Consider the following 56,494-nt stretch of genomic DNA (forward strand, 5'->3'; position numbering starts at 1 on the left):
TGCGTTTCTTCATGTATTACAACCGCACCAGGCTCCACAGCTACAACAACTACCTGTCGCCAATAGCTATGGAGCTAAAAGCGGCATAAACACCGTAACCGGTGTCCGGATTTACTTGACCAGTTCAGCCTCGCTCCTACAGGATTTTTGTCGACCCGACATTCGGCGGCAACCGCATACCTTGTAGGAGCGAGGCTTGCCCGCGAAGGCGTCCGCCGAGACACCACCGAAACACCAGAGACACAACATCAATGAACACCATCAATACCCTGGGCCCCAACACCCCGCGCATCGCCCTGATCGGCGAATGCATGATCGAATTGCAACAGCGCGCCGACGGCACGCTGCAACAAAGCTTCGGCGGCGATACGCTGAACACCGCGGTCTACCTGGCCCGTGAGTTGGGCAATGGCGGCACGGTGGATTACGTCACCGCCCTGGGCGATGACAGTTTCAGCGACGCGATGTGCCAGAGCTGGGCCAGTGAAAACATCGGGCTGGACATGGTCCAGCGCTTGCCCGGTCGCTTGCCCGGCTTGTATTGCATCCAGACCGATGCGGCCGGCGAGCGGCGTTTTCTCTACTGGCGCAACGAAGCGGCGGTGCGCGATTGCTTCACAACACCAGCGGCCGCGCCGATTCTGGCGGCGTTGCCGGATTACGACGTGTTGTATTTCAGCGGCATCACGTTGGCGGTGCTCGGCGTGCAGGGGCGGGAAAAACTTCTGGAAACCGTGATCGAAGCGCGGCAGCGGGATGCGCGGATTGTGTTCGACAACAACTATCGACCGCGCTTGTGGGCGTCGATCGAGGAAGCACGGGCGGCTTATCGCAGCGTTCTGCCTTATATCGATCTGGCGTTGCTGACGGTCGAGGATGAGCAGGCGCTGTTCCACTTTTCCGACTGCGCGGCGGTGTTTGCCGTTTACGAGCAAATGGGCACACCGGAAGTGGTGCTCAAGCGCGGTGCCGAGGCGTGTCTGATTCGCTGTGACGGTGAGTCGTTCGAAGTGCCAGCGCACGTGGTCGAACGGGTGGTGGATACCACGGCGGCGGGGGATTCGTTCAGCGCGGCGTATTTGGCTTGTCGGCTCAAGGGTGGCAGCCCGGTTGAGGCTGCCGCGGCCGGGCATCGGTTGGCGAGTCGGGTGATTCAACTGCCGGGGGCTCTGATCCCCAGATAAGCAGTGAATGGCCGCTTGCTGCGCAAACGGATCGCGGGCAAGCCGCTCCTACAAATGGGTGGTACACCACAACAGTGTGATCGCCACGGAATCTGTAGGAGCGGGCTTGCCCGCGAAGACGGCGGTACAGTCAACATTGATGGCGCCTGACATGCCGCTTTCGCAGGCAAGCCTGCTCCTACAACCGGTATCAGGGCAAGTCCCCACGCCACAGGGCCCAGATGCCACATCATCAATTCAGCTGAACCCTTACTCCTTGACACTCATGAACTCTTCCGCCCAACGAATATATTCCTCAGGCTGCGTATAGGTGTGAGTCAGTTCAGTGGCGTTCAGGTCCGATGCCTGAGTAAAGATCTGCCGCTGTTCGCGCAGGCTGTCGTACGTGGCCTTGATCGCAGCGAAGTAGGCGCCATGGCCATCGATGGTGATGCGCACGCCCAGTTCGGCCAGACGTTTGTCGTCTCGCAGCAGCGGGTTGCCGTAAGTGACCAGCATCAGCGGCACCCTCAGGTGTTCGGCGATTTGTTCCAATTGATCGAAGTCCTGCACGCCCACCATGCAAATCCCGTCCGCACCGGCCTGCTGGTAATGCCGGGTGCGGCTGATGATTTCCTGGATCGGCAAGATCCCTGCGTTGGTGCGGGCGATGATTGCCATTTCCGAGTCGACCCGGGCTTCGAGCGCAGCACGAATTTTGCCGACGCCTTCGGCAACCGTGATCAGGTCGGTGGACTTGCGGCCGAATTGCGCCGGCAACAGGGTGTCTTCAATAGTCAGGGCGGCCACGCCGGCGCGTTCGAGTTCGACGATGGTGCGCATGACGTTGAGCGCATTGCCATAGCCGTGGTCGGCGTCGGCGATCACCGGCAATTGGGCCACGCGGCCGATGCGGGTGGCCTGCTCGGCGAACTCGCTCAGGGTAATCAACGCAAAGTCCGGGGCGCCCAGCACCTGCAACGACGCGACCGAACCACCGAGAATCCCCACTTCAAAACCCAGATCGGCGGCGATACGTGCCGACATGGGGTCGAAGACCGAGGCGGTGTGATAGCAGGCATTGGAAGCGAACAGTTGGCGGAAATTACGGCGTAAATCTTGATGAGACAGCCTGGACATATGAGTTCCACCAACACAAAGGAATGGAAGGGCTTGAGCAAACGTGTCAACGCCGAAGGAACAAAAGGCTATCACGGGGGCGGGTGAGCAATTATGACGAATTTGCATGGGGCATGCTGTGGTCGATATGCCGGTGCCGCTGGGCGACGCCTTTTAAGCTGGATTGACATGAATCCTGGCTTCGACGCGATCCCCTGTAGCAGCTGCCGAAGGCTGCTACACAATCACGCCGCCACTGCCTGCTGCTGTTGATTGCGCAGCGGCACGGCGCGGACCGAATTGCCGGGTTGCAGTTGCAGGCGTTTGGCAACGAGCCGGTCGACGATCAGGCTGTTGCCGACCAGCCGCGCCTGGGCAGTGGTGATGCGGCAGTTTTCCAGGCGACGGTTGTGGATCAGCCACACCGGGGCCTGATCATCGGGCGTGCCGATGGCCAGCTCCAATCGTTGGCTGTCACGCACCGTGCGGATTCTCGACACCGGGGCTTCGATCACCGGGCCGGCGTCGAAGATGTCGATGTAACCCTTATGAGCAAACCCCTCGGCGGTGAGGATCTTCAGCGCAGGTTCGGTGTTCGGGTGCGGTTTGCCGATCACCGCTTGGGCCTGTTCGGTGAGCAGGCAGGTGTAGAGCGGTTGGCGTGGCATCAGCTCGGCGATGAACGATTTGCTGCCTAGCCCCGACAAATGATCGGCATGACTGAAATCTTTCTTGAAAAAGTGCCGGCCCAGGCTGTCCCAGAACGGTGAGCAGCCTTGTTCGTCGGCACTGCCACGCAGTTCGGCAATGAGCTTGTCGCCGAACAAGTGAGGGAATTCGGCAACGAACAGCAGGCGCGCCAGCGACAGCAATCGACCATTATTGCCGTGGCGTTGATCGTGTCGCAGAAACAGCGAACAGATTTCCGATTGGCCAGTCATTTCGTTGTTCAGGAACAATGTGGGGATCTGGCGCTGAATACCCAGGTCCGGCGACGAGCTGACGGTGAGTCCGACCCGGTAGTTGTACCAGGGTTCCCGCAGGCCGACGGCGCCCGCCAGGGCACTGACGCCGATCACTTGTTGATCATCGTCTTCGAGCACGAACAGGTAATCGGCGTCTGCGCGTTCGACCTGTTCGGCAAAGGTGCGCTGAGCCCAGCGCACTCGCAGGGCCAGGCGCTCCTCGTTGACCGGCAGGGTCGTGAAACCGGGGCCGGCCCGTTGCACCAGATCCAGCAGGGCGGGCATGTCGGTGACTTGAACCGGGCGGACAATCATGATGCAACTCCTTCTTCGCGCCTGTTCGGGCACTGTCGTTGGGCACGGGGCCGGTGGTGGCTCACAGGGCGATCAATCGGATCGCACTGGCGTCGGTCACATTCAGGGCCGCGCACATCTCGGCGCTCAAGGCCACCGGTTGTCCGGCGTGGTAGTCCAGCTCGGCAACAATGGCGCGGTAACCCTTCAACGAATCGTTGCTCACCAGATAACTGCCGCGGGCATCGATGGCTGAGCCAGGGTGCACCGCAGCGGTCTGGCTTTGGACGATGGAGCGAATGTTCGAGGTGCGTGCGTACAACGTAGGGCCACCGTCGAACAGGTCGATGTAGCTGTTGGTCTCGAAGCCTTCGCGTTCAAGAATGTCGAAAGCCTCCTGACCATCAGGATGAATCCGGCCGATACATGCCTGTGCAGCCAGCGGCAGCATTGGCACGTAGATGGGGTATTGCGGCATCAGTTCGGCGAGAAATGTCCGGCTCTGCAGGCCGCAAAGCCGTTCGGCCTCGACGTAGGGCAGGTCGAAGAAATGTTTGCCCAGTGCATCCCAGAACGGTGACTGGCCCTGTTCGTCGCTGTAGCCAACGATTTCGGTGATCACCGCTTCGGCAAAGCGCGCCTGGTGGCCGGCAATGAACAGCAGTCGCGCCCGGGACAGCAATTCGGAAAACCGCGTGCGTTCCAGCGTCGTATCGATGTGGAAGCCGCGCAGCAAAGTATGACCAGTGAGGTCGTGGCACAACGACAACGCCGGCACCCCGTGCTCGATGTTCAGCTCCCGTGAAGCGCTGGTGAAATGGCGGTTGCGCAAACTGTAGAACGGCTCGTTGAACCCTGCGGTGGCGAGGATTTCCGAGCAACCGACCAGACGGCGAGTCGTGAGATTTTCCAGCACGAAGAAATAATTCTCCGGGCCAGGACCCTGGACGTCTTTTTCGAATGAAGCGCTGGAGTCGAGAATTTTCTTGCGCAGTTGTTCGGTGTCGTCCGGCAAGGACGTGACCCCCACCAGACTGTCGCGCGCCAGTTGTTGCAACTGGTGCAGGTCGGTTAACTCCACCGGGCGTAAGACCAGCATGGATGTACTCCTGTATCAAAGGGTTCGGCGATTTGCACCGAACCTGACTATCACTGTCGGTTACCACGCATTAAATCGGCGGTCGCCTGAATTCGTGTCAGACGCTGCTCTTTTTCTTGTCAGCCATTGCTTGGGTCGGGTAGGACCGTGCTGGCACCCAGCTTGTTGAGAAAAAATAGATAGACCAGACCCAGGGTAATCCAGATCAGGCCGAGCTTCTGCGCATCGACACCCATGTTGTACATGATGGCCGCGACGATGATGAAGCCGATCACCGGGCAGATCAGGTGACGGATCACCTGGCCGGACTTCTGCCGACGCCAGTAGTAATTGATCACGGTCAGGTGCAGCAACATGAAGCCGCTCAGGGCGCCGAAGTTCACCAGGGAGGTGAGGGTGTCCACCGAGTTGATGAACAGGTAGCAGATCACCAACGACAGCACCGCCACCAGATAAATGCTCATGTACGGCGTGTTGTGTTTCGGGTGCACCTTGGCCAGCACTTTCGGCAGTTTGCCGTCCCGTGCCATGCCGAACAACAGGCGCGAAACCGCCGCTTGCGAGGTGATCGCGACGGCTACGCCCCAGGCCAGGGCGGTGGCCACGGCGGTCAGGGTAGCCAACCAGCTGCCAGCGGCGATTTCGGCGATTTCATAGAACGCGGTGTCGGCGGACTTGAAGCCCAGGCCGGCGGCCAGGTCGGTGGCAATCCAGGTCTGCACGACAAAGATCACACCCATCACCACCAATGTGATCAGCGCAGCCTTGCCGACGCTGCGGCCCGGGTCGCCCTTGATCTCTTCGGCGAGGGTAGAAATCGCATCGAAACCAAGGAACGACAGCACGGCAATCGACACTGCTTGCATCAGCAGGGCGAAGTTGAATGTCTCGGGGTTGTACAGCGGCGCCAGAGTCAGCTGACCGTTACCGCCGCCGCTGTGCAGGGCATTCCAGGCATAGAACAGGAAGATCCCCAGCACCACCAGTTGCGCCAGTAGAAAGACGATGTTCATCCGCGCGGTGAAGGTTATGCCCCGCAGGTTGACGAAGGTGGCGCTGACCAGAAAGGCCAGGATGAAGCCGACTTTCGGGATGTCCGGGTACAAATGATTCAGCGCCATCGCCGCGTAGACATAGAGCAGCGGCGGAATCAGCAAATAATCGAGCAGCATCAGCCAACCGGCGATAAACCCGACATGCGGGTTGAGGCCGCGTTGTGCGTAGGAATACACCGAACCCGCAATCGGAAAGGCCCGGGCCATACTGCCGTAACTCAGCGCTGTGAACAGCATCGCCACCATGCCGATGATGTAGGCCAGCGGTACCATCCCCGGGGCTTCGGCGTTGACATAACCATAAACGCCGAACGGTGCGATGGGGATCATGAAGATCATCCCGTACACCACCAGGTCCGTCAGTGACAGGCTACGTTTCAACTCTTGCTTATAGCCGAATTCTTCTATTTCCATGAAGCCCATCTCCTTGATATGAAAGCAGCTGTGCTGCGAGTTTGAAGCTATTGCGCTACAGCAGCGGCGCCAGATAGTCGGCCCAGCGACCGATGTCCTCGGGTGTACGCAACAGATCATTGCGCACCTCGATCAACACCGACTCAAGCCCTCGTGCATCGCCGTGGACCGGCACAGTCACGTCACCCAGCGGATTGATTTTGTATGGCTGATTGCCGGCGACTTTCAAGGGATGCCGACTCAGCCCGTCGATCACTCGCTGGGCGTATTCCCTGGCCTGCCCAAACAACACGCCGACTTCCAGTGTTCGTGGCTGGCCATAATAGATCGGTGTGAAACTGTGAATCCCCACCACGCGAACCGGTCGACCTTGCGCCACACGGGCGTCGATCAAGGTTTGCAAGCGTGCATGAAAGGGCTTGAACAAGCAGTGCCGGCGATATTCGCGAGTGACCTCGTCCAGCTCCCGATTGCCCGGCACCTGATAAATCTCGCTCTGCAACGCAATGCTGTCCGGCGCATGGCGCGGGCGGTTGAGGTCGATCAACAGCCGTGAATAATTAGCGGCCAACAGGGTGGCGCCCAATGCTTCGGATAAGCCCTCGGCCAACGCCAGGGCGCCGATGTCCCAGGCGATGTGTTCGCGGGCGGCCTCATGGCTCAAGCCCAAGTCATTTAATCCGGCCGGGATAAACCGACTGGCGTGTTCACACACCAGAATCAGCGGGTGCCCGGAGGCTTCCCGGCTCAGGGTATACGCCGGCTGGGTATAGAGCCCCCGTTCAGCGGACTCAGTACAAGCGCGCATAGTGCTCACACAGGTCGGCGGGCGAGAGCTGTTCCGTCAACTTCAGTTCTTCGGTTTTAAGGGCGAACCAGGTGTCCAGCAAGGCGCGCGGCAGGGCTTCGAGCAACGCCTCGCTGGTGCGCAGGCACTCCAGAGCCTGGGACAGAGAGACGGGCAGGGCGACGATGCCGCGGGCCTGGCGTTGCTCTTCATCCAGCGAATCGGGGATTTCATCGGTGATCGCGTTCAAGGCCAGGCGCTGCTCGATGCCCAGCCGACCGGCAATCAACAACGCGGCCATGGCCAGGTGCGGTGAGGCCGTGGCGTCCATGGCGCGAAATTCCAGGTTGTACTGCGCCGCCACGGCTTTGCCGCCCAGACTCACGGTCGGGCAGATCCGCAGCGCCGCTTCGCGATTGCGTTCACCGAGGCAGGCATAAGAAGCGCTCCAGTGATGGGGCTGCAAGCGCTCGTAGGAAACCGGTGTCGGCGCGGTAAAGGCGCAGAGCGCCGGCAAATAGTGCAGAACGCCGGCGGCCCAATGCTGACCGAGGGTCGACAGGCCGTTGCCGGTGGCGGCGTCGTACATCACCGGGTGGCCGGCCAGATCCTGCAGGCTCACGTGCAAATGCACGCCATTGCACACCGCCTGCCCGGAGGTCTTGGGCGCGAAACTCAGGTCCAGACCCATTTGCCGGGCGATCTCACGGGTGATCTCGCGCACGTTCACCGCGCGGTCGGCAGCGGCGACACCGAGAGCCGGGCGGCAGGTGATTTCGTATTGGTGCTTGCCGTATTCCGGCAGGAACATCTCCGGCTCCACACCGCCGGCACGCAGTGCGCTGAGCAACCAGCCGCCGAACTCGGCGCCCTGGCGCTGAGCCTCAAGAGAAAACGCCAGGGGCTCAGTCGTGCCGCTGCCGAGGTTGAATTCATGTTCGAACGCGGCGTTGATCTGCAGTCCCAATTCGTCGCGATAACGCTCCACCTCGTTGCGCAACAGCGTGCGCGGACAGGCGCCCCACGGGCGGCCATCGGTTTCGCGAATGTCACTGTGAATGAAGTCCAGCGCCGGGGCATTGGCGTCCGGGCCGTTGTTGACGGTCACGCGGCTGCTCAAGTCGGGGATCAGCCGCAAGTCTCCATAAGCACCCCATGGATTGCCGGAGGCAATGATGTCTTGCGGGGTCAGGGCGCTGTTGGCCGGTACCCAGCCGCAACCCGCCACTTGATAGGCATCGAGTTCGTCAGTGGGAAAGGAACGGCCGCGCGTCACGCCGATCAGGTCGGTGGTGACGATCGTGGTCATCGGCAGTGGCGACAGGCGAGCGCTCATGGCTGCATCTCCTGCAACCGGCCGAGCACGGTCTGGGTGTCGGTGATCCAGCAGTAGCCCTTGATGGCATCCAGGCAGGCGTGATGCCGTTGTTCCGTGTAGGTGGCGCAGGCATCTTCGACCAGCGTTACCAGATAGCCGCGGTCGGCGGCATCGCGCACGGCCATGTCGACACACTGGTCAGTGACGATGCCGGCGATGATCAGGTGCCGGGTTTCGAGGTTGCGCAGCACGTAGTCGATGTTGGTGGAGTTGAAGACCCCGGAAGAGGTCTTGGGCAGCACGATTTCGTTTTCGACCGGCGTCAGGTCATCGATGATTCGCGCGTGCGGGCTGCCCTTGGGCAGGTGCATGTCCGAGAGTTTGTGGTCCAGCGAGCGGTCGCGACCATCGGCAGTGAGGCTTTCGATGAGCGTATGCAACACGTTTTGTCGTGCTTCGCGAAAGGCACTGAGCAACCGGCGTTGATTGGGCACCACCTGCATGTGGGCACGGGTCAGAAAATATTCGGCATCCGGTCCGTTGAGGTGCGGGTCGAACTGCGGCTCGAGCCAGGCACGCTGCATGTCCACCAGCAACAGCGCGGTGTGATCGGCGGCAAACGGCAAGTCCCGGGGCGAATGGTGGGGGAGCGTGAACATCCTTATTTATCCTCCAGCAGGTGAGTGTCAAAGTCGGTTCGCAGGGCGTCGATGCCTTCCAGGCGATCGGCCAGATCGGGGCTGCGCAGGGATAGACAGGCAACCAATGCTTCAACCTGGGCCAGCGCCGGAACCATCGAGTCGAAGGCCGACGCCGATTCCACCGGTGCACTGATAATCAGGTCGGCCATTTCCCGTAGCGGTGATGCATAGATGTCGGTGAACAGCACGACCCGCGCATGTCGGCTCTTCGCGGCATTGGCGACCCGCAGAGCCTGGGACTGGTAGCGGCGATAGTCGAACACCAGCACCACGTCCTGACGCTGCACGTCGAATAACCGGTCCGGCAATTGCGCGTTGTCTTCCAGGGCAAAACAACCGGGCCGCAACAGGCGCAGATGGTTGAGCAAATAGTTGGCGAGGAAACTGCTGAAGCGGCCGCCGAAGCAATGGACCTGATGGCGGGTGTCGAGCAGCCATTCGATCAGAATTCGTACATCTTCGGGTTGGGTCAGCGCCTGGGTGTCGACCAATGCCCGATGGCTGTTCTCCAGATAGTGGCTCCAGGGATCATCTTTCTTGAGATGAGCGCGGGGTTGCAACAGGGTACTGGGAGAGCGCAGGCGATCGTCCATATCGCTGAGCAATGCGTCCTGAAACTCGGCATAACCGCTGAAACCAAGCTTCTTTATCAGCCGCACAATGGTCGGATCGCTGACACCGGCATGTTCGGCCAGACGTGACATCGGGCCCAGTCCGTTTCGCGGGTACTGGTCCAATAAGGCACGGATGACTTTGCGTTCCGACAGCGTGAAGTCCAGGCCGCAATCGGTGATCAGGTCTCTGAGTTGGGGCATCCGGGCTCCTGCTGGATGGATGTGTCTGTTTTATTTCACAAACTGCTAAAATAGTATTTATGTAACGTGTGCTACATGTCTAGTGAATTATCTCACGGATTTCCCAAGCCCAAAAATGGGGCGAAACGCCCGTGTGAGCAGGGCTACGCGGATGTTGATTGACCTTGTAGGACATCGACCATAGTGGTGTCAGAGATCGCTACTTCTCGGGGATGAAACGGGGTTGTGAACCCGATCGACTGCTTGAAACGAAGCACCCTGAATCGCGCTTCTTGCGGCACAATGACCCGGTTTTCCGCGGCATCGTGCCTTTTTCATCCCATCGACAGAGTGATCTTCCGTGCAGGCGACCCGCTTGACCCTGATGTGCCACGCTCGAACCGTCGCACAAAAACTGGCGTGTTTTCCTACGAATGAGCCATTGGAAATGGATGGGCAATTGGAGAAGGGTTCGCGTTGCCGCCAGTTCAAGGGCACCCCCCGTTTGCTCTGTGGCCCGGAACTGCGGACCCGGCAAACCGCTGAGCTGTTTGGCAACGACATCGAGATTGTCGCGGCACTGGCAGATTGCGATTTCGGACGCTGGAAAGGCACGTCGATCGACGACCTGCAGAAGTCCGAACCCGCGACGCTCCAGGCCTGGCTCAATGACCCGACGTCGGCACCTCACGGCGGAGAATCAGTGGCGCAACTCGGTGAGCGGGTGGCTGCATGGTTGAATAGCCTTGAGGCGACGCCGGGGCATTTCGTTGCCATTACCCATCCTTTTGTCATTCGCGCCGCACTGACGCAGGTGCTGCAGGGCGCGGCATTCAACCAGATCGACGTCGAGCCGTTGTCGGCCATCGAGTTGCGGTTCAACGGTCGCTGGCGGCTACGCTTGATGGGCACGGACCCTGAGGGAGCGCGTTGATGAAAAAACTTCTGGTCATCGGTGTTGGCGCCGGCAATCCCGATTACATCACGATGCAGGCGGTGAAGGCGCTGAACCGCGTCGATGTGTTTTTCCTCATGGACAAGGGCCAGAGCAAAGACAAACTGATCGACCTGCGCCGCGAGATCTGCGAGCGCTACATCACCGGTCATGACTACCGCTTCGTCGAAGCCCACAGCCCGGAGCGGGAGCGCGGGGATGTGGACTACAAGGCCAGCGTCGAAGATCTGAACCGCGCCAAGCAGCAGACCTTCGAGCGGCTGATCAACGAGGAAATGACTGACGAGCAATGCGGCGGTTTTCTGGTGTGGGGCGATCCCGCGTTATACGACAGCACCATTCGGATTCTGCAGGCGATTCTGGCGTCAGGCCGGTGTGTGTTCGAGTTCGAGGTGATCCCCGGGATCACCAGCGTGCAGGCGTTGGCTGCGCAACATAAGGTGCCGCTGAATCGCATCGGTCGCTCGATTGAAATCACCACCGGCCGGCGGTTGGCAGCGGGGCAGGTGAGTGACGCCGACAGCCTGGTAGTGATGCTGGATGCGCAAGATGCCTACCATCATGTGGCCGATCAGGAGACGGAGATTTACTGGGGAGCTTACCTGGGGACGCCGGATGAAATCCTGATCAGAGGCAAGCTCAAGGATGTCGCGGATGAGATTGAGCGCGTGCGCAAGGCGGCGCGGCTGGCGCATGGGTGGATCATGGATACCTATTTGTTGCGCAAGTCTTGAGGTAGCGGGTGTCTGGTCTTACGCCTTCGCGGGCAAGCCTCGCTCCTACATTGGACCACCGTGCCCCTACTGTAGGAGCGAGGCTTGCCCGCGAAGGGGGCCCTCAAGAACACCTCAAAAAATCGCCTTTACCTCACGCCCAAACCGCTCCCGATATACCGACGGTGGCACGCCGACCACACTGCGAAACGCCACCCGGAAACTCTCCACCGAACGATAACCGCAGTGCTGGGCAATCTGCTCAGTGTTCTGGCGGGTGCTCTCCAGCAACTCGCGGGCCCGGGCCAGACGCTCATGTTGCAACCATGCCTTGGGCGGCAGGCCGCTGGCTTCGGTGAACCGCCGCAGGAACGTGCGCTCACTCATGGCCGCTTCGCTGGCAAGGTCGCGAACCTCCAACGGTTCGTGCAGACGCTCCCGTGCCCATTGCATGACCCGCGACAGATCGCTGCGCGGCGTCGGGCTGACCGGTGACGGAATGAACTGCGCCTGACCGCCGGTGCGTTGCGGCGACATCACCAACCGCCGCGCCACCGAGTTGGCCACCTGAGTGCCGAAATCCCGCGCCACCAGGTGCAGGCAGGCATCGATGCCCGCGGCGCTGCCGGCCGAGGTGATCAACTGACCCGAATCGACGTAGAGCACGTCCGGGTCCACCTTAATGTCCGGAAAGCGCTCGGCCAGTTCAGCGGTGTAACGCCAATGCGTCGTGGCGCCGTGACCGTCGAGCAAACCGGTGGCCGCCAGTACAAAAACTCCGGAACAGATCGACAGTAACCGCGCGCCCCGTGCATGAGCCTGGCGCAAGGCGGCGAGCAAGGGTTCAGGCACCGCCGCGCTGCGGTCGCGCCAGCCGGGGATGATGATGGTCCGGGCTTCTTCAAGCAGTTCCATCCCGCCGTCGGCCAGCACCTGAATGCCGCCCATGGCGCGCATCGGCCCTTGGTCGACGGCGACGATACGATGCTCATACCAAGGAAAATCGAACTCCGGCCGCGCCAGGCCGAAGATCTCCACGGCGATGCCGAATTCGAAAGTGCAGAGGCCGTCGTAGGCCAGAATCGCGACCAATCCAGGGGAGGGCTGCATTTGGCGGAAAATTCCCGGTGAGTGTCTTGTGCGCCACTGTAGCGGCAAGCGCGGGGCAGATAAAGTCTTCCCACACCCACCGAGACTTTGGAGTACAACCCATGCCCAGCCTGGTTCGCGAAATTCCCGCAGCCCCGTCTGCCATCGCCCTGATGCATTTCAGCAACCGTCTGACCTTTGAGACCGACTGTTCCGACGTCTACGGCAGCCAACAGGCCGGCGAGGTGGATTTTGTCCTGGTGGACGTGCGTGGACCGTTGGCGTTCGAACGCGGACATGTGCCGGGCGCGATCAATATCCCGGGGCGACTGATCACGGCTGACGGCCTGGCGGCTTATTCGAAGTCCACGCTGTTCGTGGTCTATTGCGCAGGGCCCCACTGCAACGGCGCCAACAAGGCCGCGGTGAAACTGGCGGCGCTGGGTTACCCGGTCAAGGAGATGATCGGCGGGGTGACGGGGTGGCTGGATGAGGGGTTTGACTTGAGTGTCGCGGTTGCACGCACCACAACGGCGGTCATTGGTTGCGAATGCTGATGAAGCGAAATTCCTGTAGGAGCGAGCTTGCTCGCGAAAGCGGTGGGTCAGGCAACATCAATGTTTGCTGTGCCGCCGTCTTCGCGAGCAAGCTCGCTCCTACAGGGTTTCGCGGCTTACCTGACTGGCATTGGGGCTGTTGAGGACGCCGCCCACCACTGATCGAGCGTCGTCTGCAACCAGCCAAACACAGCTGCATAGCCGGCGCTGTCCTGTGGCCCCCGAGGCAACGGCGATTCTTCGGCAAAGTGTCCATTGAGGATCGCCACCGATTCGGCATTCCACTCCGGGTGGAACTGCAACCCCACCCGCGTCGCCCCGACGCGGTACATCTGCTGCTCACACACGTCACTGCTGGCCAGCAATTGCGCCTCTGCCGGTAGATCGATCGCGTCTTCGTGCCATTCCAGCACCTCCAGCACCTGGCCATCGGCAAAGGTCACGGTGGTCCAGCCAGTTTCGGGATGAGCCATGCGCCGCACATTCCCACCCAGACTCAGCGCCAACAACTGCGCTCCCAGACAAATCGCAAACACCGCCGCGCCCTGATCCAGACTACCTGCCAGCCACTGACGCTCCGCTTCCAGCCAGGTCGGCCCGGCGTTGGATTCATAAGGCCCGCCCAACAGGATCACCGGTGCCGACCTCACGGGCGGCAACTGGCCGAGGTCGGCGCGAAACACGTTCAGCGTAATGCCACGGGACTGAGCCCATTCGGCAATGGCGCCAGGACCTTCGGCAGGATGATGCTGGATCAGGTTCAACGTGGGCATCACGGTTCTCTTCCGGGGGATGGGGTGGCGGGGTCAATGTGCCGCAAAAAAAGCTTCATCGCCAGTGCGACTCTTCAATCGGATAACACCCGAAACCTTGTAGGTTTTGTCTGAAGTGAAGGATTGTCCTACAGCCCCTGCACCGCTTTGGCGCACGCTTCAAGTGCTTTGAATTCTCTGGCTGTTTTTTTATAAATATTTGTCGCCTAAACACAATTTGCCCGCCTGAAGCCACTCTAGACTGCCGGCCACTTCGGTTTTCACTAACCGAAAGTTACCAATCGAAAGCTGCCAATAAAGCCTCCGCACACAGGAGTTATGAATGAAGAAGCGCGTGATGTTCGGTGCCCTGGCACTGTCGATGTTGTCCCTGACCGCCGTGGCCGAAGACGCCAAGCCGATCCGCCTCGGTATCGAAGCCGGCTACCCGCCGTTCTCGATGAAAACCCCTGACGGCAAACTCACCGGTTTCGACGTGGACATCGGCGATGCGTTGTGTGAGCAGATGAAGGTGAAGTGCACTTGGGTCGAGCAAGAGTTCGATGGCCTGATCCCGGCCCTGAAGGTCAAGAAAATCGACGCGATCCTGTCGTCCATGACCATCACGGATGACCGCAAGAAGAACGTCGATTTCACCATCAAGTATTACCACACCCCGGCGCGCTTCGTGATGAAGTCAGGCACCGACGTCAAGGATCCGCTGACGGAGCTCAAAGGCAAGAAAGTCGGTGTGCTGCGCGCCAGCACCCACGACCGTTTCGCCACTGAAGTGCTGGTGCCGGCCGGCATCAACCTGGTGCGTTACGCTTCCCAGCAGGAAGCCAACCTGGACATGGTCGCCGGTCGCCTCGATGCGATGCTGGCCGACTCGGTCAACCTGGACGAGGGTTTCCTGAAAACCGACGCCGGGAAAGGCTTCGCCTTCGTAGGCCCGACCTATGAAGACCCTAAATACTTCGGTGGCGGTGCCGGCATCGCTGTGCGCAAGGGCGATAAAGAACTGGCGGACAAATTCAACACCGCCATCACCGAAATCCGCGCCAACGGCAAGTACAAGCAAGTGCAGGACAAGTACTTCGACTTTGACGTGTACGGCCATTAATAGGGCTTTTTCACCGATCGTTCCCACGCTCTGCGTGGGAATGCAGCCCGGGACGCTCCGCGTCCCAGAAGACGAACGCGGAGCGTCCGTTGAGGCATTACCGCGCAGAGCGTGGGAACGATCGTTAGGGCGGCGTATCCGGGAAGAGATGTTAGGCTTTGCCCCGAATCCTGCGCTTTGTGAAGGAAGGTTTATGTTGAAGTTACTCGCTCTGCTCACGCTCCTGGCGTCCACCGCCGTCCACGCTCAAACCCCGCTGCACACCGATCTGCCGCTCAAGTACCTGGAGCAGGCTGACGCTGAATCCCGCCACCAACCCTTGGTGATTTTCCTGCACGGTTACGGCAGTAACGAGCAGGACCTGTTCGACATCAAGGATGAATTGCCGCCGCAGTACAACTACCTGTCGGTGCGGGCGCCGATGACGATGGAAGAGGGCAGTTACCAGTGGTTTCGCCAGAAGGGCGAGGGCGCCTATAACGGTGAGACGGACGACCTGAAGGCCAGCGGCCAGGTGCTGCGGGATTTTGTCGCACAAGCGGCGAAGAAATATCATACCGAAGCGAACAAGGTATTCCTGGTGGGTTTCAGCCAGGGCGCGATGATGTCCTACGAGGTCGCGTTGCGTCATCCCGGCGCAGTGGGTGGAATTGCGGCGTTGAGCGGGCGCATCCTGCCGGTGCTCCGTTCCGAGCTCAAACCGGATGAAAAACGCCAGCAGCTGGCGATTTTCATCGGTCATGGCACCGCCGACACACTCCTGCCCTATAACGACGGTACTGAGGCCGACAGCCTGTTGCAGCGCCTGTCACTCAAGCCCGAATTTCATGCCTATCCAGGTGTTGGCCACAGCATCAGCGTCACCGAGATGAAGGATTTGAGTGCCTGGTTGCGGCGCCTCAACCCCTGAATCGATCGGGTTTATTTGCCGCTGACGATTTGTTTCACCAGCGTTTCGTGGCCGGTTTTGTCGTTGGGGCGGGAGATGATCTGAACGATGGCCATGCGTGTGCCGGAAGCGGCCATTAGAGTGCTGTCGAGTGTCATGCCACCGCCTTGGGTGGCGGTGCTATCGATCTGCCGAAGGCCCAGGCCTGTGCTTTTTTGGGTCAGGCTTTTTTCGCTGGTTTTGTTGAAGTCCGGCAAAGCGTTGCGCTGCTCGGTGGCGAAGGCGGACACAGTGGCGTCGAGGAATTCACCGTCGTTGTCCTTGACGTTGGCGCCGCCGGGAAGGGTGTTTTCAGCGGCGATCACCACGGTTTTGGTGGTCTGGTTGGTGTACATCGTACCTGTCGCCCCGGCAGTGCCGGTGGCCGCATCACCGGCCGGCAGCGGGTTGGCGATGAAGCCCTTGGGCAGGGTGAAGGTGAACTTGCCGCCGAGCATCGAGACCTTCTGGGGCGGCGCTTTGTCGCCGGCAGTGGCCTTGGCCGCCTGCGCATTCATGGCACTCAGACTGGCAGCCGCCATCAGCAGCAGAACAACGGCTTTTTTACTCAACAATGACATTCAAACTCTCCTGGGAATGATCCGCGCTTTGACGGTGATGATCCCACGGATCGCGATTTGTAGCAGCTGCCGCAGCTGCTACGTTCTCACCTTGGACGCAATGCCAGCCGTTTAGTGATCACCAGCATCCCCAACGACACGCCTATGCCCAAGACAAATCCCAGCCACCCAAACCTCGGCAACGCCAATGCCAGCACCAGACAAAACGCCGCAAACGAATACATCCCGGTCGCCGTCGCCCTGAGCAATGCCGCGGTAAACGCTGGCCCGCGAGTCTGCTGAGAGAAAACCGCCATCACACTGCCCAGCACCGGGAATACCGCGAGCAGACCGGCGGCTGGGTGGGTCTCATCGCGGTCTCCCGCCCAAACGCCTCGACCAGATAATCGATAAACACCCAGGTCTTGGCCGGCACCAATGTGCGGCTCGAGTAGTACAACGAGATCGGTCCCGCGTCGGCATGCCAGTCCGGCAACCGGTGATGATGCCGTCAGTGGCCGCGTTGATCGAGTAATTGATCGTTCCCACGCTCTGCGTGGGAATGCCTCACCGGACGCTCCGCGTCCGCTTTTTGGGACGCGGAGCGTCCCTGGCTGCATTCCCACGCAGAGCGTGGGAACGATCATGAGTAGGGTTACCGCTCGATGGCCAGTGCCACGCCTTGGCCTCCGCCGATGCACAGAGTGGCCAGACCCTTTTTGGCGTCTCGCTTGATCATCTCGTGCAACAGGGTCACCAACACCCGGCAACCCGACGCCCCAATCGGATGGCCCAGGGCAATGGCACCACCATTGACGTTGACCTTGTTCAAGTCCCATTCCAGATCCTTGGCCACGGCCAAAGATTGCGCGGCGAAGGCTTCGTTGGCTTCGATCAGGTCCAGTTGATCGATGGACCAACCGGCCTTGTCCAGGCAACGACGGGTGGCCGACACCGGGCCGATGCCCATGATCGCCGGGTCGACGCCCGCGTTGGCGTAAGCGGCGATTTTCGCCAGCACAGGCAGCCCCAGCGCTTTGGCTTTCTGCGCACTCATCAGAATCACCGCAGCAGCGCCGTCGTTCAGCGAAGAAGCGTTACCGGCAGTCACCGAGCCGTCCTTCTTGAACGCCGCTTTCAGTTTGCCCAACGAGTCGGCGGTGGTGCCGGCCCGAGGCTGTTCATCGGTGGCGAAGGACAGCGGATCGCCCTTGCGCTGCGGGATCAGGATCGGCGTGATCTCATCGGCAAACCGCCCGGCTTCGATGGCGGCCACGGCTTTCTGCTGAGAAGCGGCAGCGAAGGCGTCTTGTTGCTCGCGGGTCAGGCTGTATTTCTCAGCCAGATTCTCGGCGGTGATGCCCATGTGGTAATCGTTGAACGCATCCCACAGGCCATCGCTGATCATCGTGTCGACGATCTGTGCGTGACCCATGCGTAACCCCGTGCGGGCACCGGGCATGACGTAATTGGACAGGCTCATGTTTTCCTGGCCGCCGGCGATGATCACTTCGGCATCGCCGCAGCGAATCGCCTGAGCCGCCAGATGCAGCGCTTTCAGGCCCGAGCCGCAGACCTTGTTCAGGGTCATGGCCGGCACGGCGAAGGGCAGGCCGGCCTTGATCGCGGCTTGACGCGCGGGGTTCTGGCCGGCACCGGCGGTCAGCACCTGGCCCATGATCACTTCATCGACCTGCGCCGGGTCCAGCCCGGTCTGCGCCAACAACTGGCGGATCACCGCAGCACCGAGGTCAACCGCAGACACATTGGCCAACGAGCCCTGGAAGCTACCGATGGCAGTACGAGTGGCGGCAACAATCACGACTTCTTGCATGGAAGGATTCCTCACTGGGCAGCGAACTGCATTTCCGGGACGTGGTCAGGCACGATCAGTTTACCAGCGGTCTTGGCGACGATTTCCTCGACGCTGACGCCCGGCGCACGTTCCTTGAGTACGAACGCGCCATTCTTGATTTCCAGGTAAGCCAAGTCAGTCAGCACGCGTTTGATGCAACCGGCGCCGGTCAACGGCAGGCTGCAACGCGACAGCAGTTTCGACTCGCCGTCCTTGGAGGCGTGGGTCATGGTGACGATGATGTTGTCCGCACCGGCCACCAGGTCCATCGCACCGCCCATGCCCTTGACCAATTTACCGGGGATCATCCAGGAGGCGATGTTGCCTTCGACGTCCACTTCGAATGCGCCCAGCACGGTCAGGTCGATGTGGCCGCCGCGAATCATCGCGAAGGACTCAGCGGAGGAGAAAATCGACGCGCCGATCCGCGCGGTCACGGTTTGCTTGCCGGCGTTGATCATGTCGGCGTCGACTTCGGCGTCGGTCGGAAACGCGCCCATGCCGAGCAGGCCGTTTTCCGATTGCAGCATGACTTCCATGCCTTCAGGGATGTAGTTGGCAACCAGGGTCGGAATGCCGATGCCGAGGTTCACGTAGTAGCCATCCTGCATTTCGCGGGCGACGCGCTGAGCCATTTGTTCGCGGGAAAGTGCCATTGTTGTTATTCCTTCATTCGGTCCGGGGGCTGGGGATCACTTACGTACGGTGCGCTGTTCGATGCGCTTCTCGAACGTGCCGCAAATGACCCGGTCGACATAGATGCCAGGGGTGTGGATCTGCGACGGGTCCAGCTCGCCGGGTTCGACGATTTCTTCGACTTCGACCACGGTGATCTTGCCGGCGGTGGCGGCCAGCGGGTTGAAGTTCTGGGCGGTGTGGCGATAGACAACGTTGCCGAAATGGTCGGCTTTCCAGCCTTTGACAATCGCGAAGTCACCGGTGATGGATTCTTCCATCAGGTACTGGCGGCCCTTGAATTCGCGGACTTCCTTGCCATCAGCCACCGGAGTACCGACGCCGGTCGCGGTGAAGAATGCCGGAATGCCGGCACCGCCTGCGCGCATTTTCTCGGCGAGGGTGCCTTGGGGGGTCAGGACGACTTCGATTTCGCCGCTCAGCAGTTGTTTCTCGAACAAGGCGTTTTCGCCGACGTAGGAGGCCACTACCTTGCGGATCTGCCGGTCCACCAGCAGCACGCCGAGGCCGAAGCCGTCGACGCCGCAATTGTTGGAGACCACGGTGAGATCACGCGTGCCTCGGTACTGGATCTCGGCGATGAGGTTTTCCGGAATCCCGCACAGGCCGAAGCCACCGGAGATCACGGTCATGCCGTCTTCAAGACCTGCCATCGCTTCCTCGTAGGAATACACGCGCTTGTCGAACCCTGCCATATGCACCTCTTTTATTCTTTGTGGGCGGCTGGCTAGCCGGATGGGGAGGGAGTGTCTCGCTGGAGGATTTATTTGTTAAGTTGATTTTTAAGGTTGATTGATAGATAAAACTCACCAATGTATTGCGTTGGAGACATCGGCCATGACCGTCAAACAGATCCGTGCATTTCTGGCCGTGGCCCAGAGTTTGAGTTTTGCCGTGGCTTGCGAGCGGCTGCACTTGTCCCAGTCGGCGTTGAGCCTGACCATCAAGGCGCTGGAGGAAGGCTTGGGCGGGCGCCTGTTCACGCGCAATACCCGCAACGTCGCACTGACCGCCGAAGGCGAATCACTGCTGCCACTGGCTCGTCGATTGATTGCGGACTGGGACAATGCCGAGGATGAACTGCGCCAACGCTTCACCCTCCAGCGCGGCCGCGTGACCCTGGCGGCAATGCCGTCGTTTGCAGGCAATCTGCTGCCATCGATCCTCAAGACCTTTCGCGCGCGTTACCCCAAGGTCAATGTCACGGTGAACGACGTGATCAATGAGCAAGTGCTGGAAATGGTTCGCGACCGTCAGGTGGAATTGGGCGTGGCGTTCGAACCGACCCAGAGCTCGTCGCTGGAATTTACCCCGTTGTACATCGACCGGTTTGTAGCGGTGGTGCCCTCTGATTCACCGCTGGCGGACCTGGGCGATATTGATTGGCAGACCTTGCTCAAGGAACCGTTCATTACCTTGCAACGACCATCGACAGTACGGGTGATGCTCGAAGAGCATTTACAGACGCGCGGTATGAAATTGCCAGTGGAGTTTGAAAGCCATCAGTTGGCGACGGTCGGGCGGATGGTCGCCAGCGGATTGGGCGTCAGCGCGGTGCCGGCGTTGTGCGCCGGGCAGATGCGCGAGTTGGGCGCGCGTTGCATTACCCTGCGCGATCCGGTGGTGGAGCGGGCAATCGGCGTGCTGACCGCGGGGCATGAACTGTCGGCGGCGGCGCAGGCGTTGTTCGATATTCTCAAGGCCGAAAACCTTGGCGAGCGCCTGTCCGTGTACTGAAACGGTCACCCTGTAGGAGCGGGCTTGCCCGCGAAGGCGTCAGTACATCCAACATTGATATCGCCTGACACTACGCTTTCGCGAGCACGCTCGCGCCTACAGGTATTGGGTTTCGCCCGTTCTGGCGGATCACCCGGGCAGGTTGGCTTGCCCGGGTGATCACCTGCCCTTATTTACGCGCCTCCAGAATCAGGTTGAACGGCGTTTCCGTGGCCCGCCGGAATTGCGTGAATCCCGCTTCGGTAAAGACCTTGCGCAACCGTGCCTCACCTGCCTGGGCGCCGAGCCCGAGGCCGACCTCCTGGGACAGCGAATTGGGTGTGCAGACAAAGGTCGAGGCCGCATAGAACAGTCGTCCCACCGGAGTGATGTTTTCGTCGAGCGTGTCGTTGGCGAAGGGCTCTACCAGCAGCACCGAGCCGTCGGGTTTGAGCGATTCATAGGCATGCTTTGCGGCGCCGACCGGATCACCCATATCGTGCAGGCAGTCGAAGTAGCAGATCAGGTCATAGTCGTCGCCCGGATAGCTCTTGGCGGTGCCCTGGAAAAACCGTGCCCGGCCGGTCACGCCACCTTCTTCGGCGCGCTGGGTGGCGACAGTGACGGAAGGCGCGTGGTAGTCGAAACCGACAAACCGTGAATTTGGAAACGCCTGAGCCATAATCACGGTCGAGGCGCCGTGGCCGCAGCCGATGTCCGCTACCTTGGCGCCGGTTTCCAGTTTGGCGACCACTCCGTCGAGGGCCGGCAACCATTCGTTGACCAGATGCGCTTTGTACCCTGGGCGAAAGAACCGTTCCGTACCGCTGAACATGCATGGATGGTGATCGCCCCAAGGCAGGGCGCCGTTGCCGCGCATGGCGTTGACCAGTTTGTCCTTGTCATAAAAAAACGACGCGACCACTCCGACACCGCCGGCCACATAGACCGGTGAGTCTTCGATCGCCAGCGCCAGGGCTTGCTCTTCGGGCAGGCGGAACTGGCCGTCGCGGTGTTCCATGTAACCGGAGGCGGCGTGGGCGCTGAGCCATTCACGCAGCAGGCGGGTGTTGCAGCCGGTTTTTTCGGCAAGTGCTTCGGGGGTGACTGGCTGACTGTCGGCCATCGCCCGGTACAGACCGAGCTCTTCGCCGAGGATGACGTTGGCGAGCATCGCTGCGCCGCCCATGTCGCTCACCAGTTTGCCCATGAAGTCATTGAGTCTGGCCTCGTCCATCATGTGTGCTCCTTCAGCAGGATCACGGTCCAGAGGCATTGTTTGTCGAGGCATGCACCTTTGGGCGGTGATCGTGGGAATGAACAGGACGATAACCGCGTCCTGGCCCCCTGACGGGGGTAATCAACAAGTCTAGTTCGTGTATCCCTCTGTATCTGACTGCCTGTCCGATACAGTGGCCTGAGAAGAGCGGCGTTTGTGACACAGCCCCGACACACCGCGGCGCTTGACTGTGCCTGCCGGCCGGCACTGAGTGTTCAGACGCTGGAGACCGGATCCCAGGATGAGATCGATACCATGCAGACTCCCCTCACATCAGCGAAGACGAGCGTCGGACTAGGCTTGCGCCGCGCTTTAATGAAGGACCTTCAAGCCGCCCCGGTAGGCGCTTTCGACTTTCTGGAAGTCGCGCCGGAAAACTGGATCGGCATCGGCGGCGCTCATGGCGCGGTGTTTCGCGCCCTGGCCGAGCGTTATCCGTTGTCCTGTCACGGCTTGTCCTTGTCCTTGGGCGGGCCGGCGCCGCTGGACGTCGGGTTTGTGCAGGAAGTGCGGGTATTCCTCGACCACCACAAGGTGCCGCTGTACAGCGAACACCTGAGCTATTGCAGCGATGACGGGCATCTTTACGATCTGCTGCCGTTGCCGTTTACCGAAGAAGCGGTGCAGCACGTTGCCGCGCGGATTCGTCAGACTCAGGACATCCTTGGCCGGCGCCTGGCAGTGGAAAACGTCTCCTACTACGCCGCGCCACAACAGGACATGGACGAACTGACGTTCACCAATGCGGTGCTGCGTGAGGCCGATTGCGACCTGCTGCTGGACGTCAACAATGTCTATGTCAACTCAATCAATCACGGTTTTGATCCGCAGGCTTTTCTGGCCGGCATCGACGCAAGGCGGGTGGTTGCGATGCATGTGGCGGGGCACTTTGATGAGTCCGACACGTTGAAGATCGACACCCACGGCGCCTCGGTCAAACCGGTGGTCTGGTCACTTCTGGCCGAGGCATATGCGCGATTCGGTGTACGGCCGACGCTGCTTGAGCGGGATTTCAATTTTCCGGCGTTCTCTGAGCTGGTGACCGAATTGCAGACCATTCGCCGCCTGCAAGGTGAGAACCGTGGATAAGCCGAGTTTGTATCAGCAGCAAAACACATTGACTCGCTATTTGCGCGACCCCGACCACAGTGCGCCGCCCGCCGGGATGGACGTGGCACGGGCGCAGGTTTATCGCGACCTGGTGTTTTCGAATCTGTCGTCATTACTCAGCGGCACTTTTCCGGTGCTGGTGAAGATTCTCGGCGATGATCATTGGCATGTATTGGTGCGGATCTTCCTGCGGGATCATCGTGCTCAAACACCAAAATTCGGCGAGATCGCCCAGGCGTTTGTCGAGTTTCTCGTCGCTGAGCCGCAGGCGTTGAACGATGCAGTGTGGCCGCCGTTCATGGTTGAGCTGGCGCATTACGAATGGGTCGAAATGGCGCTGCAACAATCCGAAGCCGAATCGTTGCCGGTCAGCGATGCCGGGTTGTTGCTGGAGCGGCCGTTGCAGGTTTCGCCGTTGGCCTGGCCATTGGCGTATGGCTGGCCAGTGCAATTAGTGGGGCCGGATTACCGGCCGGACACGCCGCCAGTTCAGCCGACGTTGCTGTTGGTTCGTCGGGCCGAGGACTGGAGCGTGAAGTTCGCTGAGTTGAATCCGCTGGCCTGGCGGTTGTTGCAGCGAATCGAGGCGTTTCCTCAGCTCGATGGCCGGACGCAGCTGGAAGGGCTGGCGATGGAGGCGGGGATGGTTGGGTCGCCAGAATTCATGGACAGCGGATTGGCGTTGCTGCGGCAGATGCATGGGGAAGGGGTGATCGGCATAGTCGCCTGACCATACACAATTTCCCAAACACCCAATGCCCCTGTAGGAGCGAGGCTTGCCCGCGAAGGCGGAGTGTCAGCCAATATCAATGTTGGATGTGCTGGCCTCTTCGCGGGCAAGTCGGATCGCCGCACCGCTCGCTCCTACAATGATGTAGTCTGAGCTGGCAACCTGAGCTCAGCACACAACCCACCGCCCTCGCGATTGCTCAAAGTCAGCGATCCGCCAATCGCCAACGCCAGTTGCTGCGCAATCGCCAACCCCAACCCGGTTCCCCCCGTACTGCGATTACGCGAATTCTCCACGCGGTAGAACGGCTCCATCACCTGCGCCAATTGCTCTTCGGCAATCCCCGGCCCACGGTCCATCACCTTCACCGACAAGCTGCCATCAGCCTTCGTTTCCACCCACAACTCTGCCGCGCCGGCGAATTTCAGCGCGTTGTCTATCAGGTTCACCAGCACCCGCCGCAAGGCATGGGGTCGGGTGTCGATCACGGCAGCGCTTTTGCCGCCGAGCTGCACGTCTTTGCCCATGTCCTGGTAGTCGAACACCAGGCTGTCGAGGAATGAATCCAGATCAGTGCGACGACTTTCCTCGGTGGCACCATGAATGCTGCGGGCATAGGCCACGCCTTCGCGCACCAGATGTTCCATCTCGCTGAGGTCGTTCCACAGTTTGTCTTTCTCGCTGGAGTCGTCCATGAATTCGACGCGCAGTTTCATGCGCGTAATCGGGGTTTGCAGGTCGTGGGAAATTGCCGCCAACAGTTGCATGCGTTCCTTGAGGTAGGCCGCGATGCGCGCCTGCATCGCATTGAAGGCTCTGGCGGCATGGACGACTTCGGTCGGGCCTTTTTCATCCAGGCGTACGGCGTGGGTGTTGGGGTCGAGGGTTTCCACCGCTTGGGCGAGGCGGGTGAGCGGGCGGATGGCGATTCTCACGGCGAGCCAGGTGCAGGCAATCATCAGTGCCAGTTGCCCCAGCAATACCGCCGGTAACCACGGCGACAACGGCACCATCGAAGGCCGCACATCGACGGTGACGGGGCTGCCGTCCTTGAGTTTCAGGTGGGCCTGAAAGTGTTTTTTCGGGCCTGGAATGTCGGTAAAGGTGAGTGGGTATTCATGGCCGATGGCGGCCTGAATCGAGGTCACTGCAATCGGCACATCGCTGGGCGCCATGGGCGTGCCCGGCGAACCTTGATTCAACAGATAGCCATAGTTGGTGCGTTCCAGACGCTGCAACCAGTTCGGGCGCTCGTCAGCGGGCAAGCGGTCGAGGATGGCGAGGGAGGTCGAGACATCGGTTTCCAGATTGCCCAGCATGGTGTTTTTCGCACTTTGGTAACGCTCGTAGTACTGCGCGCCAAAGGACAGCGCCTGGGCGAGGATCAGGCCAATCAGGAAAATCAGCGATAGCCGCGAGGCCAGCGTACGGGGCCAGTGCAGCGCAAGATTCATGATGGCGCACCGAGCACTTCTACCGGCAGGGAAAACACATAACCTTCGCTGCGCACGGTCTTGATGTAAGCCGGTTCTCGGGCATCGTCCAGCAGACGCTGGCGCAAGCGGCTGACCAGCAAATCGATGGAACGGTCGAACAGATCGGCATCGCGACCTTGAGTCAGGTTGAGCAATTGGTCGCGATTGAGTACCCGCTGAGGATGATCGAGGAACACCCGCAGCAAGCGATATTCCGCGCCGCTGAGGGCGACCATGGTGCCGTCCTCATCCAGCAGATGTCGGGCCGAGGTATCCAGACGCCAGCGACCGAACGCCAGCAGGCGACCGCTTTCGGTGACAACCAGATTCGGCGGCAGCATCCGTGTGCGTCGCAGCACGGCATTGATGCGGGCGAGTAACTCACGGGCGGCGAACGGTTTGACCAGGTAATCGTCGGCGCCCATTTCCAGGCCGACGATGCGGTCGGTTTCATCGTTGCGTGCGGTGAGCATGAGCACCGGCGTGGCTTTGTGTTTGCCGGCACGCAGCTCGCGGCAGAGCACCAGGCCATCGTCGCCCGGCATCATGATGTCGAGCACGATCAGGTCCACCGGCGTGGTCTCGAGGAAGGCGCGCATCGCCCGTCCATCCGCCACGACGGTGGTGCGCAGACCGTTCTTCTTCAGGTAGTTGCCTACCAGTTCCCGGATCTCGCGGTCATCGTCCACGATGAGAATGTGATCGACGTGTTCCATGGTGACCAAGCCTCTTGAATGGGAGTTGCCGCGCAGTCTATCGGGCCTTGTCCCGCTCGCCTGCTGTCGATTGTATTGCAGTGTATCTGGCGTATCGACGGATACACGGGGACGCAAAAAACAGCCGATTTCAGGGCAATGCTGTTCACAGTCATGCCTACCTTTGTGGCGAGCGAGCTTGCTCGCGTTGGGCTGCGCAGCGGCCCAAAAAAATCTGACAACCATTGCCGGTTTTGGTGAGTGCTACGCACTCAAGCGGGAGCAAGCTCCCTCGCCACAGGAGGGTTTTGTATCGCTGTGTATCGCAGGCCTGCGCTGATACGTAGTGATTTACCCGCGCCTGTTCTGGACACAGACGAGATACCTCGCGGGTTTTAAATAGGTTCCATCGAGGCAAACCCAACCGCCTCGGCTCAATCAACAATTGACCTATTGAAGCGCAGAGGAACCCACTATGAACACCAAAGCCGTCTACGCCGCCTGCCTGTTTGCCGCCCTGAACATCTGCACCTTGTCGGCCCGCGCCGAAGCCGATGTAACCCCTCAAACCTACACCTACGGCACGCACCTGGATATTCAGAAAGTGCTGTCGATGAAACAGGACGCCAGCCCTGCCTGCGGGATTGTGAATGCCCGGATGACCTACCTGGATTCCCAAGGCAAAACCCAGGTTCTGGATTACAGCAAATTCGCTGACGGCTGCAACGAAGGCAACTGAGTCCTTCGACTACCCATTGCCCATTCCCCTTTGAAACAGGAAGAACATCATGAACAACGTCACCCGCTTTTTGACCGCCATCGTTTTCTCCGTAACGGGCGCCGCCGCCCATGCCAACGCTGCGGTTGAACAAAATACCTGTGGCAGCAGCACCTGCTTCCAACTGACTCCGCTGCTGACTGAGGATGGTTCAAGCCGGACGCCACAAGGGCAACTGGTTGCGGAGAATGGCTACAGCCGGACGCCACAAGGGCAACTGGTTGCAGAGAATGGCTACAGCCGGACGCCACAAGGGCAACTGGTTGCAGAGAATGGCTACAGCCGGACGCCACAAGGGCAACTGGTTGCAGAGAATGGCTACAGCCGAACGCCACAAGGGCAACTGGTTGCAGAGAATGGCTACAGCCGGACGCCGCAAGGGCAACTGGTTGCAGAGAATGGCTACAGCCGGACTCCACAGGGCCAACAGCTCGAAAACCAGATGGCTTGAGGTCACGCACTGTTCCTATGAACGCAACATTTCCAGTGTGGGAGCGAGCCTGCTCGCGATGACAGCAGCACATTCAATATCTATGTGACTGCCAGACCGCCATCGCGAGCAGGCTCGCTCCCACATGGGACTCGTATCCCAAGGTGATCCCCATGTTCCTCATCGCTTTCCTGGGTGGCATTCTGACCGTCCTCAGTCCCTGCATCCTCCCGGTCGTGCCGTTTCTGTTTGCCGGTGTTAAACGTACACGCTCCTCAATCCTGCTCACCCTTGGCGGCATGGCCCTGACCTTTGTCCTGATCTCCAGCCTGGCCGTGGTCAGCAGCGACTGGGTGATACAAGCCAGCAACACCGGCCGTCATGTGGCGCTGATGGTGATGGTGCTGTTCGCCCTGTCACTGATCTCCGCCCGCATCGGTGGGTGGCTGGCGCGCCCGTTCGTGCTGCTGGGCAACCGCCTTGATCCCGATACTCGCAAAATGTCTGGCCCGTCAGGCTCGGTGATGATCGGGGTCGCCACCGGTCTGCTCTGGGCGCCGTGTGCCGGGCCGATCCTCGGGGTGATCCTCACCGGCGCCATGCTGCAAGGCGCCAATGCGCAGACCAGTCTGTTGCTGCTGGCGTATGGACTGGGCAGTGCGTTGTCACTGGGGACCTTGATCTTCGCCAGTCGCGGCCTGGTCAATCGCTTGAAACCATCGATTCCGCTCACCGGTTGGCTGCGTCGCGGCACGGGGGCTGCGGTGTTGGTCGCTGCGGCAGTCATCGCCACCGGCACCGACAACACACTGCTCGCCAGCACCTCATCCGAAGGCGTCACCACGGTTGAACAGCGGGTGCTGGAAACTGTACCGAAAGTGATTGATTACTTCGTCAGCAAGGTCAAGGCCGACTCGACCATGGACGCGGCCAAAGGCCCGATGCCGTCACTTTCCGGCGCGGTCGAATGGCTCAACTCGCCAGCGCTGAGCAAGGATTCCCTGCGCGGCAAAGTGGTGCTGGTGGACTTCTGGACGTACGACTGCATCAACTGCCAGCGCACCTTGCCCCATGTGAAGGACTGGGCGAAGAAATATGAGAAGGACGGTCTGGTTGTGATCGGCGTGCACACCCCGGAATACGGTTACGAACGCATCATCGACAACGTCCGCGATCAGGTGAAAAAACTCGGCATCTCCTACCCGGTGGCGATCGATAACGACTACACGATCTGGCGCGCCTTCGACAATCAGTATTGGCCCGCGCACTACCTGATCGATGCCAAGGGGCAGGTGCGTTACACCCATTTTGGCGAGGGCCGGTACGAAACTCAGGAACAGATGATTCGGCAGCTGCTGGAAGAGGCCAAAACACCTAATGCCAGTTAAACCGCTTTTCGTAGGAGCCCGGCTTGCCGGCGAAGGCATTCTTATGGGCACCTTCGCCGGCAAACCGGGCTCCTACATTGGCCAAAGCACCTGTCGCGTCACCGGTTTTCGGCGAAGCAAGCCAACCTGTTATGGCGGCGTTACAAATGGACGACCATGCATCGGAGAATGCCATATTTCGTGAATTCTCCGGACGATCGGCAGGACGCCGGCGTATCCGGGAGCGATAGTTTGTGGACGACGGGATCACTGCCGACTCTGTCATCACCCTCAAGAAAAGGATGTTGCCATGCCTAAATTCATTATTGAACGCGAGCTTCCAGGCGCCGGCGCGCTGCCGCAACAGGAGCTCAAAGCGATCTCGCAAAAATCCTGCGATGTGTTGCGCGAGATGGGACCCGAGGTGCAGTGGCTGGAGAGTTACATCACTGGCGACAAGATTTACTGCGTGTACATCGCGCCGAACGAGGGACTGATCAGGGAGCATGCCCAAAAGGGTGAATTTCCCATCAACAGCGTTTCCCGGGTCATGAACATCATCGATCCCACCACGGCGGAGTGAGCCGGACACGTCCCACCCGCAACGGAGCAGACTTCATGAGCACACCCATTGACCTCACTGCCCTGAAAAACCGTCAGATGACAGCGTGGGCCAGCGGCGACTATGCCGTAATCGGCACTACCTTACAGATCGTCGGTGAACAACTGGCCGAAGCCTGCGACCTGCTGTGTGATGAGCAGGTGCTGGATGTCGCCGCTGGCAACGGTAACGCAACGCTCGCCGCCGCACGCCGGGGCTGCAAGGTCACGTCCACCGACTACGTGGCCAAGCTGCTTGAACGCGGCGAAGACCGCGCACGGGCGGAGCACCTGGACGTGACTTTTCAGGTGGCCGATGCCGAGGACTTGCCGTTCGAGGACGCCAGTTTCGATGCCGTGCTTTCGACCTTTGGCGTGATGTTTACGCCGGATCAACCCAAGGCAGCAGCGGAACTGGCGCGGGTGTGCCGTCCTGGCGGGCGGATCGGGCTTGCCAACTGGACGCCTGAAGGCTTTGTCGGTCAGATGTTCAAGACCCTGGGCCGCCACATGCCGCCACCGATGGGCGCTCAACCGCCATCAAACTGGGGCTCAGAAGCCTGGTTGCACTCGCAATTCGACCAGCGCGATTTCCAGCTCCAAGTGACACGGCGGCTGTTCAACTTCCGCTATCGCTCTGCCGCGCACTTCATCGACACCTTCCGCACCTGGTATGGCCCGGTTCACAAGGCTTTTGCGACCCTGCCACCTGAAGGAGGCACAGCCCTGGAAAACGACCTGACCGAACTGCTGAATCGCCTGAACCGGGCGGGGGAGCGGTCGCTGGTGGTGCCCAGTGAATACCTGGAGGTAGTGATTACACGGCGCTGAAACGACAACACAAATTCCCTGTGGGAGCGGGCTTGCTCGCGAAGGCGGACATTCAGTCAACATCACTGTGAATGTAAGGTCCTCTTCGCGAGCAAGCCCGCTCCCACAGGGATATGTGCAGACTATCTGACCAGCCCGATCACTCATCCAGCCGCTCGGTGTACACAACCCACACACTGCAGGGCATTTTGTACAGCAGATGCTCCACCGTGCTGCCGAGCAAGCGGCCCATGCCGCGATGGCCGACCCGGCCCATGACAATCACGTCGACGCCATAGGTTTCGGCATAACGGGTCAGCACTTTGGTCGGACTGCCCATGAGCATGTGCCGTTGCTCCGGCGCGATGCCGTTGCGCGCGGCCAACTCATTGAATGCATCCTCCTGAAAGTCGAACAGGGTCTTGGCCTTGTCCGAAGCAAAAAACGCCGAACCGTTTTCGAAGCTGAACTCGTCCGAGCTGATAGACGAAAGGTCATAGGCGTAGACCACGTCGAGCTCGGCGTTACAGGCACTCGCCAGTTTTGATGCTTCGTGCAGAATCCGGTCATTGAAGCTTTTGTATTGATCATCGCGATGGAACGGATCGACCGCCGCAACGATCTTGCGCGGCAACGCATGAATGGCATGGCTGACGAAGTGCAGCGGCACTGGGCATTCGCGCAGCAGATGCACGTCGAGCGGGGTAAACACCAGCCGCGACAGCCGTGATTGATGTTCCAGCGCCTTGATCAGCACATCCATTGGCTGCTCTTTGAGGTGAGTCAGGATTTCCTCCAGCGGATTTTCGACCCAAACCACCTCGGTGGTGACATGGACACCGATCTTGCGCAAGGGGCGGGCCTGTTCTTCAAGCCACTGGTGGTGGCGCTCGACATACCCCAGACGCATCTGTTCCAGGGCCTTTTCGTTGACCAAACCGGCGGTCGCCAGACCCTCCAGATAGTCGAAAGCCACGATGTGCAGGGCTGCATCCTCGGCCTTGGCCAGTGCTGCGGCACGGTCGAAGGCGGGGCTGTGTTCCATCAGGGGCGAGGCGACCAGCATGAAACGTGCTTGACCAGACATGACAAACCTCCCGTTCAATACACCCAATCCTTTAATTATTGACCATGATCGGTCTCTCTTCCGTGGGGTTCATGCGATGGGTGTCGCGCCGACGTTTTAATGTGGGAGCGGGCTTGCTCGCGAAGAGGCCGGTACATTCAACATTGATGTCGACTGGCACTCGGCCTTCGCGAGCAAGCCCGCTCCCACAGGGGATTTGTGGTGTTCACTTGGTTAAACAACCTTCGCGCCCCGTGCTTCCAGCAATTCCCGTAATACGGAACGGTGGCAGTGTGCCTCTTCCTCGCAATAACACCCCACCGCCAGCGACGTTTGATGGGAGAGGGCGGCCAGCAGGTCGAGCAGCTGACTGGGCGCGGGATGGTTCATCTCGGCCTTGAACTTGCGCTTGAAGGCTCCCCAGGCCTTGGCATCTTCAGCCGCTTTGGCTTCGGCCACCAACTCGGGGCTGGGGGACAACAGCGGTTGCCACACATCGTAGAAATCCCGGCTGGCAAATTCAGCCTTCGGTACGCCCCGAGGCGGGCGGCGTACCGTGCCCAGGCGCAGGCCTTCATTCGTGGTGCGGGGTGAGCCGAGTTGGACGATGTGGATGGGCATGATCGCAGTGCCTATTTGAGCCGCGAGCTATCGAACCACTCCAGCGCCGTGCGCCAGAAGCAGATACCCAGGAAGTACGCCGACATCAGCAGCCACAGGCCCATCACCAGCGGATTGATGACCGGGTGGTTGACCACCAGCGACAAGCTGCACAGCAGCCAGATGGCCGTCACGGCAATGTTGATCGGCATGAACCGGCGCACGCGGAACGGGTGCAGGAATTTCATTCGGGTCACGGTCAGCAGCGCCAGGCCGATGACGGTGAGCAAGGTAATCCATGGGGACGGGTCGACGATGTACAGGCATAGCGCAACTACGTTCCAGGCGGCGGGGAAGCCCTGAAAGTAGTTGTCTTTGCTCTTCATGTTGACGTTGCAGAAGCAAAACAGCGATGACACCAGAATCAGCGACACGGTCAGCAGCAGGGTGTAGTCCGGCAACGGGATATAGCGATAGATGAACAGTGCGGGAATGAATACATAGGTCAGGTAGTCGATCACCAGATCAAGGATCGATCCGTCGAAACTCGGAAGCACCGATTGCACATTCACCTTGCGCGCCAACGCGCCGTCCAGACCGTCGACGATCAGCGCCACGCCTAGCCATAGCAGGCAATTGGTCGGTTGGTTCTCCAGCAAGGCAAGGGTCGCGAGGAAGGCGGTGACCACGCCAGTGGCGGTAAAACCATGGGCACCCCATGCTTTAAGCCTGGCAATGTGTACGGCGGATATCACGGGGGCGTTCTCCAGAAAGTGAAGCAGGCCAATGATCGCCCTCCTGTTGAGGGCGTCGGCAAACCGGGTCGGGTTGCAGGTATCGACCGGATTTTCGGGAATAAGGTTCACCACCTATGAATCTTAGCCTCCACGCAAAAAAGTACCCCGGAAATATCCGGGGCACGTATTGAGCGTCAGAAGTATGAAGGGCAAGGGCAGCACACAGAACGTCAGCCAGACGGAGTTGGCGGAATGTCTGGCGAGGACTATCGTTGCCTGACTGAGTTTCTGCCCATTGATGAGGACGTCGTCATGAACACCAGCGATTTGCTTGAGCAATTACTGCGGGCCAGCCAAGGCTCGCAGTCGCAACAAGGTGTCGGTGCGGCGTCAGCTCAAGGAGGCTTGGGTGGCCTCGGCGGGTTACTTGGTGGTCTGCTGGGCGGCGGCGCGGGCGGTGGTGTGAGCGGGGGCGGTCTGGGTGGATTGCTCGGTGGTCTGCTGGGCGGCGGATCACCCATGGGCGGTTCGACGCAAGCGCGCTCGGGCGGCACCAACTACGCAGCGTTGGCTTCTTTGGGGATGATGGCATTCCAGGCGTATCAGGCCTGGCAGCGCAGCCAGGCCTCTGCACCCCAACAGGCGCCGCGCACCGTTGACCTGTTGTCTGGCCCGGAAATCGAAGACCACAGCCACGCCATCCTCCGAGCCTTGATCGCCGCCGCCAAGGCCGATGGCCGCATCGATGAGGCCGAGAAACACATGATCAGTACCGAAATCGGTCGCCATACCGATGATCCGCAACTGCAGCAATGGCTCGATGACGAAGTCGCCCGGCCACTGGATGCCGTCGATGTGGCGCAGTCCGCCCAAGACCCAGGGATGGCCGCCGAGATGTACCTGGCCAGCGTGATGTTGGTGGATGATCAGCAGAACGCCGAACGCAATTATCTGGATGAATTGGCCGCTGCGTTGAAGATCGAACCAGAGTTGCAGGTGCACCTGGAGCAACAGGCCAAGAGCAGCGTTGCCTGAACGTTTCCCCGTAGGAGCCCGGCTTGCCGGCGAAGGCGTTTTCATTGGCGCTGCATGACGTGAGGCCGCCTTCGCTGGCAAGCCAGCATCCTACAGATGCCGTGAACGCCGCGAACTCCGTAGGAGCCCGGCTTGCCGGCGAAGGCGTTTTCATTGGCGCTGCATGACGTGAGGTCGCCTTCGCTGGCAAGCCAGCTCCTACAGATGCCGTGAACGACGCGAACCCTGTAGGAGCCCGGCTTGCCGGCGAAGGCGTTTTTATTGGCGCTGCAGGACGTGAGGCCGTTTTCGCTGGCAAGCCAGTTCCTACAGATGCCGTGAACGACGCGAACCCCGTAGGAGCCCGGCTTGCCGGCGAAGGCGTTTTCATTGGCGCTGCATGACGTGAGGTCGCCTTCGCTGGCAAGCCAGCTCCTACAGATACCGTGAACGACGCGAACCCTGTAGGAGCCCGGCTTGCCGGCGAAGGCGTTTTCATCGGCGCTGCAGGACGTGAGGCCGTTCTCGCTGGCAAGCCAGCTCCTACAAATGCTGGGCCCGTCTGTCCGGCCAATTTCAACGCCAATGGAATTTTTTTCAGGCACCGCCGCTCTGCTGATAGAGACGTGCTGATCCAGCGTCCTGCCACTGGCCTCAGAGTGAGAAAATTATTCCATGACTGTCCTGACACGACTTGAATCCAGGCCTGCCCACGAACACGCGATAGTAGCCGCTGGCGGCGTAAAGTCGTTCTATGAACAGTTGTTGCTGAGCGACAACACCGACGTGCAAGGCGGGCGCGGCGCGACAGTTTTTCAGCAGCAAGGCCCGTGCTCTGTTTTTCCTGAGTGCGGTTGCTCCGACCAAAGGGGTGGATGGCGCCGGTTTATCGAACTCAAACCAGTCTTCTCTAGAACACCTTTATCAACGGGAGCGGTTTATGAGTCTGGAAGAACAGCTGTCTGCCACTGATCTGGCGTTGGTGCAACTGGGACGCCGTCTGCAGGCGGATGGTTACCGATTCATCACGCCGACGCCGCTGACCCATCAGCGCGTCAATTCCCGTGCCGAAGGCCGACGGGCGGAGACCCTGCGCGATGTTTTTGGCTGGTCGCGGCCGTTTGAGCCAGGGCTGTTGTCCGCGGATGAACAGCGCCAGTTGCAACAGGCGCAGGTGCTGGATGAGTGCAACGGGCGGCTGAAAAGCCGGGTGCGCTGGTCCAGTCTCGACGACTTGCTGTTCGTGCATTCGGCTTTTCCGACGGAAGCCGCTGATTCAGTATTCTTCGGTCCCGACACTTATCGGTTCGCCCAACTGATTCACGCCCATCTGCACCAGCATTTCGCCCCGATCAGGCGCGCCGTGGACATCGGTTGCGGCGCCGGTGTCGGTGCCATTCTGATTGCCCGCGCCCGTCCCGAAGCCGAGGTATTGGCGCTGGACATCAATCCGGCGGCGCTGCGCATGACGGCCATCAACGCCGCGCTCGCCGAAGTAGCCAACGTCAGCGTCGAGGCCAGCGATGTGCTGCAGGGCGTCGACGGATACTTTGATTTGATCGTCGCCAACCCCCCCTACATGGCCGACCCGGCCGAGCGTACTTACCGGCATGGTGGTGGCGCGTTGGGCGCAGAGCTGTCACTGCGGATTGTCGAACAGGCACTCGGTCGGCTGGCACCCGGCGGTTCGTTGCTGCTGTACACCGGCGCCGCGATGGTCGATGGCCGTGACCCGTTTCTGGAGGCCCTCGCTCCGCGCCTGGAGGCACCGGGATTCGGCTGGACGTATCGCGAACTCGATCCCGATGTGTTCGGTGAAGAGTTGTTGACCCCAGGTTACAAACGAGTGGAGCGGATTGCCGTCGTCGCGCTGACCGTGACACGTCTCGGCCCAGGCACGGGGAAAAACGTTGATGAGCAGGCGCCCGAACTTCGGCATTGAAGAAGAATACTTCCTCACCGATCTCGCTTCCCGCGTATGCCGGGGCAGCCTTCGGTGCCGGTGATCGAGGCATGCAGAACGGCGCTGGGTCAATCCTTCGCTTATGAAATGTTCCAGGGGCAGATTGAAGTCGCCTCACCGGTTTTCAGCAGCTTACCGGAGGCCGCCGACTACCTGGCTACCACCCGCAGCGCCCTGAAACGTGCTCTGGAACCGTTCGGCCTGGGCCTGCTCAGTGCTGGCAGTCACCCTTTGGCGGATTGGCGGATTCAGCAACCGACGGATCAGGCGCATTTCCATCAGCTGTTCGACGACTACCAGCGAGTGGCCCGGCTTAGTGTGTTGTCCGGGCTGCACGTACACGTCGAAGTGCCCGGTCATCTGGATCGTATTCGGGTCATGAACGAAGTCTTGCCATGGGTGCCACTGTTGTTGGCGCTGAGCACCTCGTCCCCGAGCAATGGACTAACCGGCGCGCCTGCATCGCCTATGACTGAATCATCTACGCTTTAAATGAGAGTTGCAGGCTGTCATCCCCGCAACTGGGAGGTCCCATGAACAGTCATTGGTGGTGCCGCCTGCTCTTGTTAATAATACTGATCGGGTTACCGACGGGTTCGACGACGGCTGCAGGCAGTGTCGTGGTACTGACCGTCAACGATGCTATTGGTCCGGCCACTGCCGACTATGTGGAGCGGGGCCTGGCGCGTGCGGTCACTGAAGGCGCGCAGTTGGTGGTCATCCGCCTCGACACCCCCGGCGGGCTGGACACTTCGATGCGCTCGATAATTAAGGCAATTCTGGCCAGCTCCTTGCCAGTGGCCAGTTTCGTCGCTCCCAGTGGCGCACGTGCGGCCAGCGCCGGCACCTATATTTTGTATGCCAGCCACATTGCCGCGATGACCCCCGGTACCAACCTGGGCGCTGCTACACCGGTGCAGATCGGCGGCCTGCCGGGAACCGCGCCCGAACCGCCGAGCCCACCCACCAGCGACAAGAAATCTCCGCCTGAGCTGCAGGATACCTTGACTCGAAAACAGATCAACGATGCGGCGGCTTACATCCGTGGCCTTGCGCAACTACGCGGACGCAATGCCGACTGGGCCGAACAAGCGGTACGTGAATCGCTCAGCCTGTCGGCCCACGAAGCGCTCAAACTTAAGGTGGTCGATTATGTGGCCAATGACGTGGCAGACCTGCTCAAGCAACTGGACGGCAAGAGCCTGAATGTCGCCGGTCAAACGTTGAGGCTGAGCACCGCCGGGGCTGCGCTCACCGATCATCCGCCTGATTGGCGCACACAACTGCTGGCGGTGATCACCAACCCCAGCGTGGCATTGCTGCTGATCATGTTCGGGGTCTATGGCTTGATATTCGAATTCATGAACCCGGGATCGGGCGTCGGTGGAGTACTCGGTGGCATCTGCCTGTTGCTGGGGCTGTATGCCCTGCAATTATTACCCGTGAATTACGCCGGGGTCGGACTGATTCTGTTAGGGATCGCCTTCATGATCGCCGAGGCGTTTCTACCGAGTTTCGGTGTAATCGGCTTCGGTGGGGTGGTTGCTTTTGTAGTCGGCGCAGTGATTTTGATGGACACCGATGTGCCGGGCTTCGGCATTCCGTTGACGCTGATCATCGGCATGGCACTGATCAGTGCCCTGCTGCTGATGACTTTGGTCGGCATCGCGATCAAGGCTAGACGCCGTGCTCTGGTCAGCGGCGATGCAGGCTTGGTCGGCAGTCTGGCCACGGTGACGGGGTTGCTGCCGGATCTGCCCATGAGCGGCTGGGTGCAACTGCAGGGCGAAAAATGGCAAGTTCGGAGCAGCTCGCCCCTGCACCTGGGCCAACAGGTCCGAGTAGTGGCGCGCACCGGGGTGATGCTGGATGTCATTGCGCTGGATGAAACACCACCGCAAGAAGGTTAAGTCAAGTCCCTCAAGTCGGGTTGCGAATCCGAGCGCGGGTTGGTGTTCCAACTCGGGCTTTTGGCCACCTGGACACCAGAGGAAAGTGCCTGCATACATCCGCTAAGAGGCGGCGGAACCTTCTCATACCTGACAAGGGTCACAAGCAAATACCAGATCGAATTTTGTCTTCACTCCCGTGGAGCTCACATGGAAAAGCCACTCGAAAAGTACCGTGACATGAGAGACTTCGAAAAAAGTCCCGAACCCGCCGGTATTGCCAAACCTGCGAGAGGTAAACGCAAGGGCAAAGCGCACGCGCTACAGTACTGCATTCAAAAGCATGACGCCTCACACCTGCACTATGACTTTCGCCTGGAACTCGATGGCGCGCTGAAAAGTTGGGCCGTGCCCAAAGGGCCGTCGCTGGACCCCAAAGTCAAGCGTCTGGCCATCCACGTCGAAGACCATCCGCTGGATTACGCCACGTTCGAGGGCACCATTCCTGAAGGGCATTACGGCGCCGGCGACGTGATCGTCTGGGACCGTGGCGTATGGATTCCCCAGGACGATCCGGCCACGGCGTACACCAAGGGCCGGCTGAAATTCGAGCTGAAAGGAGAGAAACTCGGCGGCCTGTGGAACCTTGTGCGCACGCACATGCCGGGCAAGCAGGAGCAGTGGTTTCTGATCAAGCATCAGGACAGCGCCGCCAGACCCGACAGCGAATACGACGTGGTCGCCGCCGAACCGGACAGCGTGCTCAGTGACCGCACCATCGTGGAAAAAAAGCACGGTGCTGAAAAAACCAAGCCGATCAAAAAAGCCCCGGCCAGGGCGCGTAAGGAAAAATCGCCACAACTGACCGGTGCACGCAAAGCCAGGCTGCCGGAGCTGCTCAAGCCCGAACTGGCGACGTTGGTCGAATCCGCGCCGAGCGGCGAATGGAGCTATGAGATCAAATTCGATGGCTACCGGGTGATGACGCGCATCGACCACGACGAGGTCAAACTCTTCACCCGCAACGGCCACGACTGGACCCACAAATTGCCCGGGCAAGCTAAGGCACTGGCAGCGCTGGGCCTGGAATCGGCCTGGCTCGACGGCGAAATGGTGGTGGCCAACGAGCAGGGCGTTCCGGATTTTCAAGCGCTGCAAAACGCGTTCGACTCCGGCCGTAGCGGTAGCATCGTTTATTACCTGTTCGATTTGCCTTACCTCAATGGCGTGGACCTGCGCGAAGTACCCGTCGAGGAGCGCAGGGCGGCGCTGGCGACCGTGCTCAAACCCAATGAGAACCCGTTGTTGCGATTCTCCGACGCGTTCGGCGAATCGCCGGAGGCGTTGCTCAACAGCGCCTGCGAAATGAAGATGGAAGGGCTGATCGGCAAGCGCCTGGGGTCCCCTTATGTGTCGCGGCGCACCAGTGACTGGATCAAACTCAAGTGCAAGCATCGGCAGGAATTCATCGTGGTCGGCTTCACCGACCCCAAAGGCACACGCAGTGCCTTTGGCGCGTTGTTGCTGGGATTGCATGATCGCGACAGCGGTGAATTGCGCTATGCCGGCAAGGTGGGCACCGGGTTCAACGAGGTAACGCTCAAACGCATTTACGAACAGTTGAAACCGCTGCAGACGAAAAAGCCGTCGGTGGTCAATCCGCCCAGCGGTTTTGAGGCCAAAGGCGTGCATTGGCTCAAACCCACTCAACTGGCGGAGGTGGCTTTTGCCGAAATGACCAAGGACGGCTCGGTGCGCCACGCCGTGTTCCATGGTTTGCGTGATGACAAACCCGCTGAGGAAATTACCGAGGAGTTGCCGAAAACCGTGAACACTTCAGCCTCGAAAACATCAGCCTCGAAAACCGCCGCAGCGAAGAAGAAATCCGGCGCTGAGAAACCTGACGTCGCCGACCCAGAAGCCGTCCATTCGACCGTCGCGCCGTCGCAGATCGGCCTGGCCAGCGGCAAGGTACGGATCACACATCCGGACCGGGTGATCGACGCCAGCACTGGCACCACCAAGATGCAACTGGCGGAGTACTACGCCAATGTAGCCGAATGGATTCTGCCGCAACTCAAGGACCGGCCGGTGGCGCTGGTGCGCGCGCCGGATGGCATCGCCGGTGAACTGTTCTTTCAGAAGAACGCCGAGCGTCTGGCCATTCCGGGGATTGTTACCCTGGACAAAGAATTGACGGGCCAACCGGTGATGATCATCAACAACGCCAAAACCTTGATCGGCGCGGTGCAGATGAGCACGGTGGAACTGCACACCTGGAATGCCACGTCCGTCGATCTGGATAAACCCGATCGCTTTGTCCTCGATCTCGACCCGGATCCGGCGTTGCCCTGGAAAAGCATGATTGAGGCAACCCAGTTAACCCTCACGGTGCTGGATGAGCTGGGGCTCAAGGCGTTTCTCAAAACCAGCGGCGGCAAGGGGATTCACTTGATCGTACCGCTGAGCCGCAAACACGGCTGGGACGAGGTCAAGGATTTCAGCCACGCGATCGTCAGTCACATGGCCAAATTACTGCCAGATCGCTTTTCTGCGGTGTCCGGACCGAAAAACCGCGTCGGGCGGATCTTCATCGACTACCTGCGCAACGGTCTGGGCGCCACCACTATTTGCGCCTACGCCGTGCGCACCCGCGAAGGTCTGCCGGTGTCGGTGCCGATCTTTCGGGAGGAGGTTGCCGAGCTCAAGGGCGGTAATCAATGGAACGTACACAACGTGCATGAACGCCTGGCCGAGATCGGTGACGAACCCTGGGCCGACCTGAAGAAAACCCGACAGACGATTACTGCCGAAATGCGGCGGCGGGTCGGGATGAAAAAATAGTGAATCAAGCAGGAAAGTGGCGGGTAAATCGGACCTGTAGGAGCCAGCGGTGCGGCGATCCGACTTGCCGGCGAAGGCGCCCTTAAGAGCGCCTTCGCCGGCAAGCCTGGCTCCTACGAAAAGCGGTTCATTCTCTTAACTGACTGGCATTAGGGCAAGCCCCCTCACCATAGGCTCGCCGCCTCGACGACTATCGCTTGCCAAGCGCGGCAGCCAGCAGCGGCGCCGCCTGTTCATCGGTCAATGCGGCGTGGACTTCCATGCTCATGAGGTCGCTCCATTCCAGCACCCACTTCTGAATCGACACCGGATCATCGGCCTCTGCAATGCCAAAACCACTCGAACCACCGACGGCATGCCAGCGCCCCAGCATCTTGACGTCTGCGGGTGGCGCGCCACCGGTCTTGAGAAAACGTTCGATCGCGCTATTACGATGTTGCGGACTGATGGACCAACGGACGATGAATAACATCTGCCACCTCCTGCTACGGATTGGCACCATTATTTTCGCGCACCTGGCTGGCGCCGGGGCCACGGTCACGCTTGTGTTTCCAGCTCCATCCTGGCTGACCTGAAATCCTTCCCTTGAGAAGGCATAGCAGCGGCCCGCGTTTTGCGTACGACCGCTGATCCTCTTTCAGGCATTTGAAATGAATATATCGGGATAACAGTGCAAACGATCAGGTATCACGCAACAAGTCGTTGGCATTGAGCAACTCGTAGGCAATCTCCGGGCGCTTCTCCAGCCCTCGACGAATCGCCGCCGGAATCGACTGACGGGTTTTGCGGCACAGCCCCGGCAATTCGCCGAGGGTGATGTTGATGCCACGCATGGTGCGCACTTCATTGAAGCCCGGGACAATCTCCACGCGCAGACCCAACTGCTCATACATCCGGCGTTGCAGACGCTCCAGGTCGCTCAGGCTCTGGAGATTTTCCAGGCGTTCGATCAGGCGCTTCTCCTCCGACCGGGTCAGGCTCAGGATGCGCAAATCTGCGCCGGGGGTTTCCAGCAACGGCTCACGCTCGCAGATGCAGGCTCCGGGCGGGCAGGGTTGGCGGATCGGAAGAGAGGTCGTCATGGGGTTCAATCATAGAGCCCTATGATCGGGTTTGCCCATGGGGTTGTTGTGCCGTTGAGCGCGATGTCTACATTTCGGGCTTGCTGGCTTTGGCTGTACTCTGCCGATCGCTTCGGTCGAATGTAAACGCTGCTCAGCACTAAAGTGACTTGTGATGGTCAATAAATCCCGCAACGACCATCAGCAGTCGTACTGCTCGGAACCGACCGAATCCGCATCGGTATTTTGATCAAGGACAGTGAAAGCATGCTTGCCGCCATTTAATCAGCAACCGCCTCCACCTGGTTCCGTGAATCGGGACTCGTCGTACGTTACCCCTCAATCCAATTCGAAGATTTAAAGCATGCACCTACGCAAAATTGCAGTTGGGCTGTCGGCCCTTGTTTTGCTCTCGACCGGGGCAGAAGCCCGCAGTCTGCTGGATCTCGTCAAGCCGCCCACCCAGCATCAGGAACAAGTATCCCGCTCGGGTTCGGTCAGCCAGAACGCGGCCCTTGGCCTCTATTCAAACAAACAGAAACAGGCATCGTTTGATGGCTGCGCAGATCTGTTCCCGGCGGCGAAACCCATCAACATGGCCTCTGTGCCTGCAACAATGAAACCAATGGCCCTGTGTTCCGACAACTTTGCGGTGCTGTACTCGCAAACCAGCAAGACGCCGTTGGTAGTGGTCGAACGCCTCAATGCCGCGCAACTGCAGGATGCCAAAGGCGAGGAGCGCACCAACCAGTTCTACCCGGACCCACGCATCCCCAAGAGTGGGCGGGCAGAGTTGAGCGACTACCGTAGCCAACATCCGGCCGTGGACCGCGGCCATCAATCCCCGGCAGCCGATGCTCCGAACCCCAATGCAATGGCCCAATCCTTTGCGCTGTCGAACATGGTGCCGCAAGACCCAACTCACAACCGGAAGATCTGGAGCAAGGTCGAGGCCGATGTCAGAAAGTTCGCCAAGCGAGCCGATGGTAATGTTTTTGTCTTTACCGGCCCGCTCTTTGACGCTAGCCACACTACCGTCGGCGACAACAAGGTCTGGGTGCCGAGCCGCCTGTTCAAGCTGGTTTACGACGCATCGTCCAAGCGTGCCTGGGCCTACGTACTACCCAACGCTGAAACTCGCATCGAGAGACCGATGGACTATGAGGCTTTCGTGAAGACTACCGGGCTCAAATTGCTTGGAAATCTACCGGTCACCGGTTCCGTAGGGCGCTCTTGAAGGCTTGATGCATGACACCCCAAAGGCTGGATGCAGCCGATGGGGTGTTTCATTCTGGCCCAATATTTAAGCTGGTATCATTCAAGAGCTTACAAACCGAGTAGAAAATATGAATCGTCGTAAAAAAATAAAGCAGTTATTAAAGGCTCATGCCAAAAAGGCTAGTGCCAAATTGGCACCGCCAAGCAAGTCCAAATACATTAGTAAAGCTGACCGATTGAAGCTGGCTGCTGAATCCAGTCAGGACTCAATCATTTCTTCTGAGAGCTGATCCATGGAGCTTGAGCTCCAGCGGAATTTACGAATTTTCCGATGGCACGTACCGCGAGGACGTGGCCTGACAAATCATTCAAGCCGTAGCCGCTTCGCGGCTCTGAATCGAACCAGATTCCCTGGGTACATTTGATTGGCCGCTTTTGGCCGTTATCTACCCGATACAAAAGCCAGTTATCCCAGGCAACGCAGCCGGCCCGATGCGCCTGAACTTGGGATACACCTCCAACCACCGTCCGGCCAGAATCTCTGCAGTTACCCTCCTGAGGTGCTTGACGAAGGTCTTTTTTCGTGGCAAAACTCCTAACATTAGATCTTTAGACGTATTTCAAATCGGAGGTTCGATGCTTACGCGAAACGCTCAGGATTCAGCCGTAATGAAAGCGATCCCCACTGTGATCAGGGCGGCGGACCTAGCCGCCTACTCGCCGGCGAACCACACTGGCACCTCCAACGTCCGCGTGATTGGCCCCGAGACCGTGGGCGCCACGGCACTCGAAGTGCTGGTCGGTACGATCGTGAAATCCCATGGCGCGAAGCCGCATGCGCATCCGCATCTGGAGCAATGCGCCTACATGATTGAAGGCATTGGCGAGTCGCAAGCGCAGGGTCGCGTCGACGTGATGGGCCCCGGAACCTGGACCTATGTGCCGGCGGGCGTGTTCCATTCGTTTCGCGTGACCAGCGACCAGCCCGGTCGGCTGCTGGTCGTCTATGCGCCGCCTTATGGCGAGAGCCCGGCGCACACGATCACGGAGCCCGACCCTGCGGTCGCTGAGTGCGGCGAAGTCCGCGTGCTTGCCGCCACCGAGGCCACCACTGCGACCGTCCCACTCATCGATCGCGACACCGTCGGCGCGCAATGGGTCGACATCTCGGCACTGCGGCTGCGTGCTGGCACCGCATTGGCCTGCACCACAGAGCCTGAGGCCGAGCAGGTGCTCTACGTCGAAGACGGACAGATCGAGGCGCACGTCGACGGGCAGGACTTCCAGCTCGCGGCGGGTGACTTCCTGTTTCTTCCATGCGGGGTCACCACAGCCCTGCGCTGCCCGCCGGAGCAGCCCGCAGCAGGCTTTCTCATCAAAGGACGGCTTCCGTAAAGGACGACTTCCATCAATCGCTTTACTCACAACAACAAAAGGAAACAACGCATGAACGCAAAACTTCCTACCCAGCAAACCACCTCCAGCGGCGCGCCGTTGCCGTTGGTCGGCCTCCCGCAGGACACTCTGCTGACCGTCAACGTCGAGCAGATCCCACTGATCAAGAATGTCTTCCCAGGCATCCACATTCAGCCGCTACGCATGGACCCGGAGCGCGGCGAGTGGGTCATCAAGGCCATCGTGGAACCCGGTTGCTCTTTGCCGATTCACTACCACACCGGTACGGCGCAGGTCTGGACAATCCAGGGTTGCTGGATGTATCGCGAATACCCTGACCAGCCTCAGACCGCGGGCTCCTACCTGTTCGAACCAGGCGGCTCGGTTCACACCTTCTACACCCCCGAGACCAATACCGAGGACACCATCACCATCGCCTGGATCGAAGGCGCGCAGGTCAGCTTCAACGAGGACGGCACCTTCCACTCGCTCAATGATGCGCTTTCGGTCCAGTACGCGCTCGAGTCCCTCGCGGCGGCGCGCGGTATCGCACCGTTGCCCTACATCCGCGGCAACAGCGCCGACATCGCCGGTTCCTGACCGCAAAGAGGAGCACGGACCGAATGAATAACAACTCAAGCCAGGGTGGGCCGCTCGCCGGCCTACGCATTATCGACATCACCGAAGTCGTCATGGGACCTTCGGCCACGCAGATGCTGGCTGACCTTGGCGCCGACGTGATCAAGGTGGAGCCGCCCGGTGGCGATATGCTGCGCGCCACGGGGCCCGGCGGCCGCGCTGGCGCCGGTCCGCTGTTCCTCAACCTCAACCGCAACAAGCGCAGCATCGTGCTAGACCTCAAGAATCCTGTCGGCAAGGAGGCGCTGCTGAAGTTGGCGCAGACGGCCGACGCGCTGATCTACAACATACGTCCACAGGCCATGCAGCGGCTCGGGCTGGATTACGAAGCGGTACGGCAGGTGAACCCGCGCATTATCTATGTCGGCACCTTCGGTTTCAGCCAACGCGGTCGCTATGCCGCCTCGCGCGCCTTCGACGACCTGATCCAGGCCGCTGTCGCGATCCCCGAGGCCAGCGTGCGGGCGGGGTCCGAGGTACCGCGCTATGCGCCGCTCAATCTCTCGGACCGGGCTACGGGCCTGTACGCGTTCGGCGTGATCTGCGCGGCGCTGCTGGCGCGCGAACGCACGGGACGCGGCCAGTCGGTCGATGTGCCGATGTTCGAGACGACCGCGCAGATGATGCTGGGCGATCACCTCTACGGCCACACGTTCATCCCGCCGCGCGGTGGTTTCGGCTATCCGCGGCTACTCAACCCGCAGCGGCGGCCATACGCCACGCAGGACGGTCTTGTATGCCTGGTTGTCTACACCGACGACCAGTGGAAGGCCTTCATGCGCGTGGTTGGCGAGATCGAGCGGTTCGAGAACGACCCGCGGTTTGCCGACGGCGAATCACGCACGCAGCATGTCGAGGCGCTGTACGAAATCCTCTCCGACAACCTGAAAACCAAGACCACGAAAGAATGGCGCGAGCTGCTGGAGCCACTCGGCATCCCGGTACTCCCGGCGCATACCTTCGAGACCCTGCTGGAGGATCCGCATCTGCAGGACATCGGCTTCTTCCAACAATTCGAGCACCCCACCGAGGGCGTGCTGCGGACCATGGCGGTGCCGAGCGAATGGCCGCAATCGCCGCTGCCGGCGTTTCGCCCGCCGCCGCTGTTGGGTGAGCACAGCGAGGAAGTGCTCGCGGAGGCTGGCTACTCGTGCGAACAGATCCGCAAGATGGTACTGACCAGCGTGACCCAGGTGACGACGGTCCCCAAGGAAACGGAGGTCAGGGCATGACGACGGTCCTTCAAGAAAGCCGGCAAGACGGTCGGCTGATTCTCACCATCGATCGCCCGGAGCGCCGCAATGCGCTCAACGCGGACGTCATCGCGGCGCTGCAGCAAGCCATGCAGCGCGCCCGGGCGGACGCCTCGATTCGCGCTGTCGTGCTCACCGGCGCGGGCGACGAGGCATTCTGCGCCGGTGCCGACCTGGGCGCGGATGCCTTCGCGTTCGACTACGCCACGCCAACCATCGCCTATGCCGACCTGCTGCGCACTGCCCGCACGCTCGACGTGCCGCTCATTGCGCGGGTCAACGGTGCCTGCATGGCCGGCGGCATGGGCCTGCTCGCAATGTGTGACCTCGCCATCGCTGCCCCGCACGCGATCTTCGGCCTGCCAGAGGCAAAGGTCGGCGTGTTCCCGATGCAGGTGCTCGCCGTGCTGCAGGCTCAGGTGCCGCAGCGCTGCCTGGTGCAACTTTGCCTGACGGGTGACCCGATCGATGCCGCGAGAGCGCGCGAGATCGGCCTGATCAACGAGGTGGTCGACGACCTCGACGGTGCGCTCGAGCGCCTGCTGTCGCGTCTGCGCGGCAACTCACCCACCGCGCTACGCCGCGGCCTGTATGCAATGAAAACGATGCGCTCGATGTCGTTCGAAGAGGCGATCGCCTTCGGCGAAGGTCAGATTGGCCTGCTGGCCATGACGCAGGATGCGCGCGAGGGCATCGCCGCATTCAAGGACAAAAGGAAACCGCAATGGACCAACAAATGAATTCGCAAGCAGCGGACAAGCTCGTGCGCATCGGCGGTGCTTCGGGCTTCTGGGGCGACAGCAGCCTCGGACCGATGCAACTGGTGCGCCAGGGCGACATCGACTACCTGGTGTTCGACTATCTCGCCGAGCTGACGATGTCGATCCTCGCCGGCGCACGCATGAAGCGTCCCGAGGAAGGCTACGCCATCGACTTCGTCACGGTGGCACTGCGCTCGGTGCTGAAGCAGGCGGTAGAGAAGGGCATTCGCATCGTCAGCAATGCCGGCGGCGTGAACCCGAAAGGCTGTGCCGCGGCGGTGCAGGCTCTGGCCGACGAACTGGGCGTGGCGGTGCGCATCGCGATTGTCGAAGGCGACGATGTGCTGCCACTCGCGGCCGCCATGCGGGCAGCCGGCACGGTTGGAATGTCCAACGGCGAACCGATGCCGGAACGGTTGGTGACGGCCAATGCTTACCTTGGCGCGCTGCCGGTCGCGCAGGCGCTCGACGCCGGTGCCGACATCGTCATCACTGGCCGCTGCGTCGACAGCGCGGTCACCCTCGGCGTGCTGATGCACGAATTCGGCTGGGCGCCTGACGACTTCGATCGGCTCGCCGCGGGCAGCCTCGCCGGCCACATCATTGAATGCGGCTGCCAGGCCACCGGCGGCTTGCATACCGACTGGGCCACGGTGCCTGACTGGGCCAACATCGGTTATCCAATCGTGGAGTGCCGCGACGATGGCAGCTTCGTCGTCACCAAGCCCGCGGACACCGGTGGGCTCGTCTCGCCCGGGACGGTCGGCGAGCAACTGCTGTACGAGATCGGCGATCCGGCCTGCTATCTGCTACCGGATGTGGTCTGCGACTTCCGCCAAGTGCGCCTGGAGCAAGTCGGGCCGCATCGCGTGCTGGTGGACGGTGCGCGCGGCCTGCCGCCAACCGCTACCTACAAGGTCAGCGCCACTGCGCCGACCGGCTTCAAGGTGTCCGGACAGCTCACCATTGTCGGGATCGATGCCGCCGCAAAAGCCAGGCGCACCGGCGAAGCGCTGCTCGAGCGTGGCCGCCGGTTGTTGCGCGAGAACGGGTTCGCGGACTTCCTCGCGACGCACATTGAGCTGCTCGGCACCGAGTCGGCCTACGGTCCACTCGCCCGGCCGTTGCCGACGCGCGAAGTGGTGCTGCGCCTGACCGCAACACATGCCGACCGGCGCGCGCTAGAGATGTACAGCCGCGAGTTCGCCGCCCCCGGCACGTCATGGTCGCCGGGCACGACGGGCTCAGGTGGCCGTCCCTCCGTGTCGCCGGTCTTGCGGCAGTTCGCCTGGCTCATTGCGAAGGAGCGGGTGCAGCCGACGGTCACGCTCGGCGAGACGACGTCCACCGTGACATTGCCGTCGCCATCACCAAAGGGGATCCCGGAACGGCTGGCGCCCATCGAGGGTACGCTGCCCGCCGGTCCTCGCCAGACCGTGCCGCTCGTGAGAATCGCGCTCGGGCGAAGCGGCGACAAGGGCGACACGTCCAATATCGGCCTGATCGCCCGCCATCCGGCGCTGTTGCCGGTGCTGATCGAGCAAGTGACGCCCGAACGCGTGAAGGATTACCTCGGCCACCTGGTGCAGGGACCGGTGCATCGATACGAACTGCCCGGCATTCACGCCATCAACCTGCTGTGCGAACGCGCGCTGGGCGGCGGCGGCATGGCGTCGCTGCGCAATGATCCGCTCGGCAAAGGTATGGCGCAGATGCTACTCGACCTGCCGGTCGAGGTGCCTGAAAGCCTGCTGCAGGAGCTGCCCGCATGAATTTCGATTTATCGGACGACCAGCTCGCGATCCGCGACGCTATCGAGGCGATCTGCGCCGACTTCGGCGCCGATTACTGGCTCGAGCACGAGCGCGACGGGCGCTGGCCAAGCGAATTCTGCGACACCATTGCGCGCGGCGGCTGGTTCGGCGTGACCATGCCCAAGGAGCATGGTGGCGCCGGCCTCGGCCTCTCGGAAGCGGCAATGGTGATGCGCACCATCGGCAAGCTCGGCTCGGCGGCGGTGTCGTCGGTGCATCTGAACCTGTTCGGCCCGCAACCCGTGGTCGTATTCGGCAGCGAGGCGCAGAAGCGGCGCTTTCTGCCGCCATTGATCGAAGGCACGGATCGCGCTTGCTTCGGCGTGACGGAGCCCAACATCGGCTCTGATACAACACGCATCAGAACCTTCGCGCGCCGCGCGGGCGACCGTTACATCGTCAACGGCCAGAAAGTCTGGACCTCGACCGCGCAGCACGCCAACAAGATCTTGTTGGTGGCCCGGACGACGCCGATCGAGGAATGCGTGAGGCCAATGGACGGTGTGACGCTGTTTTATACGGACCTCGACCGCGCGCATGTGCGCATCTGCGAGATCGAGAAGATGGCGCGCAAGGCCGTGGACTCGAACGAACTGTTCATCGACGGGCTGGAGATCCCGGTCGAGGATCGCATCGGCGAGGAAGGCCAGGGGTTCAAGTACCTGCTGCACGGCCTGAACCCGGAGCGCATCCTCGTTGCGGCTTCTGCGCTCGGTGCCGCGCAGACGGCGCTGATGCGTGCGACGGACTATGCCAGGGAGCGCGTCGTGTTCGGGCGGCCGATCGGCATGAACCAGGCGATCCAGCATCCGCTGGCCGAATGCTGGATGCGCCTGCAAGCGGCCGAGCTGCTGATGTGGAAGGCGGCTGCGCTCTACGACGCCGGCAAGCCCTGCGGCGTCGAAGCCACGGCGGCGAAGTACCTGGCGGCCGAGGCCAGTTTCGAGACGTCATTGCGTGCGGTGCGCACCCATGGCGGATTCGGCTATGCCACGGAGTACCACGTCGAGCGCGGTCTGCGCGAAAGCGTGCTGTCGCTGGTCGCGCCGGTGACCCAGGAACTAGCGCTGTGCTACGTCGCCGAACAGGCGCTTGGCCTGCCGAAGTCATATTGATCTGAGCAACGCGAGATAACCGCATACCGAGCTTGAGCACGGGCCCTGCTGTCGCCCGCGTTACGGCGCACCTGTGTGCAGGATTTGACTCGCAAAGTGTCGTAGCACGCTCGCAGGCGGCATTGGCCGCGGAGCGCGTCCATAAGCGCATATAACAATGAGAACGACATGAAAATGAACAGAACGAAGACGATTCCGATGTTGTTGGTGCTGGCGTTCCTGGCGACGCCGCTCGCCACAATGGCCTGGGAGCGGGGCAAGGTCGAGACATTCGCCACATTGCCCGCCGGTGAGGCACATCCCGAGGGGATCACCGTGGACGGCGAGGGCAACGTCTACGTCGTCACGGTGGCGGCGGACAAACCCCGTACGAGCGAGGGAACGCTTCTCGTGTTCGATCCGCAGGGCAAGCATTTGCGCACGGTCGGCATCAAGGGATCGAGCAGATTGTTGCTTGACCTCGGCTTTCATCCCCGGACCGGCCAGTTGCTCGTGGTCGACTTCAAGGCCGCGAAGGTCCTGAGCGTCGATCCCGAGTCAGGTGCCTCGTCCGTGTTCATGACGGTCACGGGCAAGCACCCCGGCCTCGACGGGATAACGTTCGACCCCGCCGGCAACGTGTACGTGACCGATGCGCACCAGGGCATCATCTGGAAAGTCGGACCCGACGGCGGCCAAGCGTCGGCATGGGTCAGCAGCCCACTGTTCAAACCGACGCGGATACCGCCAACCATCGGCGCCAATGGTCTGAAGTTCAATAACCAGAAGACGGCGTTGTTCGTCGCCAATACGGCGAACGACACCATTATCAGGATACCGGTGACCGGTCCGACGCTCGAGCCCGGCACGCCTGAAGTCTTCGCCAACCGTGTCGGCGGCGGTCCCGACGGTCTGGTCATCGACGAGCACGACAACCTTTGGGTCGCGTGCAACCAGTCCAACGAGATTCTCGTGCTGGAGCCGATCCAGGGTCGTGTGGTTGCCAAGCTTGGCGATTTCGGCGGAATCAGTCGCGACGGGGCGCCCATTGGCTTTCTTTGGTCGAACAGCCTCGTATTTCACGGTGACGACATTCTTGTCACCAACCTGTCGCTCGATGTCGAGACGGCTCTATCGCAGCTTAGCGATGAGCTCGGCTTGACGCATCTCGTACCCCGGACTCTGCGGACCATCGATGGACAGTGGGCCCGCCAGGTGAAGGTTCACACGATCTCGAAAATCAAGAAGCGGATACCAGAAGGAGTGGACGTCGCCGGGACAACGAAATGACAACCGTTGCTTGCCCGCACTGCGTTGCGAGCGGCGTGAGTATCAACAAAGCCAGGAGGACAGTTTCATAACAACGTTTGGAGGCTAGGTCGTGAGCGTGGTCGGCGCTGCCGGCAAAAGTATTGCGCGTACCAATCCATAAAAAAAACATAGATGGAGTAGCGTCAATGACAAAAAAAAACCGGCACTGGTGCCTGGCAAGATTGCCCTTGGCCGTCAGCCTCGCTTCCACACTCGTCGCTCCGGCATTCGGAGTCACCTTCAACATTGGGGAGATCGAGGGCCAGTTCGACTCCGCCCTCTCCGTAGGCGCCAGTTGGTCCATGCGTGGGGGCGATCCGGACCTCATCGGGGTCAACAGCGGTGGCAATGGCCTGTCCCAGGCCACCGACGATTCCCACCTGAACTTCAAGAAAGGCGAGACCTTTTCGAAGATCTTCAAGGGCATCCATGACCTCGAACTCAAGTACGGCGACACGGGCGCGTTCGTCCGTGGCAAGTATTGGTACGACTTCGAGCTCAAGGACGAGAGCCGTCTGTTCAAAGACATCGACGATCACAACCGCAAGGAAGGCGCGAAGTCCGCCGGAGGCCAGATCCTCGATGCCTTCGTCTACCACAACTACGCCATTGCCGATCAGCCGGGCTCCGTGCGTCTGGGCAAGCAGGTGGTGAGCTGGGGGGAAAGTACGTTCATCGGCGGCGGTATCAACACGATCAACCCGATCGACGTATCGGCATTCCGCCGTCCGGGCGCCGAGATCAAGGAAGGCCTGATTCCGGTCAACATGTTCTATGTGTCCCAAAGCCTGACCGAACACCTGTCGGCCGAGGCCTTCTATCAGCTGGAGTGGGACCAGACGGTGGTGGACAACTGCGGCACTTTTTTCTCTCAGCCTGACACGATTGCCGACGGCTGCACCGATAACCTGCGCGTCCTGAGAAAGGCATCGAGCCTTAGTCCTGCTGCCTTGGGGGCCCTGAGCCAGTTTGGGGTAAATGTGAACGAGGAAGGCGTGCTGGTTCCCCGCGGTCCGGATCGCGATGCGGATGACGATGGCCAATACGGCCTGTCTTTTCGCTACTTCGCCGAGCCGATGAATACCGAGTTCGGCGCCTATTTGATCAACTACCACAGCCGGTCACCGGTTTTCAGCAGCACGAGCGCTACCCAGGCGCAACTCAATACCATCAACGCCGGTTTGCCGAACGTTCCAGCCCTTGGCGCCAGCAACCCGGCCAACCTTCGCTCCTTGGCCGTCGCCGGTTCCTCGAACTACTTCGTCGAGTACCCAGAGGACATTCATCTCTATGGCCTGAGCTTCTCCACCACGCTGCCTACCGGTACCGCGTGGAGCGGCGAGGTCAGCTACCGTCCTAACCTGCCGGTTCAGATGAACACCACGGACATCCTTTTCACGGGCGTCGATTCCCTTGGTGGACTGTTCAGCAACGCTTCGCTGCTGCCAGGTCCTGCGGGACAGGACGTGCATGGCTATCGTCGCAAGGAAGTGACCCAGTTCCAGACCACCTTCACGCACTTCTTCGACCAAGTCATGGGGGCTAGCCGTCTGACCCTGGTGGGTGAGATCGGCGTCGCTCATGTCGGCGGCCTGGAAAGCACTTCCGATGTCCGTTATGGCCGTGACCCCGTCTTCGGTCCCGGCCCGTTGCCGGCCACTGGGTCAATCAATACGTGCGTGGCGCTGAACACTGGCGCCCTGGGCAGCGCCACTGCGCAGAACGTCAGTAAGTACTGCGAGAACGATGGTTTCGTCACCAGCACTTCCTGGGGTTACCGCATGCGCGCCTTGTGGGACTACAACGACGTGTTCGCCGGTGTGAACCTCAAACCCAGCATTGCCTGGTCCCATGACGTCGATGGTTACGGTCCGAATGGTCTGTTCACCGAAGGCGCCAAGGCAGCCAGCCTGGGCCTGGATGCCGAGTACAACAATACCTACACGGCGAGCCTCTCTTACACCGACTTCTTCGGCGGCAAGTACAACACCTCGATCGACCGCGATTTTCTCGCGCTCAGCTTCGGCATGAATTTCTAAGTGGGCTGGAATCTTGAGGAAACAACAATGAAAACAACAAAGAGTCTGCTGCAAACCGGCGCCCTGACGCTGACCCTGATGGCCTCCAGCGTGATGGCCGCAGTATCTGTTGATGAAGCGGCCAAACTGGGTGCCAGCTTGACCCCGGTAGGTGCCGAAAAAGCCGGCAACGCCGATGGCTCTATCCCGGCGTGGACCGGCGGCCTGCCGCAGAATGCCGGTAGCGCCGACGCCGCGGGCTTCCTGACTGATCCCTTCGCCAACGAACAGCCTCTGTTCACCATCACCGCGAAGAACGTCGACCAGTACAAGGACAAGCTGACCCCCGGCCAGGTGGCGATGTTTAAACGCTACCCCGACACCTACAAAATACCGGTGTACAAGACCCACCGCACGGCCACGCTTCCGGCCAAGGTGATCGAAGCCACCAAGTACAACGCCACCCACACCAAACTGGTAGAAGGCGGCAACGGCCTGGAGGACTTCCATAGCGCCAATCCCTTCCCGATTCCGAAGGACGGCCTCGAGGCAATCTGGAACCATATCACCCGTTATCGCGGTGGCAGCGTGAGCCGCTTTGTGACCCAGGTGACCCCGCAGACAAACGGTTCCTACAGCCTGGTGTACTTCCAGGACGAATTCACCTTCCGCGACCAGTTGAAGGACTACGACCCGAGCAAACCGAGCAACGTGCTCTTTTACTTCAAGCAACGCGTGACTGCACCGTCGCGCCTGGCGGGTAACGTCTTGCTGGTGCACGAGACCCTGAACCAGGTGAAGGAGCCGCGCCTGGCCTGGCTCTACAACGCTGGCCAGCGTCGTGTGCGTCGTGCCCCGCAGGTATCCTACGACGGCCCAGGTACTGCTACCGACGGCCTGCGTACCTCCGACAACTTCGACATGTACAACGGCGCTCCCGATCGTTACGACTGGAAGCTGGAAGGCAAGAAAGAGATTTACATCCCCTACAACGCCTACAAACTGGACTCGCCGAAGTTCAAGTACAGCGACATCATCAAGGCCGGCCATATCAACCAGGACCTGACCCGTTACGAGTTGCACCGCGTGTGGCACGTGGTGGCCACCCTGAAGCCCGGCGAACGCCATGTCTATGAAAAGCGTGACTTCTACATCGACGAAGACACCTGGCAAGCCGCCGCCATCGACCATTACGACGGGCGTGGCATCCTGTGGCGCGTGGCCGAGGGACATGCCCAGTTCTACTACGACAAGCAAGTGCCGTGGTACACGCTGGAAAGCCTCTACGATCTGGTGTCCGGCCGCTATGTGGCGCTGGGCATGAAGAACGAGGAAAAACAGTCCTACGACTTCAGCTATGCCGCCGGTGAAAGCGACTACACGCCGGCTGCGCTGCGTCAGGAAGGTGTTCGCTAACGTTGCGCAATACCTTGTTAAGGAAGCCGGCCTTCGGGCCGGCTTTTTATTGGGTGCGCCAGGCATGGTGCACTGCCCGGACTGCTCGATGCTGGATACGATAAAACGGTTGATTCAGCGTTTGTATAGGCCGGTCAGGGTGGCCGTGGCGAGTGTGTTCTGGTAGATCAAGAAGCGCACCACCGCGTTGGTCGGATTGGCCGGCAGCTCCAGCTTGGACACGTCCAATGCATGCACAGTGAAGATGTAGCGGTGCGCGGGCAAACCAGAGGGCGGGCAGGGACCGCCGTAGCCGGCGCTGCCATAGTCGTTGGTGACCTGAGTACCGCTGGCGCCCAGGTCCGTGGCGTCGGTGGAACCCAGGCCCGCGGCGAGCTGCGTGACGGACGAATCGATGTCGAACAGGATCCAGTGCCAGAAGCCGCTGCCGGTGGGCGCGTCCGGGTCGTACAGCGTCAGCGCGAAGCTCTTGGTGTCTTCCGGCGCGCCTTGCCATTGCAGCGCGGGCGAACGGTTCTGGCCAGTGCCGTAGAAGCCATCGAACTCATGCACCAGTTGCAGCGGTTCCTGATCTTTAAATTCAGACGACGTTACTGTGAAGTTACCCATGCCGTTTCCTTTCATTTGATCTTGGTAGTGGATTGGCAGCTCGCAGCCGGGAGCCAGGGTTCACTGGTTTGAAGTAGAGGACGCAAGCCGTCCTTTGATGAGCGCTTTCATTACGACTGAATCCTGAGCGTTTCGCGGCATCGAACCTCCGATTTGATATCGGTCCAAAGATCTAATGTTAGGAGTTTTGCCATGAAAAAAGACCCTCGTCAAGCACCTCAGAGGGGGACTGCTGAGATACTGGCCGGGCGATATGAGATCTCGCGTACCGGGTAGGTCGAGTTAGCGGTGACAGCTCAAAGAAGAGGGCGGAAGCGGCGCGCCGGGTTTACGCAGAGGTCCGCACGAATGCTTCTAGTCCCGCTTGCGCTCACCCATCAGGCCCGGTTGGGGTTCGGTCATCCCGGGCATGGTCTTCAATGTAGACGCAGGGAAGTCGATCTCGGCGACGTAGCGGTCGCCCCGATACCAGGTGACACCGGCGTACAGCACATTGCCTTTACCGTCGACCAGGCACCGTGACATTTTCGCCACGGGAGAGGCAAACGGGATCTTCAGCAGGTCGCACAGAGGAAAATCCGCAGGCATCACAGTAATCCGTTGCCTCACGCGTTTGCCGCGGGTGCCCAGTTTGTCGAGCACCGCGGCAAGCAGCTTCCTTTTCCTGGCGATGTCCTTGGGCAACGACTCGAAGACCGTTGTGGACACGTAAATCTCGGCATAGCAGAACGCCTCGCCGGAATAGGTATGCAGCTTGCGGACGCACACGTTGTCGTCCGCCGACCGATCATTCGCGCCAAGCAGTTCTTGGGGCAATTGAGTGTGGTGCCGGACTTCAAGTATCTCGAAGGACAGCGCCTGCGGCGCGGCGAACGGATCGTTGATCGTCAGTTCGAGGTCGCCGGTGGCGGCGGGCAGCGCAGCCACGTGGGTGCCGACACCCCGTTGGCTGCGGATTAACCCTTCCTTGGAAAGCATCTCGTATGCTTGCCGGACAGTCACGACCGCGACGCCCAAGTCATCCGCCAGTTTCGTGATTGTCGGCAGCTGTGTGCCGAGCGGATACTCGCCCTTCGCGATCCGGTGCCTCAGCAGGGAAGCTAACCGCTGATATTGGGTAACGCCGCGTTCGGCCCCCAGCATCGGTCGCTCGGTCCTGATGCCTGCATCATTGTTGCGCTTGTTCACGCTGTCTTTCACCCAAGTGCCTAACATTAGGTTCATGGTAGCAGGGCCGGCGTTGGCCGTCATTTGTGTGCCGGGCGGCTGCTGACCTTGCCCTTGGCGTGCTTGCCATCGTCGTGCGCTCGACCGCCTGCTGTCGATCCGCGAGGGCGCCAAGAGTAGTGGGATTTGCTCAGCGGCATACACAAGACTTCAATGTTGTGGAGGCGCTGGCTTATGCCATACAGGCTGAGGTCAGAAAGTTGGTGCGGGAAGGGACTGACTGAAGGGTAGTGGATCAGTCACGGAGCGTTAAATCCGCTCCCGGTCGTGGTACCTATACAGAGCCGACGCCCAAGCGCTACGGTTGCAGTAGTTGGAGGCATGCCCTGCACGAATCACGGTAGTTCGAAGTACGGAAATCCCAAGCTGATAATGGACCTACAGCCGTCTGGTATCGCAGCAAGGTCATTGAATGGGAAACTGCTCCTTTTGCAAGCGCGCTGAGTGACTGCTTCTGGCCGGGTCAGCCGCTTCTTTGCCCATCAGGATTTCCTGTAAGCCGCGAGGGAGCGAAAGAAAGTAACATTCGCAGAACCCCGCGGCTGACCTCGATTGTTTTCAGAAACAGCGCTGAACAAGCCTTTCTAACAGCGGTGACGTCGGGGTGTCACGGCACGCCTCACTCAGAAGCGAGCGCG

Annotated in this window: 55 protein-coding genes and 3 pseudogenes (1 of these 58 cut by a window edge); 30 read left to right on the top strand and 28 right to left on the bottom strand. The window is 60.5% G+C overall.

From position 1 onward, the window contains the following. The first annotated feature begins 251 nt into the window (after nt 1–251). Nucleotides 252–1,184 (top strand): sugar kinase, encoded by a 933-nt coding sequence (locus tag MEB48_RS07100; protein WP_237883143.1) that lies wholly within the window; start codon nt 252–254, stop codon nt 1,182–1,184. A 249-nt stretch (nt 1,185–1,433) separates the two neighbouring features. Here MEB48_RS07100 and MEB48_RS07105 read toward each other — a convergent pair whose 3' ends face one another. From MEB48_RS07105 to MEB48_RS07140, 8 genes are all read right to left on the bottom strand, one after another. Next, nucleotides 1,434–2,303, bottom strand: coding sequence for an isocitrate lyase/PEP mutase family protein (locus MEB48_RS07105; protein ID WP_237883145.1), 870 nt, complete (start codon nt 2,301–2,303; stop codon nt 1,434–1,436). 224 nt (nt 2,304–2,527) lie between these two features. Beyond that, entirely contained in the window at nt 2,528–3,562 is a 1,035-nt protein-coding gene (gene astA / locus MEB48_RS07110; protein WP_237883147.1) for an arginine N-succinyltransferase, read from the bottom strand. A gap of 61 nt (nt 3,563–3,623) precedes the next feature. Continuing rightward, complete coding sequence (locus tag MEB48_RS07115) at nt 3,624–4,640, bottom strand: arginine N-succinyltransferase (protein ID WP_237883149.1); 1,017 nt, start codon at nt 4,638–4,640, stop codon at nt 3,624–3,626. 119 nt (nt 4,641–4,759) lie between these two features. Further along, nucleotides 4,760–6,109 (bottom strand): APC family permease, encoded by a 1,350-nt coding sequence (locus tag MEB48_RS07120; RefSeq protein ID WP_237883151.1) that lies wholly within the window; start codon nt 6,107–6,109, stop codon nt 4,760–4,762. A gap of 55 nt (nt 6,110–6,164) precedes the next feature. Then, nucleotides 6,165–6,917 carry an N-formylglutamate amidohydrolase gene (locus MEB48_RS07125; RefSeq protein ID WP_237883153.1) on the bottom strand — a complete coding sequence of 251 codons (753 nt, stop codon included), beginning with the start codon at nt 6,915–6,917 and terminating at the stop codon, nt 6,165–6,167. Then, nucleotides 6,901–8,232, bottom strand: coding sequence for a glutamine synthetase family protein (locus tag MEB48_RS07130; RefSeq protein WP_237883155.1), 1,332 nt, complete (start codon nt 8,230–8,232; stop codon nt 6,901–6,903). Before MEB48_RS07130 ends, MEB48_RS07125 begins: the two co-directional genes overlap by 17 nt. Next, nucleotides 8,229–8,873: an isochorismatase family cysteine hydrolase gene (locus MEB48_RS07135; RefSeq protein ID WP_237883157.1), complete on the bottom strand. Its 645-nt coding sequence runs from the start codon at nt 8,871–8,873 to the stop codon at nt 8,229–8,231. Before MEB48_RS07135 ends, MEB48_RS07130 begins: the two co-directional genes overlap by 4 nt. A gap of 2 nt (nt 8,874–8,875) precedes the next feature. Further along, nucleotides 8,876–9,730 (bottom strand): MurR/RpiR family transcriptional regulator, encoded by an 855-nt coding sequence (locus MEB48_RS07140; RefSeq protein ID WP_237883159.1) that lies wholly within the window; start codon nt 9,728–9,730, stop codon nt 8,876–8,878. Between the two features lie 340 nt (nt 9,731–10,070). On the opposite strand from MEB48_RS07140, the gene MEB48_RS07145 reads away from it, so the two are divergent. Beyond that, nucleotides 10,071–10,643, top strand: coding sequence for a histidine phosphatase family protein (locus tag MEB48_RS07145; RefSeq protein ID WP_237883161.1), 573 nt, complete (start codon nt 10,071–10,073; stop codon nt 10,641–10,643). Next, nucleotides 10,643–11,398, top strand: a complete 756-nt coding sequence (gene cobF / locus MEB48_RS07150; protein WP_237883163.1) for a precorrin-6A synthase (deacetylating) — start codon at nt 10,643–10,645, stop codon at nt 11,396–11,398. The genes MEB48_RS07145 and cobF overlap by 1 nt, the downstream gene beginning before the upstream one ends. 114 nt (nt 11,399–11,512) lie before the next feature. Here cobF and ftrA read toward each other — a convergent pair whose 3' ends face one another. Continuing rightward, on the bottom strand, nt 11,513–12,487 hold the full coding sequence (gene ftrA, locus MEB48_RS07155) for a transcriptional regulator FtrA (protein ID WP_237883166.1): 975 nt from the start codon (nt 12,485–12,487) through the stop codon (nt 11,513–11,515). A gap of 101 nt (nt 12,488–12,588) precedes the next feature. Between ftrA and MEB48_RS07160 the strand changes: the two genes are divergently transcribed. After that, nucleotides 12,589–13,023: a rhodanese-like domain-containing protein gene (locus MEB48_RS07160; RefSeq protein WP_237883167.1), complete on the top strand. Its 435-nt coding sequence runs from the start codon at nt 12,589–12,591 to the stop codon at nt 13,021–13,023. Nucleotides 13,024–13,139: 116 nt separating this feature from the next. Here MEB48_RS07160 and MEB48_RS07165 read toward each other — a convergent pair whose 3' ends face one another. Next, on the bottom strand, nt 13,140–13,796 hold the full coding sequence (locus MEB48_RS07165; protein WP_237883169.1) for a type 1 glutamine amidotransferase: 657 nt from the start codon (nt 13,794–13,796) through the stop codon (nt 13,140–13,142). Nucleotides 13,797–14,118: 322 nt separating this feature from the next. Between MEB48_RS07165 and MEB48_RS07170 the strand changes: the two genes are divergently transcribed. Both MEB48_RS07170 and MEB48_RS07175 read left to right on the top strand, forming a co-directional pair. Then, nucleotides 14,119–14,898: an ABC transporter substrate-binding protein gene (locus tag MEB48_RS07170; RefSeq protein WP_237883171.1), complete on the top strand. Its 780-nt coding sequence runs from the start codon at nt 14,119–14,121 to the stop codon at nt 14,896–14,898. Between the two features lie 193 nt (nt 14,899–15,091). Next, nucleotides 15,092–15,808, top strand: a complete 717-nt coding sequence (locus MEB48_RS07175; protein ID WP_237883174.1) for an alpha/beta hydrolase — start codon at nt 15,092–15,094, stop codon at nt 15,806–15,808. A gap of 11 nt (nt 15,809–15,819) precedes the next feature. Here the strand turns inward: MEB48_RS07175 and MEB48_RS07180 are convergent, their stop codons facing one another. The 6 genes and pseudogenes from MEB48_RS07180 to MEB48_RS07205 form a co-directional block, all read right to left on the bottom strand. Further along, nucleotides 15,820–16,407 carry a hypothetical protein gene (locus MEB48_RS07180; protein WP_237883176.1) on the bottom strand — a complete coding sequence of 196 codons (588 nt, stop codon included), beginning with the start codon at nt 16,405–16,407 and terminating at the stop codon, nt 15,820–15,822. 86 nt (nt 16,408–16,493) lie between these two features. Continuing rightward, nucleotides 16,494–16,742, bottom strand: a pseudogene (locus tag MEB48_RS07185) (hypothetical protein); the annotation flags it as partial. Continuing rightward, nucleotides 16,703–16,882, bottom strand: a pseudogene (locus tag MEB48_RS07190) (hypothetical protein); the annotation flags it as partial. The pseudogenes MEB48_RS07190 and MEB48_RS07185, both read right to left, overlap by 40 nt. A gap of 159 nt (nt 16,883–17,041) precedes the next feature. After that, nucleotides 17,042–18,220 (bottom strand): acetyl-CoA C-acetyltransferase, encoded by a 1,179-nt coding sequence (locus MEB48_RS07195; RefSeq protein ID WP_237883178.1) that lies wholly within the window; start codon nt 18,218–18,220, stop codon nt 17,042–17,044. Between the two features lie 11 nt (nt 18,221–18,231). After that, nucleotides 18,232–18,897, bottom strand: coding sequence for a CoA transferase subunit B (locus MEB48_RS07200; protein ID WP_237883180.1), 666 nt, complete (start codon nt 18,895–18,897; stop codon nt 18,232–18,234). A 36-nt stretch (nt 18,898–18,933) separates the two neighbouring features. Beyond that, nucleotides 18,934–19,632, bottom strand: coding sequence for a CoA transferase subunit A (locus MEB48_RS07205; RefSeq protein WP_237883182.1), 699 nt, complete (start codon nt 19,630–19,632; stop codon nt 18,934–18,936). A 142-nt stretch (nt 19,633–19,774) separates the two neighbouring features. Between MEB48_RS07205 and MEB48_RS07210 the strand changes: the two genes are divergently transcribed. Beyond that, nucleotides 19,775–20,674, top strand: coding sequence for a LysR family transcriptional regulator (locus MEB48_RS07210; protein ID WP_237883184.1), 900 nt, complete (start codon nt 19,775–19,777; stop codon nt 20,672–20,674). A gap of 169 nt (nt 20,675–20,843) precedes the next feature. Here MEB48_RS07210 and MEB48_RS07215 read toward each other — a convergent pair whose 3' ends face one another. Then, entirely contained in the window at nt 20,844–21,890 is a 1,047-nt protein-coding gene (locus MEB48_RS07215; protein ID WP_237883481.1) for a class I SAM-dependent methyltransferase, read from the bottom strand. Between the two features lie 297 nt (nt 21,891–22,187). Here MEB48_RS07215 and MEB48_RS07220 point away from each other — a divergent pair, with 297 nt between their 5' ends. Further along, complete coding sequence (locus tag MEB48_RS07220; protein WP_237883186.1) at nt 22,188–23,021, top strand: HvfB family MNIO-type RiPP peptide maturase; 834 nt, start codon at nt 22,188–22,190, stop codon at nt 23,019–23,021. Further along, a complete protein-coding gene (locus tag MEB48_RS07225) occupies nt 23,014–23,772 on the top strand; it encodes an HvfC family RiPP maturation protein (protein WP_237883188.1) in 759 nt (252 codons plus the stop codon). The genes MEB48_RS07220 and MEB48_RS07225 overlap by 8 nt, the downstream gene beginning before the upstream one ends. 134 nt (nt 23,773–23,906) lie before the next feature. Here the strand turns inward: MEB48_RS07225 and MEB48_RS07230 are convergent, their stop codons facing one another. Continuing rightward, a complete protein-coding gene (locus MEB48_RS07230) occupies nt 23,907–25,226 on the bottom strand; it encodes an ATP-binding protein (RefSeq protein WP_237883190.1) in 1,320 nt (439 codons plus the stop codon). After that, entirely contained in the window at nt 25,223–25,963 is a 741-nt protein-coding gene (locus MEB48_RS07235; protein WP_237883192.1) for a response regulator, read from the bottom strand. The genes MEB48_RS07230 and MEB48_RS07235 overlap by 4 nt, the downstream gene beginning before the upstream one ends. Before the next feature lie 454 nt (nt 25,964–26,417). Here MEB48_RS07235 and MEB48_RS07240 point away from each other — a divergent pair, with 454 nt between their 5' ends. The 5 genes from MEB48_RS07240 (at nt 26,418) to MEB48_RS07260 (ending at nt 29,948) form a co-directional block, all read left to right on the top strand. Continuing rightward, nucleotides 26,418–26,681: a DUF2790 domain-containing protein gene (locus tag MEB48_RS07240; RefSeq protein WP_237883194.1), complete on the top strand. Its 264-nt coding sequence runs from the start codon at nt 26,418–26,420 to the stop codon at nt 26,679–26,681. A 49-nt stretch (nt 26,682–26,730) separates the two neighbouring features. Continuing rightward, on the top strand, nt 26,731–27,171 hold the full coding sequence (locus MEB48_RS07245; RefSeq protein WP_237883196.1) for a hypothetical protein: 441 nt from the start codon (nt 26,731–26,733) through the stop codon (nt 27,169–27,171). Between the two features lie 152 nt (nt 27,172–27,323). Then, nucleotides 27,324–28,538, top strand: a complete 1,215-nt coding sequence (locus MEB48_RS07250; protein WP_237883198.1) for a cytochrome c biogenesis protein DipZ — start codon at nt 27,324–27,326, stop codon at nt 28,536–28,538. Between the two features lie 289 nt (nt 28,539–28,827). Beyond that, nucleotides 28,828–29,100: a DUF4242 domain-containing protein gene (locus tag MEB48_RS07255; protein WP_095053441.1), complete on the top strand. Its 273-nt coding sequence runs from the start codon at nt 28,828–28,830 to the stop codon at nt 29,098–29,100. A gap of 35 nt (nt 29,101–29,135) precedes the next feature. Then, complete coding sequence (locus tag MEB48_RS07260) at nt 29,136–29,948, top strand: class I SAM-dependent methyltransferase (RefSeq protein ID WP_237883200.1); 813 nt, start codon at nt 29,136–29,138, stop codon at nt 29,946–29,948. 139 nt (nt 29,949–30,087) lie between these two features. Here MEB48_RS07260 and MEB48_RS07265 read toward each other — a convergent pair whose 3' ends face one another. From MEB48_RS07265 to pcsA, 3 genes are all read right to left on the bottom strand, one after another. Continuing rightward, nucleotides 30,088–31,014, bottom strand: coding sequence for a universal stress protein (locus MEB48_RS07265; protein WP_237883202.1), 927 nt, complete (start codon nt 31,012–31,014; stop codon nt 30,088–30,090). Nucleotides 31,015–31,227: 213 nt separating this feature from the next. Beyond that, nucleotides 31,228–31,614: a DUF488 domain-containing protein gene (locus tag MEB48_RS07270; protein ID WP_237883204.1), complete on the bottom strand. Its 387-nt coding sequence runs from the start codon at nt 31,612–31,614 to the stop codon at nt 31,228–31,230. 11 nt (nt 31,615–31,625) lie between these two features. After that, entirely contained in the window at nt 31,626–32,348 is a 723-nt protein-coding gene (gene pcsA, locus MEB48_RS07275; RefSeq protein ID WP_237883483.1) for a phosphatidylcholine synthase, read from the bottom strand. Nucleotides 32,349–32,582: 234 nt separating this feature from the next. Here pcsA and MEB48_RS07280 point away from each other — a divergent pair, with 234 nt between their 5' ends. Continuing rightward, the gene (locus tag MEB48_RS07280; protein ID WP_237883206.1) at nt 32,583–33,365 is read left to right on the top strand and encodes a tellurite resistance TerB family protein; all 783 of its coding nucleotides are present in this window, start codon (nt 32,583–32,585) and stop codon (nt 33,363–33,365) included. Between the two features lie 41 nt (nt 33,366–33,406). Here the strand turns inward: MEB48_RS07280 and MEB48_RS07285 are convergent, their stop codons facing one another. Then, entirely contained in the window at nt 33,407–33,949 is a 543-nt protein-coding gene (locus tag MEB48_RS07285; protein WP_237883208.1) for a hypothetical protein, read from the bottom strand. A 335-nt stretch (nt 33,950–34,284) separates the two neighbouring features. Here MEB48_RS07285 and MEB48_RS07290 point away from each other — a divergent pair, with 335 nt between their 5' ends. From MEB48_RS07290 to ligD, 4 genes and pseudogenes are all read left to right on the top strand, one after another. Further along, the gene (locus tag MEB48_RS07290; protein ID WP_237883211.1) at nt 34,285–35,286 is read left to right on the top strand and encodes a methyltransferase; all 1,002 of its coding nucleotides are present in this window, start codon (nt 34,285–34,287) and stop codon (nt 35,284–35,286) included. Continuing rightward, nucleotides 35,258–35,742 (top strand): annotated as a pseudogene (locus MEB48_RS07295) (glutamate-cysteine ligase family protein); the annotation flags it as partial. The gene MEB48_RS07290 and the pseudogene MEB48_RS07295, both read left to right, overlap by 29 nt. A 98-nt stretch (nt 35,743–35,840) precedes the next feature. Further along, nucleotides 35,841–37,217 (top strand): NfeD family protein, encoded by a 1,377-nt coding sequence (locus MEB48_RS07300; RefSeq protein WP_237883212.1) that lies wholly within the window; start codon nt 35,841–35,843, stop codon nt 37,215–37,217. 189 nt (nt 37,218–37,406) lie between these two features. Then, nucleotides 37,407–40,040, top strand: a complete 2,634-nt coding sequence (gene ligD, locus MEB48_RS07305; protein WP_237883214.1) for a DNA ligase D — start codon at nt 37,407–37,409, stop codon at nt 40,038–40,040. A gap of 190 nt (nt 40,041–40,230) precedes the next feature. Here the strand turns inward: ligD and MEB48_RS07310 are convergent, their stop codons facing one another. Beyond that, nucleotides 40,231–40,512 (bottom strand): DUF3303 domain-containing protein, encoded by a 282-nt coding sequence (locus MEB48_RS07310; RefSeq protein WP_237883216.1) that lies wholly within the window; start codon nt 40,510–40,512, stop codon nt 40,231–40,233. A 208-nt stretch (nt 40,513–40,720) separates the two neighbouring features. Then, complete coding sequence (locus tag MEB48_RS07315) at nt 40,721–41,122, bottom strand: hypothetical protein (protein ID WP_237883218.1); 402 nt, start codon at nt 41,120–41,122, stop codon at nt 40,721–40,723. 343 nt (nt 41,123–41,465) lie between these two features. Between MEB48_RS07315 and MEB48_RS07320 the strand changes: the two genes are divergently transcribed. The 11 genes from MEB48_RS07320 (at nt 41,466) to MEB48_RS07370 (ending at nt 54,020) form a co-directional block, all read left to right on the top strand. After that, on the top strand, nt 41,466–42,338 hold the full coding sequence (locus MEB48_RS07320) for a DNA/RNA non-specific endonuclease (RefSeq protein WP_237883220.1): 873 nt from the start codon (nt 41,466–41,468) through the stop codon (nt 42,336–42,338). Between the two features lie 109 nt (nt 42,339–42,447). Further along, nucleotides 42,448–42,609 (top strand): DUF2986 domain-containing protein, encoded by a 162-nt coding sequence (locus tag MEB48_RS07325; protein ID WP_095053428.1) that lies wholly within the window; start codon nt 42,448–42,450, stop codon nt 42,607–42,609. Between the two features lie 379 nt (nt 42,610–42,988). Further along, entirely contained in the window at nt 42,989–43,714 is a 726-nt protein-coding gene (locus tag MEB48_RS07330; protein WP_237883222.1) for a cupin domain-containing protein, read from the top strand. A 51-nt stretch (nt 43,715–43,765) separates the two neighbouring features. Beyond that, nucleotides 43,766–44,314: a 2,4'-dihydroxyacetophenone dioxygenase family protein gene (locus MEB48_RS07335; protein ID WP_237883224.1), complete on the top strand. Its 549-nt coding sequence runs from the start codon at nt 43,766–43,768 to the stop codon at nt 44,312–44,314. A 23-nt stretch (nt 44,315–44,337) separates the two neighbouring features. Beyond that, nucleotides 44,338–45,585 carry a CaiB/BaiF CoA transferase family protein gene (locus MEB48_RS07340; protein WP_237883226.1) on the top strand — a complete coding sequence of 416 codons (1,248 nt, stop codon included), beginning with the start codon at nt 44,338–44,340 and terminating at the stop codon, nt 45,583–45,585. Then, a complete protein-coding gene (locus tag MEB48_RS07345) occupies nt 45,582–46,346 on the top strand; it encodes an enoyl-CoA hydratase-related protein (protein ID WP_237883228.1) in 765 nt (254 codons plus the stop codon). The genes MEB48_RS07340 and MEB48_RS07345 overlap by 4 nt, the downstream gene beginning before the upstream one ends. After that, nucleotides 46,331–48,139, top strand: a complete 1,809-nt coding sequence (locus MEB48_RS07350; RefSeq protein ID WP_237883230.1) for an acyclic terpene utilization AtuA family protein — start codon at nt 46,331–46,333, stop codon at nt 48,137–48,139. Before MEB48_RS07345 ends, MEB48_RS07350 begins: the two co-directional genes overlap by 16 nt. Then, a complete protein-coding gene (locus MEB48_RS07355) occupies nt 48,136–49,296 on the top strand; it encodes an acyl-CoA dehydrogenase family protein (RefSeq protein ID WP_237883232.1) in 1,161 nt (386 codons plus the stop codon). The genes MEB48_RS07350 and MEB48_RS07355 overlap by 4 nt, the downstream gene beginning before the upstream one ends. Before the next feature lie 168 nt (nt 49,297–49,464). Continuing rightward, nucleotides 49,465–50,565, top strand: a complete 1,101-nt coding sequence (locus tag MEB48_RS07360) for an SMP-30/gluconolactonase/LRE family protein (RefSeq protein WP_237883235.1) — start codon at nt 49,465–49,467, stop codon at nt 50,563–50,565. 167 nt (nt 50,566–50,732) lie between these two features. Next, nucleotides 50,733–52,625, top strand: coding sequence for a DUF1302 domain-containing protein (locus tag MEB48_RS07365; protein WP_237883237.1), 1,893 nt, complete (start codon nt 50,733–50,735; stop codon nt 52,623–52,625). 27 nt (nt 52,626–52,652) lie between these two features. Beyond that, nucleotides 52,653–54,020, top strand: a complete 1,368-nt coding sequence (locus tag MEB48_RS07370) for a DUF1329 domain-containing protein (RefSeq protein ID WP_237883239.1) — start codon at nt 52,653–52,655, stop codon at nt 54,018–54,020. A gap of 114 nt (nt 54,021–54,134) precedes the next feature. On the opposite strand, the gene MEB48_RS07375 is transcribed toward MEB48_RS07370, so the two are convergent. The 3 genes from MEB48_RS07375 to MEB48_RS07385 form a co-directional block, all read right to left on the bottom strand. Beyond that, complete coding sequence (locus MEB48_RS07375; protein WP_237883241.1) at nt 54,135–54,629, bottom strand: YbhB/YbcL family Raf kinase inhibitor-like protein; 495 nt, start codon at nt 54,627–54,629, stop codon at nt 54,135–54,137. Nucleotides 54,630–54,983: 354 nt separating this feature from the next. Continuing rightward, the gene (locus MEB48_RS07380; RefSeq protein ID WP_237883244.1) at nt 54,984–55,817 is read right to left on the bottom strand and encodes a GntR family transcriptional regulator; all 834 of its coding nucleotides are present in this window, start codon (nt 55,815–55,817) and stop codon (nt 54,984–54,986) included. 658 nt (nt 55,818–56,475) lie between these two features. After that, a protein-coding gene (locus tag MEB48_RS07385; protein WP_237883246.1) for an efflux RND transporter permease subunit crosses the window boundary here: on the bottom strand, nt 56,476–56,494 show its 3' end. It continues 3,077 nt past the right edge of the window; the window shows 19 of its 3,096 coding nt (coding positions 3,078–3,096); its start codon lies beyond the right edge, outside the window — the gene reads right to left on this strand; it ends in the stop codon at nt 56,476–56,478.

Source organism: Pseudomonas sp. PGPR40 (assembly GCF_022014505.1).
Classification (GTDB): Bacteria; Pseudomonadota; Gammaproteobacteria; order Pseudomonadales; family Pseudomonadaceae; genus Aquipseudomonas.

Bases quoted from the DNA above. Each gene is read 5' to 3' on its own strand.
- MEB48_RS07355 (WP_237883232.1), top strand. From the start codon at position 48,136: ATGAATTTCGATTTATCGGACGACCAGCTCGCGATCCGCGACGCTATC.
- MEB48_RS07290 (WP_237883211.1), top strand. From the start codon at position 34,285: ATGAGTCTGGAAGAACAGCTGTCTGCCACTGATCTGGCGTTGGTGCAA.
- MEB48_RS07245 (WP_237883196.1), top strand. From the start codon at position 26,731: ATGAACAACGTCACCCGCTTTTTGACCGCCATCGTTTTCTCCGTAACG.
- MEB48_RS07125 (WP_237883153.1), bottom strand. From the start codon at position 6,917: ATGCGCGCTTGTACTGAGTCCGCTGAACGGGGGCTCTATACCCAGCCG.
- MEB48_RS07165 (WP_237883169.1), bottom strand. From the start codon at position 13,796: ATGCCCACGTTGAACCTGATCCAGCATCATCCTGCCGAAGGTCCTGGC.
- MEB48_RS07120 (WP_237883151.1), bottom strand. From the start codon at position 6,109: ATGGAAATAGAAGAATTCGGCTATAAGCAAGAGTTGAAACGTAGCCTG.
- MEB48_RS07180 (WP_237883176.1), bottom strand. From the start codon at position 16,407: ATGTCATTGTTGAGTAAAAAAGCCGTTGTTCTGCTGCTGATGGCGGCT.
- MEB48_RS07160 (WP_237883167.1), top strand. From the start codon at position 12,589: ATGCCCAGCCTGGTTCGCGAAATTCCCGCAGCCCCGTCTGCCATCGCC.
- MEB48_RS07250 (WP_237883198.1), top strand. From the start codon at position 27,324: ATGTTCCTCATCGCTTTCCTGGGTGGCATTCTGACCGTCCTCAGTCCC.
- MEB48_RS07235 (WP_237883192.1), bottom strand. From the start codon at position 25,963: ATGGAACACGTCGATCACATTCTCATCGTGGACGATGACCGCGAGATC.
- ligD (WP_237883214.1), top strand. From the start codon at position 37,407: ATGGAAAAGCCACTCGAAAAGTACCGTGACATGAGAGACTTCGAAAAA.
- MEB48_RS07205 (WP_237883182.1), bottom strand. From the start codon at position 19,632: ATGGCAGGGTTCGACAAGCGCGTGTATTCCTACGAGGAAGCGATGGCA.
- MEB48_RS07215 (WP_237883481.1), bottom strand. From the start codon at position 21,890: ATGGACGAGGCCAGACTCAATGACTTCATGGGCAAACTGGTGAGCGAC.
- MEB48_RS07310 (WP_237883216.1), bottom strand. From the start codon at position 40,512: ATGTTATTCATCGTCCGTTGGTCCATCAGTCCGCAACATCGTAATAGC.
- cobF (WP_237883163.1), top strand. From the start codon at position 10,643: ATGAAAAAACTTCTGGTCATCGGTGTTGGCGCCGGCAATCCCGATTAC.
- MEB48_RS07105 (WP_237883145.1), bottom strand. From the start codon at position 2,303: ATGTCCAGGCTGTCTCATCAAGATTTACGCCGTAATTTCCGCCAACTG.
- MEB48_RS07345 (WP_237883228.1), top strand. From the start codon at position 45,582: ATGACGACGGTCCTTCAAGAAAGCCGGCAAGACGGTCGGCTGATTCTC.
- astA (WP_237883147.1), bottom strand. From the start codon at position 3,562: ATGATTGTCCGCCCGGTTCAAGTCACCGACATGCCCGCCCTGCTGGAT.
- MEB48_RS07140 (WP_237883159.1), bottom strand. From the start codon at position 9,730: ATGCCCCAACTCAGAGACCTGATCACCGATTGCGGCCTGGACTTCACG.
- MEB48_RS07350 (WP_237883230.1), top strand. From the start codon at position 46,331: ATGGACCAACAAATGAATTCGCAAGCAGCGGACAAGCTCGTGCGCATC.
- MEB48_RS07265 (WP_237883202.1), bottom strand. From the start codon at position 31,014: ATGTCTGGTCAAGCACGTTTCATGCTGGTCGCCTCGCCCCTGATGGAA.
- MEB48_RS07130 (WP_237883155.1), bottom strand. From the start codon at position 8,232: ATGAGCGCTCGCCTGTCGCCACTGCCGATGACCACGATCGTCACCACC.
- MEB48_RS07365 (WP_237883237.1), top strand. From the start codon at position 50,733: ATGACAAAAAAAAACCGGCACTGGTGCCTGGCAAGATTGCCCTTGGCC.
- MEB48_RS07115 (WP_237883149.1), bottom strand. From the start codon at position 4,640: ATGCTGGTCTTACGCCCGGTGGAGTTAACCGACCTGCACCAGTTGCAA.
- MEB48_RS07320 (WP_237883220.1), top strand. From the start codon at position 41,466: ATGCACCTACGCAAAATTGCAGTTGGGCTGTCGGCCCTTGTTTTGCTC.
- MEB48_RS07340 (WP_237883226.1), top strand. From the start codon at position 44,338: ATGAATAACAACTCAAGCCAGGGTGGGCCGCTCGCCGGCCTACGCATT.
- MEB48_RS07175 (WP_237883174.1), top strand. From the start codon at position 15,092: ATGTTGAAGTTACTCGCTCTGCTCACGCTCCTGGCGTCCACCGCCGTC.
- MEB48_RS07375 (WP_237883241.1), bottom strand. From the start codon at position 54,629: ATGGGTAACTTCACAGTAACGTCGTCTGAATTTAAAGATCAGGAACCG.
- MEB48_RS07220 (WP_237883186.1), top strand. From the start codon at position 22,188: ATGCAGACTCCCCTCACATCAGCGAAGACGAGCGTCGGACTAGGCTTG.
- MEB48_RS07335 (WP_237883224.1), top strand. From the start codon at position 43,766: ATGAACGCAAAACTTCCTACCCAGCAAACCACCTCCAGCGGCGCGCCG.
- MEB48_RS07280 (WP_237883206.1), top strand. From the start codon at position 32,583: ATGTCTGGCGAGGACTATCGTTGCCTGACTGAGTTTCTGCCCATTGAT.
- MEB48_RS07100 (WP_237883143.1), top strand. From the start codon at position 252: ATGAACACCATCAATACCCTGGGCCCCAACACCCCGCGCATCGCCCTG.
- MEB48_RS07370 (WP_237883239.1), top strand. From the start codon at position 52,653: ATGAAAACAACAAAGAGTCTGCTGCAAACCGGCGCCCTGACGCTGACC.
- MEB48_RS07270 (WP_237883204.1), bottom strand. From the start codon at position 31,614: ATGCCCATCCACATCGTCCAACTCGGCTCACCCCGCACCACGAATGAA.
- MEB48_RS07360 (WP_237883235.1), top strand. From the start codon at position 49,465: ATGAAAATGAACAGAACGAAGACGATTCCGATGTTGTTGGTGCTGGCG.
- MEB48_RS07210 (WP_237883184.1), top strand. From the start codon at position 19,775: ATGACCGTCAAACAGATCCGTGCATTTCTGGCCGTGGCCCAGAGTTTG.
- MEB48_RS07330 (WP_237883222.1), top strand. From the start codon at position 42,989: ATGAAAGCGATCCCCACTGTGATCAGGGCGGCGGACCTAGCCGCCTAC.
- MEB48_RS07135 (WP_237883157.1), bottom strand. From the start codon at position 8,873: ATGTTCACGCTCCCCCACCATTCGCCCCGGGACTTGCCGTTTGCCGCC.
- MEB48_RS07200 (WP_237883180.1), bottom strand. From the start codon at position 18,897: ATGGCACTTTCCCGCGAACAAATGGCTCAGCGCGTCGCCCGCGAAATG.
- ftrA (WP_237883166.1), bottom strand. From the start codon at position 12,487: ATGCAGCCCTCCCCTGGATTGGTCGCGATTCTGGCCTACGACGGCCTC.
- MEB48_RS07170 (WP_237883171.1), top strand. From the start codon at position 14,119: ATGAAGAAGCGCGTGATGTTCGGTGCCCTGGCACTGTCGATGTTGTCC.
- MEB48_RS07230 (WP_237883190.1), bottom strand. From the start codon at position 25,226: ATGAATCTTGCGCTGCACTGGCCCCGTACGCTGGCCTCGCGGCTATCG.
- MEB48_RS07195 (WP_237883178.1), bottom strand. From the start codon at position 18,220: ATGCAAGAAGTCGTGATTGTTGCCGCCACTCGTACTGCCATCGGTAGC.
- MEB48_RS07260 (WP_237883200.1), top strand. From the start codon at position 29,136: ATGAGCACACCCATTGACCTCACTGCCCTGAAAAACCGTCAGATGACA.
- MEB48_RS07325 (WP_095053428.1), top strand. From the start codon at position 42,448: ATGAATCGTCGTAAAAAAATAAAGCAGTTATTAAAGGCTCATGCCAAA.
- MEB48_RS07300 (WP_237883212.1), top strand. From the start codon at position 35,841: ATGAACAGTCATTGGTGGTGCCGCCTGCTCTTGTTAATAATACTGATC.
- MEB48_RS07240 (WP_237883194.1), top strand. From the start codon at position 26,418: ATGAACACCAAAGCCGTCTACGCCGCCTGCCTGTTTGCCGCCCTGAAC.
- MEB48_RS07255 (WP_095053441.1), top strand. From the start codon at position 28,828: ATGCCTAAATTCATTATTGAACGCGAGCTTCCAGGCGCCGGCGCGCTG.
- MEB48_RS07315 (WP_237883218.1), bottom strand. From the start codon at position 41,122: ATGACGACCTCTCTTCCGATCCGCCAACCCTGCCCGCCCGGAGCCTGC.